The following is a 56,003-nucleotide window of genomic DNA, read 5'->3' on the forward strand; positions in this document are numbered from 1 at the left end:
CGTCCGGTACCAGCCCAAAGGCGTCGTCGGTGTCATCGCGCCGTGGAACTATCCGCTGCTGCTGTCGATCGGCGATTCCATCCCGGCGCTCATCGCGGGCAACGCCGTGGTGGTCAAGCCCGACAGCCAGACCCCGTTCTCCACGCTGGCCGGGGCCGAGTTGCTCTACCGGGCGGGTCTGCCGCGCGAGCTGCTCGCGGTCGTCCCCGGCCCGGGCAATGTGGTCGGCACCGCGATCGTCGAGGACTGCGACTATCTGATGTTCACCGGTTCCTCCGCGACCGGCCGCACCCTGGCCGAGCAGTGTGGCCGCAGGCTGATCGGCTTCTCCGCCGAACTCGGCGGGAAGAACCCGATGATCGTCACCGCGGGCGCCGACTTGGACAAAGCCGCCAAGGCGGCCGTGCGCGCCTGCTTCTCCAACGCCGGGCAGCTGTGTATCTCGATCGAGCGGCTGTATGTGGAGCGCGCGGTCGCCGCGGCGTTCACCGAGAAATTCGTGGCCGCGGTGAACGCGGCGAAACTCGGCGCCGCCTACGACTATTCGACCGACATCGGCAGCCTCATCTCCGAAGCCCAACTGGAGACGGTGTCCAAGCACGTCGCGGACGCCACCTCGAAGGGGGCGAAGGTGCTCACCGGCGGCACGGCCCGGCCGGATCTGGGTCCGCTGTTCTTCGAGCCGACCGTGCTCGCCGACGTGACCGATGAGATGGAATGCGGTCGCGACGAGACCTTCGGCCCGCTGGTGTCGATCTATCCGGTCGACAGCGTCGATGAGGCCGTGCGCCTGGCCAACGACACCGACTACGGCCTCAACGCCTCGGTGTGGGCGGCGAGCAAGTCCGAAGGCGAGCGGATCGCGGCGCGGCTGCACGCGGGCACGGTCTGCGTGGACGAAGGCTACGCGCCGGCGTGGGGCACCACCGGAGCCCCGATGGGCGGCATGGGCATCTCCGGTGTGGGGCGCAGGCACGGTCCGGACGGTCTGCTCAAGTTCACCGAACCGCAAACGGTCGTGGTCACGCGCTTCATGAATCTCGACGCGCCCAAGCTGTTCCCCAAAGACAGGTGGCAGCCGTTCCTGATGACCGTGGCCCGCAGTCTGCGGTTCCTGCCCGGACGCTGACGCACGACGTCCGCCCGGGTGGTCGTGCCCACCCGGGCGGACGATCCGCCGGTTCGTTCGCGCAGGGGTCACGCCAACCGGTCGGCTCCGGTGCGCGGCGGCCCTCCGGCCGCCAGCGCCGCTGCTTCCTCGTCGGTGAGCAGCCGTGATCTGAGGACGAATCGCAGGCCGTCGAGCGCGTCCGAAGCGCGGCCGCCGGGCGCATCGGTCACATCCACGGTCACATGGGTGTGCTTCCAATGCTCGTATTGCTCGCCGCTGATCCAGAATTCGGTGTGCCAGGGGAGGCTTCCGAGCAGGACGTCCGCGCCGTCGATCCGGGATTCCCGGATGGGCAGGCAGCGGGGCTCGACGCTGTCGCGGTGTCCGCCGGACTGATGCAGCAGCACAGCCCCGTGCTGGTGGATGACGCGGCGCAAGGCGGCTCTGGCGCGATCGGTGATGTCCACCCGGTGCGTTCCCGCGTCGGCGGACCGGCGTGGATGACGTGGCCGGCGTGTGTCGGGTAGTCGGCGATGCCGGAGTCCCGGCACCGATCTGGCAAAGCTCATGATTCCTCGCTGATGTATCTCGGACCGACTCACTATGGTCCGCGGAGGTTGGCGCGAGGTTGGTGTGAGAACGTCAGTCGCGCAACGCGGTATGCAGCCGAGCCGCGACCACCGCGCGCCGCACGTCGTCGGGCGGGAGCAACCGCAGCGCGTGCTCGTGGACCGCGATGTCGCGGGGTGCGCGTTCGCCGAACGCGACCGCGTGTTCTGCCCGGTCGCCGGTGAGCACGGCGGTCCGCACGCCCACGTCGAGATGGTCGCGCCACCGCAACACGGCGGGCGCCTCCGATCCGGGCAGCAGCGGCCCCCGGTACAGCCACACCGCCGAGGTGGTGTCGCCCGCGGTGACGGCGGCGAGCAGGTCGACGGCATCGCAGGAGACCGGACCGGTCAGCGCGTACCGGCGATTGCTGATGTCGCCTCCGATCGCCCGGCGCAGATGCGAGACATCGGCTTTGAGCGTGCTGATGGAAACCGACCGGTCGCCGTACAGGGCGGCGTGCAATTGCTCGGGGGTGAAGCCGTCCGGCTGGAGCGCCAGCAGCGCGAGAATTTCCAGTTGCCGAGGCGGCAGCGGCAGCGGCACCCCGTCGCGCACCAGGCGTGCGGCGCCGAGGCATTCCAGCCGGATCCCCGGCGTGGGTACGGGCGCGGCGGTGCGCAACATCGTCTCCACCGCCGTCACCAGCGCCCGCACCGAGGTGAGCACCGCGGGATGCGAGCGCTCCCAGGAACTGGACAGGTCCAACGCGCCGACCTGTCTGCCGTCCGGCCCGTGGATGGGCGCGGAATAGCAGACCCAGCCGTGCAGAGCGGCGATCAGGTGCTCGGCGGAGAACACCGTCGCAGGGCGATCGGTGTGCAGCGCCAGCGCCAAACCGTTGGTGCCCATATGGCTTTCGCCCCAGCACCCGCCCGGGGCGAGATTGACCTGTTCGGCCTGCCTGCGCAGCGTGCGCTCGCCGCAGGACCACAAGACGGTGCCCGCGCTGTCGGTGACCACGGCCAGGTAGCCGGAGTCCTCGGTGACGGCGCGCAGTTCACCCGCCAGCGCCGTCACCGGTTCCCGGAGTGGGGACGCCGCCCAGCGATCACCGATGTCGTCCACCGCGGGCGCGACCGTGGTGCCGGGATCGACGGTGTACATCGACCGCCGCCACGACTGCGCTACTTCGTTGCGGAGGACAGCGGCGCTGGGCCGGGACGTCACCTGTGGAGCCGTCGCCCAACGCTCCCATTCTTTTTCCAGTTCGACCCGCTGCTGTGTGAGGGTGCGGAACTGCGCCACGTGGAAGACCCATCGTCGTGTGAGCTCGTATTCGCACTCTCATTCTGGCGTACGCCGACCGGAGTGGCGAGCTGTTCGGGCCCCTACCGGCCGGTCGCGTCAGCTTCGAGCGAACGCGGCGACGAAGCCCTAGGCTGCTGGCATGGCGACCGGTTTACCGCGGGCACGCCTCGCCGACGTGCACGAAGTGGCTTCGGGCATGCCCTATGTGACCCGCGTCGACGGACCGCGCGGCAACCCGATCTACCAGGTCGGGGGCAAGTCGTTCGTGTTCTTCCGCACCCCTCGCCCGGACGCCGTGGATCCGGGCACCGGCGAGCGCTACGCCGATGTGATCGTGATCTGGGTGCCGTCGGAGTCGGACAAGCAGGCGCTGGTCCAGGATCCGGACTCGCCGTTCTTCACCACGCGGCATTTCGATGGGCATCCGTCGGTCCTGGTGCGCGCCGCTCACCTCGGCGAACTGAGTCGTCGAGAACTCACCGAGGTCATCCAGGACGCTTGGCTGTCGCGGGCCTCGCGCAAGCGCGCGGCGGACTGGCTGGCCGCCCATCCGCCGCGCTGAACGGTCACTTCCGGATGAAAATGCCTGCCACGTCCGCGTTCTTGATGGGGGTGTCGGCGTTGGCCTGGGCGCCGCACAGCAGGTCGACCGACACCATGGTCGCGTCCACGGCGGTCCCGGCCGGTTCGCGGTCGTCCTTGGTCTGCTGCTTGACGAACTTGGTGATCGTCGTGCGCTTGGTGTCCTGATCCTGCTTGACGTACTCGCTGCACGGCGTGTCGCCGCCGCGGTTGAGGGCGCGTTCGATGTCGGTGCAGCCCGCGAGCGCCATGGCGACCATCGCGATCCCGAGGCCGGTGCGGCCGGTTCGTGACAGCGTGGCGTGCATGGGCTCCTCCTGAAGGTTCGGCGGCGCTGCCCGCCGCGATCGGAGTTCAGCGTAGAGCGCTCACGCCGAGTGTCCCACCGACGGCGGGTGCTCAGGCGCGGAACACGCACAGCGGGACGTTCATCTCCGCCGGGGTGAGCGAACCGTGGTGACCGATCAGCCGCGACTGCAGCGGCTCGGCGCCGGTCCGGATGACGCCACGCCGACCCCGGGCCACTACGACCAGATCGCCGATGCGCCGGGCGATCGCCGGGGCGACAGTGGGGCCGAACCAGCCTCGGCCCACGGCTTCCGCCCGGTCGAGGACCTCGAAGTCCGCGCCGAGGGTCGCCCGCCAGGCCGCCGCGACATCGGATTCGGCGCCCGGCTCGGTGTAGACGTGGCGGGCGCGGGGTTCACCGCCGAGCGCCCGGACGCCGTGTTGCAAGGCCGGGGTGGTGTCGAAATCGAGGCGATCGTCCAGGTGCACCATGCCGTGGTCGGCGGTCACCAGCAGCGCCGCTCCCGCGGGGAGCTCGTCGGCGAGCGCGGCGGCGAGCCGGTCGGCGTGCGTGAGTTCCAGTTGCCAGGACCGTGCGGAGGGCCCGCGCACATGTCCGGTCAGGTCGAGATCGCCGTGGTAGGTGTAGACCAGGGAGCGCGGGCCCGCGCGTAACGCCTCGCTCACACCGGCGACGAGATCGCCGAACGACAGTTGCGGGCGGAACTCGCAACCGCGCAGCACCGCCTCGGTCAGCCCAGACCCCGCCTGATCGCGGGGTGATACCTGCGCGACGGCGATGCCGTCGGCGACGGCGCGCTGAAAAACCGTTGTGCGGGGCTGGAATTCCGACGGGACGAGTTCCCGCCGCAGATCGGACTTCGGCGCGCCGTGCAGCCGCCAGGACAGCGGAGTGAAGAGCCGGTCGTAACCGGGAACGTGGAACAGGTAGCCGACGATCCCGTGCTCACCGGGCGGAACGCCCACGCCGAGCGAGGCGAGGCTGGTGGCCGTCGTTGTCGGGAAACCGGCGGTGAGCCGGATCGGCGCGAGGCCGGACAGGAACGGCGCCGCAGCGGGATTCGCGACGAGATCCTCGTACCCGAGCCCGTCCACCAGCAGGACGCAGACCTGGTCGGCGTCGAGCCGCAGCCCTAGGCGGTCCTCCTCACCGGGTACACCGAGACCGGCGAGGACGGAGGGGAACAGGTCGGCCAGAGAACCCGAACCGTAGCGCGGCGCGACGAACACGAGGTCAGAATGTCAACGTCGGCGGCTGCCTGGCAAGGGCGTTCACGCCTGTCCGGTCTCGAAACGGCTCACCTTGCCGTCGCGCAGGACGAACCGCCAGGTGGTCCGCATCGAGCCCCATCGGGAATTGGTGTAGTCGGCGACCAGTTCGGTGCCGTCGTCACCGACGGACTCGACCCGCATGCGGCCGTTGCTGTCGAAGATCTCCGCTCCGGTCCACTGGTGGAGGTTGCGTTCCACACCGTCGTCGGACATGGTGGCGTCGTCGGTGAGCACCGCGTAGAACCGGTCCTGATCGTTGGCGTTGAGCGCGTCGACGAACTCCTGCACCGTCGGATCCAGCTGCGCGGTCATCCGGGTCGTCCTCTCGGATCGGTGTGGGAAGCATCGGACAGCAAATGTCTGGCGTCTACTCTAGGTCAGCGGCGGCGCGCTCGGCTCCAGGAAAGTCGCGAAGGTCCGCATGACATCGTCCACCAACGCCGGGGCGGTGGTGCCGAACTGTCCGGCGCGTTTCTCCAGCTGTCCGTCCAGCCACAGCGAGGCCAAGCCGTGGCCGAGACCCCAGAACATGACCGCCAGTGTGTCGGCTTTGTCGGCGGGCAGCGCTCCCGCGCGGACGCACTCCGTGATGGCGTCGGCCAGGACGCCGAAGGCCGCGTCGCCCGCGGCCATGGTGTCGGGATGTTTGTCGGGTTGGGAGAGTTCGGGCCGGAACATCAAACGGAAGTAGGCCGGCTGTTCGCGGGAGAACCGCACGTAGGCGTTCGCGAGGGCGGTGAGGGCGGCCATGGGCGTTTCCGCCTCGGCGCGGGCGGCGGCCAATCGCGCTCCCAGTAGCTGGAAGCCCTGCGTGGACAGGGTCGCGAGCAGGGCGGCCCGGTCGGGGAAATGGTGGTATGGCGCCGCGGTGCTCACGCCTGCCTCGCGCGCCACCCGGCGCAGGCTCACCGCCGCGAGCCCCTCCGTCTCGATCAAACGCAGGCAGGCGGCCAGCAGCGCGTCGCGCAGGGCGCCGTGGTGGTAACTGGTCCGCGTCACCGTCCGAGCGTATGCGACGTGTCCTGGACAACCTAACTATGCGGTGCTTAGATTATCTGAGCGCCGCTCAGATGGGCGGCGCGCGAGGCACCCACGAGACGGATGTAGACATGAGCACACGAGTAACAGTCACCGGCGCAACGGGTTTCGTGGCCGGCCACGTCATCGCCGAGCTGCTGGAACACGGCTACGCCGTGCGCGCGACGGTGCGCGACCTCGCCGACACGGGTAAGCGAGCACACCTGGTCGAGGCGGCCCGGCGCACCGGGGGCGAGCTCGAATTCGCCCGAGCCGACCTCAACGGCGACGACGGCTGGGCGGCCGCTGTCGCGGGCAGCGCGGCGGTCCTGCACGTAGCCTCTCCGTTCCCCAGCACGCCGCCCGACGACGAGCGCGACCTCATCGACACCGCAGTCGAAGGAACGCTGCGCGTGCTGCGCGCCTGCGCCGCCGCGGGCACGGTACGCCGGGTGGTGCTCACGTCCTCGATCGCCGCGATCGCGTACGGTCACGCCGAGGACGGCTTGCGCACGGAGGCCGACTGGACGGTGGTCGAGCGCAGTCCCGCCTATCAGCAGAGCAAGACGCTGGCCGAGCGGGCGGCCTGGGATTTCGTCGCGAAGCTCCCGGCGGGCGAGCGATTCGAATTGGTCGTCGTCAACCCGGGTATGGTGCTCGGACCGTTGCTCTCCGCCGCGACGAGCACGTCGCACGAGCCCGTACGCAGGTTGCTCGCCGGGGACGTCCCCGGTACACCCCGGGTCGGCTGGGCGCCGGTGGACGTGCGTGACCTCGCGGTAGCGCACCGGCTCGCGCTGGAGACGCCGGAGGCCGCGGGCAACCGCTACATCTGCGCGGGCGAGCATCTGTGGATGGAAGACATCGCGCGCATCCTCGCCGAGGAATACCGGCCGCGCGGGTTCCGGGTGCCGACCAGGCGGCTGCCGAACTGGCTCGTGCGCTGTGTCGCGCTCTTCGACAAGGGCGTCCGGTTGACCGTGCCCACTCTGGGGCGCACCGAGTCGCTCAGTGCGGGCAAAGCGCGACGCGAACTGGGCTGGACCATGCGGCCTGTCCGGGAAACCCTGCTGGACACCGCCGAAAGCCTGTTGCAGCACGGAATCGTCGCGCCGTCGCGGCGCAAGCCGGCCCCGGCGGCCTCCGCGCCGCGCGCCGTCCGGGCCTGAGGGGGTGCGAGCATGCTGATCGCGACATTGATCGTCACCACCGTCGCCATGGCACGGCGCCGGCTCGCCCGCCGATCCCCGGCTGGGAACTCCACCGGAGGCGGTGTTCCCGGCCCCGTCCGCCGGGCGTTGCGCCGTCCGGCGCCGATAGCGGCCGCCTGCGTCGCGCTACTCGGCATCGCGGTCGCCGCGGGCGCGCTCGCCCAGTGCTGAAACCGGCCCCGACGTGCGGCGCTCCGGCGCGGTTCGCTAGACAGGACACGTGACTGCGCAGCGCCCGTTCCGGTTCGGTGTCAACATGGTGGTCCCCGAGTGCCGGAAGAACTGGATCGAAAAATGCCGCCGGGCAGAGGAATTCGGTTTCGACGTGGTCGGCGTCGCCGACCATCTCGGCCTGCCTGCGCCGTTCCCCGCGATGATTCTGGCCGCCGAGGCGACCGAGCGGGTGCGGTTGAACACCTACGTGCTCAACACCGCGTTCTACAACCCGGTATTGCTGGCGCGCGACGTGGCCGGCGCCGATCAGTTCACCGACGGGCGCGTCGAACTCGGACTCGGCGCGGGCTACGTGCAGGCGGAGTTCGAGGCCGCGGGCATTCCGTTCGAAAGCGGCAGCAAGCGCGTCGAGCATCTGGAGCAGACGGTGATCACGCTGCGCGGCCTGTTCGCCGATCCGGAGTATCAGCCGCAACCCGCGCAGCCGACAGGTCCGCCCGTGCTGATCGGCGGGTGGGGCGACCGGTTGCTCGGCGTCGCCGCGCGGCACGCCGACATCATCGCCTTCACCGGCGCGGCGGCCGCGCGCAACGGCGGCCCGCTGCAGATGGCCGGGCTGGCCGAGATCGAGGAACGCGTCGCCTACGTGCGGGAGCTGCTCGGTCCCCGAGCGGACAAGGTCGAGTTCAACATCCTCGTGCAGCGGGTGGTTCCGCCGAACGAACGCGCGAGCGTCCTGGAGGTCTTCGGTCCGGCGCTGCCGCCGGACGTCGCCGACTCCCCGGAGGATCACCCGATCCTGCTCATGGGCACCCCCGAGGAGATGGCCGACCGCCTGCGCGAACGGCGCGACCGTTACGGCATCAGCTACGTCACCGTCCTCGAGGACAGCATGGAGAAGTTCGCGCCGGTCATCCAGTTGCTGCGCTGAACGGCGGGTTCGCGGCAGCGGGTGCTCACGCGGGCTTTCGCCACAGCAGGGTGTAGCGCCACATGAGCCGTCGCCGGATGCGCGCACCGGGTAGCAGATCGGCAACGGTCGAGCGAATCTCGGCGTACCCGTCGATCGGGTCACGCAACTGGACGCTGGGCTCGCCGGACCGGTGCAGGAGGTCCGTCATCCGGATGACGGGCACCAGGGGCAGATAGTGGTAGTCCCTGCGCAGGGTCATGTTCCAGAGCCCGACTACGGCGAGGACACCGCCGGGTGCGACCAGGCGGCGCAATGCGGTGATGCCCTCGCGCAACGGGACATGGTGCAGGGTCGCCACGATGGTGACTACGTCGAAAGAGCCCGTGTAGTCGAGGAAGTCGGCCTGGTCGAGGGACACCCCCGCCGTCACCGGGGCTTGCGCGAAGGGCTCCGCGTCGACGTCGATTCCGGTGACGGTCAACCCACGGCGAGCCAGTTTGCGCGCCAAAAGGCCGTCGCCGCAGCCGATGTCGAGCGCAGTGCGGGCCGACGGCGGCACCTGCTTCAGTAACCAGGGGTGGTAGTGGGTGTTGTGATTCCAATAGGGGTCGTCGCGCACTTCGACACTGTAGGGGCTATCTAAATGTGATTTACGTCACATTTACCGGAGCATTTCGGGGGTACGGGATGGCAAGGTGTGCGGTATGCCTTTCGCCGAATCCACCGCATCGCCCGACGCCATCCGAGTGCTCCGAGCCAGCGAGCACAACCTGCGGGACGTGTCGCTCGAGATCCCGAAGAACAAGATCACCGTCTTCACCGGCGTCTCCGGCTCGGGCAAATCATCGATCGTCTTCGACACCATCGCGGTCGAATCCCAGCGCCAGCTCTACGCCACCTTCCCCGCGTTCATCCTCAACTTCCTGCCGCGCTACGAACGCCCGCACGCGGAGGCCATCGAGAATCTCACCGCGCCGGTGATCATCGATCAGCAGCCGGTCGGCGGCGGGCCGCGCTCCACGGTCGGCACGATGACCGACATCTACTCCATGGTGCGGGCCATGTTCGCCCGATTCGGTTCGCCCTCGGCGGGCTTCGTCTACAACTATTCGTTCAACGTGCCGCAGGGCATGTGCCCGGATTGCGACGGACTCGGCGTCACCGTCCGCGCCGATCCCGACCGGCTGCTCGACCGCACCAAGTCGTTGAACGAAGGCGCGATCCTCCTGCCGGGATACGGCGTGGGCAGCGGGGATTGGCAACTGTACGGCAAGTCCGGCCGCTTCGATCCGGACAAGAAGCTCGCCGACTACACCGACGCGGAACTGCACGACCTGCTCTACGGCACCGGCGGCAAGGTCGAACTGACCTTCAGCAAGGGCACCTGGAAGGCGAACTACGAAGGCATCGCCACGAAATTCACGCGGACCCGGCTGCAGCGCGACACCTCGACGCTGAGCGAGAAGACCCGGGAGCAGATGCAGCAGTTCCTCACCGAAGGAGTCTGCGGGACCTGCGCGGGCGCGCGCCTGAACCAGGCAGCGCTGGCCACCCGGATCGGCGACCGCAACATCGCGGATTGGGCGCGCTTGCAGATCACCGATCTGATGGAGGTGCTCGACGAGATCACCGATCCGGCCGCCGCCGGTCTGGCCGGGGCCATCCGCACCGCCCTGCGGCGGGTGGCCGACATCGGACTGGGATATCTCAGCCTGGACCGGCCGACCTCGACCCTGTCCGGCGGCGAGGGACAGCGGCTGAAGATGATCAAGCATCTGTCCAGCACGCTGATCGGACTGACCTACATCTTCGACGAACCCAGCGTCGGGTTGCACCCGCGGGATGTGGGCCGGCTGAACGATCTGCTGAAGGCGTTGCGGGACAAGGGGAACACGGTGATCGTGGTGGAGCACGATCCGGACGTCATCCAGATCGCCGACCATGTCGTCGACGTCGGGCCGCGTGCGGGCGCGCACGGCGGTCAGGTGGTCTTCCAGGGAAGTTTCGCCGATCTCCGCAGTGCCGACACCCCGACCGGCGCCGGTCTGCGCAGGCCGTTCCGCGTGAAGGACTCCTTCCGGGCGGGCACGGGCGAGCTGCTCGTCGAGCGCGCGACGCTGCACAACCTGAAGAATGTGACCGTCGGGATCCCGACCGGCATCCTCACCTGTGTCACCGGGGTCGCGGGCTCGGGCAAGAGCAGTCTCATCCGGGACGTGTTCGTCCGCGAGCATCCCGAGGCGATCTTCGTGGACCAATCGCCCATCGCGGCGTCCTCCCGGTCCACGCCCGCGACCTACCTCGGATTGATGGACCCCATTCGGAAGTTGTTCGCCAAGGCGACGGGGGAGTCCGCGGGCCTGTTCAGTTTCAATTCGGCGGGTGCGTGCAAGCAGTGTGAGGGGCGTGGGGTGATCATCACCGAGATCGCCTACATGGATCCCGTGACCACCCACTGCGATGCCTGCGACGGACGACGCTTCTCCGATGACGTGCTCGCCCTGACGCTGCGCGGCAAGTCCATCGCCGACGTGCTGGAGATGCCGGCCGAGGAGGCGCTCGGATTCTTCCCGGAGAAGGCGCTGCACACCAAGCTGCGCACGATGAACGAGGTGGGTTTGGCCTACCTCAGCCTCGGCCAGGCGATGAGCACGCTGTCCGGGGGCGAACGGCAGCGGATCAAGCTGGCGACACAGTTGCAGAACACCGGCAGCGTCTACGTGCTCGACGAACCCACCACCGGACTGCACATGTCGGACGTGGACACGCTGCTGGCGCTGATGGACGGTCTGGTCGACCGGGGCAACACCGTCGTGGTGATCGAGCACAACCTCGATGTGGTCGCCCACGCGGACTGGGTGATCGATCTCGGGCCGGACGGCGGCAAGGACGGCGGCGAGATCGTCTTCACCGGCACACCCGCCGAACTGCTCACGCACCCGTCCTCGCTGACCGGCGAATACCTGCGCCGGTACAAGACGGGCAGCTAGCCGGCGGACTCCGTGAACTGCTCGGTCCCGGTCACCCGCAGCAATTCCAGCGCCGAGGCTTCCCGGCTGCCGGGCGTCGCCGAGTAGACCACGACGGCCTGGTCGGTGTCCGGGACCAGCAGGGTGTCGCAGTCCAGCCGCAGCGATCCGAGGTCCGGGTGATCGATCGTCTTGGTCGCGCTGCGCCACTGCCCGGAGCGCCGCGCGTTCCACAACTGCTCGAATCGGGGACTGCGGGAACGCAATTCGGAGACCAGGCGCAGGAGGCCGGGATCGTCGGGGTAGCGCGCGCGGGTGCCGCGCAGGGTGGCCACCGAGAACGCCGCGGCATTCTCGGCCTCGGCGGGTGTCATCCGGACCCGTCCGGGCTCGGTGCCGAGGAAACGCTGCCAGATGATGTTGCGCTGAGCGGGCGGCCAGGCGGAGAAGTCGCCCAGCAGCGCGGTCGCCATCGGATTCCACGCCAGCACATCGGCTTTCGCCGAGAGCACCAGCGCGGGCAGGTCCGCCATCCGATCCAGCAGACGCAAGACGCTCGGGCGCACCACCATGTCGATGCGGCCCGCCTGCGGCGGCGCCGCGCCCGCGAGCTGGAACAGCAGGGTGCGATCCTCGTCGTTGAGCCGCAGCGCGCGGGCGAACGCGGCCAGCACGGCGCTGGACGGACGGGGACCGCGACCCTGCTCCAGACGTACCACGTAGTCCACGCTGACACCGGCCAGCTGGGCGACCTCCTCGCGGCGCAGACCCGGCACCTGCCTGCGCGAGCCCGCGGGCAGCCCGACGTCGCCCGGACGCACTCGGTCGCGCGCCTGTCTCAGCAACGCGGCCAGCTCGGTTCGATCCACATCCCGATCATGCCGTGCCCGGTCGTCGCCGGGGTGGGATCGCTGCTCCCAGGAGTTGGCAGCCCTGGCGGACGGCTGCCGGGCACGTGACGCCCGGCCCCGTGAACGAAACGACGACGGTCCTGGTGCTTCCCGGCTTCCAGGTCAACGCGGCCGGAGCGCACACGCTACGGCTGTCTCTGCCGCGACAGGGAAGTGCAGATTCCTGCCCGGTCACCTGCCGTAGACGACGGTGAGGAGGCGCTCGCCGTCGGTCAGCGGGCGCCACCGTTGACGTACAGCGTCTGCCCGCTGACGTAACTCGCCTCGTCGCTGGCGAGGAAGGCGATCACCGCCGCGACCTCTTCGGGCTGACCCACGCGGCCCAGCGGCGTGCGTTGCGCGGCCGCTTTCTGGTGATCCTCGGCGCTCATTCCGACCCGGTCGGCGGTGGCGGCGGTCATAGAAGTGGCGATATAGCCGGGCGCCACCGCGTTCACGGTGACGTTGTACGGCCCGAGCTCCAGGGCGAGCGTCGCGGTGAGCCCTTGGATGCCGGCCTTGGCGGCCGCGTAGTTGGCCTGGCCGCGGTTGCCCAGCGCCGACCGGCTCGACAGTGAGACGATCCTGCCGTACCGCTGGGCCACCATGAACCTCTGCGCGACCTGCGCGCAGTGGTAGGCGCCGGTCAGATTGACCGCGAGCACCGCGTGCCAGTCCTCCTCGGACAAGCGGAAGAACAGGTCGTCGCGGGTGATGCCCGCGTTGTTGACCAAGATGTGCGGGCTGCCCAGATCGGTCGCGACCCGATCGAACACCGCCTCGACCGAGCCGCGCTCGGTGACGTCGCAGACGTAGCTGCGGGCCACTCCGCCGGCTTCGGTGATCCGCGCGGCGGTCTCGTCGGGCGCGTCGCGGTCGAGTACCGCCACGGCGGCGCCCTCGGCGGCGAGGCGCAGCGCGGTCGCCGCGCCGATGCCTCGGGCCGCGCCGGTGACGACGGCGATCCGGTCGGTGAAGCGGTGCATCGAATGTTCTCCTGTCAGAACGCGGCGACGCCGGTCAGTGCGCGGCCGATGAGCAATTTCTGGATCTGGCTCGTGCCCTCGTACAGGGTCATCACTTTGGCGTCGCGGAGGTATTTGCCGACCGGGAACTCATCGATGTAGCCGTATCCGCCGAACACCTGCACCGCTCGGTCGGCCGCACGGACCGCCGCCTCGGAAGCGAACAGCTTCGCCTTGGAGGACGCCACGGCGAATTCCTCGCCACGGTCGACGAGGTCGGCGACCCGCCACACCAGCAGCCGCGCCGCGTCCACGTCGAGGGCGATATCGGCGAGCAGCTCCTGGACGAGCTGGTGGGCCGCGATCGGCTTGCCGAACTGTTCTCGCTGGGTGGCATAGCCGACGGCGGCGTCCAAGCAGGCCTGCGCCAGCCCGACGCAGCCGGCCGCGACCGACATGCGGCCCTTGGCCAGCGCCGCCATCGCCACACCGAAGCCCTTCCCCTCGGCGTGCAGCCGGGCGCTGTCGGGAACACGCACACCGTCCAGCACGAGTTCGGCCGTGGCCTGTCCGCGCAGCCCGAGCTTTCCGTGGACTTCCCGCGCGGTGAATCCGGGCGAGTCGGTCGGTACCAGGAACGCGGTGATGCCCCGATGTCCTTCGCCGCCGCTACGCGCGAACACCAGCGCCACATCGGCCCAGGTGCCGTTGGTGATGAACATCTTCGTGCCCGACAGCACCCAGTCCGAGCCCTCGCGCACCGCACGGGTGCGCAGCTGAGCCGCGTCGGATCCGGTGCCCGGCTCGGTGAGCGCGAAACAGCCGAGCGCCTCGCCCGCCACCAGCCGCGTGAGCCAGGTCTGTTTCTGCTCCTCGGTGCCGAAGTGGTGGATCGACTTGGCCACCAAGCCGAGGGAGACGGAGACGATGCCGCGCACAGCCGAGTCGCCGCGCCCCAGTTCCTCGAGGACCAGGCAGTAGGTGAGATGGTCGCCCGCGCTGCCGCCGTACTGCTCGGGGATGGTGAGCCCGAGGAAGCCCAGTTCGCCCAGCCGGGCGACGATCGACCGGTCCACGCTTTCGTCGCGATCCCACCGCGCGGCGTGCGGCACGATCTCCCGGTCGACGAAATCGGCCGCGAGCTGCCGCGCCGCCGTCTGCTCGCCGGACAGTTCGAGGTTCATGGACGGTAGGCTAGCGAGGAATAAACTAGCGCCGCAAGTTTAGTGCAGGTACGCCGCGATACTTCGAGGTAGGAACGCGTAGTGGGCCGTGGCCGAAGTGGCGCGCGCACGGTCGGCGACGGACCGGCGCCCGAGCTGGATAGTCGAGTGGCGGGCGAATCGACCGCCGTGGGGCTCCGGAGTTCGCGTGGCGATCTGCCGTCCGCGCTCATGTCGAAGCAGGAACTGAAGCGCCTGGCTGAAAGGTTGCGGCAACCCGTCCCACACCAAGAGGACCGTGTCGGCAGCTCGCCGTTACCCGGCCGAGTCCGCCGATCGGCCCATCACCGACCAGGCTGACGAGGTTCTCGGACGCTCATCGAGCGGTGACCGCGCCGCATTCGGTCGCGAGCCAGGCGGGGAACTCGGTGAGGTCGGTCAGCACCACGTCCGCGCCCGCCGCGCGCAGTTCGTCGGCCGTGCACGGCCCCGTGCTGACCCCGACGGCGAAGACGTCCGCGGCGCGCGCGCCGTTCATGTCGCCGACGTGGTCGCCGACGAACAGACTCGCGCCCTGTTCGCGCAGCGTCGCCGCCTTTCCCGCCGACCAGAGGTCGCCCGCGAGATGGTCGACGCGCCAGCCCAGCTCGGCGATGTGCAATTGCGCGAGTGGCGCGTGCTTGCCGGTGACCACGAGCACTCGCCCGTTGCGGGCCTCGACAGCCGCCAGCGCGGCCTGCGCGCCGGGCATCGGGGGGATGGCCGAGACGATCGTCGGGTAGAGCGCTCGATAGCGGGTGACCAGGGCCGGAACCAGGTCTTCGGGCGCGCCGGCCTCCACGAGCAGGGTGGCCAGCGGGGGGCCGAGCCGATCGGCGAAGGTCGTCCCGCACAGTGGCAGGCCGAACTCGGCGCCGAGTCGGTCGATGGCGCTGGCGACGCCAGGTCGCGAGTCGATCAGCGTCATGTCGAGGTCGAAGCCCACGGTCCAGGTCACCTGACCGACCCTAATAGCCCGCGCCGCGGCGTGCCGGTCGGGCTGTTGTGATTCACAACTCCCTGGGGCGAAAGCCGTGCCGCCGCAACGAGAGCCGTGATCCACGTGGAACCCCGGATGCACTCGATGTCGGGTAAGCGACTGTGCCTCCGCCATTTTCGGCATCGAGCGCAAGTACGCGTCAGGTGAATCGGGGTGGCGCCGCGCGCTTGACGTAGCCGCTGACCGGGCTGATCTCCATCCGATCGATACCGCTCAGCGCCGCGATCCGCTCCGTGGTGTAGCGGAACAGGTCGTCCGCGTCTCGGCAGACGACGCACACCAGCAGATTGTGCGGTCCGGTGGTGGCGCCGACGAACGCCGCCTCCGGATCGGCGGCCACCGTGGTCGCGACGGCCACGAGATGGGCGGGGGCGACCGTGAGCCACAGCAGGCTCTGCACGGCGTAGCCGAACAGGGCGGGATCTACCTCGACGTCGAAGCCGAGCACCCGGGCGTAACGCAATTCCTCGAGCCGCCGCCGGACCGCGGATTCCGACCAGCCGACGGCTCGTGCCAGCCGTGGATACGCCGCTCGACCGTCGGCGGCGAGCGCGGGGAGCAGGCGCCGATCCAGCTCGCTCGGCGTCACGGTCGCCGCCGGATCCGTATCGGGCGCACGCAGTGCCGCGCTCTGCTCGGTGGACAGCGCCGACATCCGTCCCTGCCAGCGGCGTTGCATGACGTGCCGCAGCACGCGGTGGGCGTCCACCGAGTGGACGGCCGGATGGCGGGCCAGCTCGGGCAGGGGAGCATCGCCGGGAACGCGGAACAGACAGACCAGCTCGGCCCCACCGGCGACGACGGTCACCCAGGCGGTGTCGCCACGGCGCGCCAGCGCGTGGGCCAGCGCGGCGGTGGCATCGGGACGGACCCGCAGACGGACCAGCCACTCGGCGTGGCCCACCCGCCCGGTGTCGGCGACGCCGGTGACGCGCAGCCCGCCGGTGTCCAACAGCCGCCGGTAGCGGCGGGCCAGAGTACGTTCGGAGACCCCCAGCACCGGCGCGAGCCTGCTGAACGGCGCGCGGCCGTCCAGCTGCAGGGCGTGCAGCAAACTTCGGTCGACGTCGTCCAGGATGACCGAATCCACCATGTCAGCCTAGGGCAGTGCCGGAATACGGCGAATCGGCCGTGCCGGCGGGCGGTACGGCGGCGCCGGGACAAACATCGACAGCGTGCAGAAACCGATCGACGCCATTCACCACACCGGAATCCTGACCCGCGATCTGGACGGCCTGGAACGCCGCTATCTCGACCTCGGGTTCACGCTGAGTCCCCGCTCGCGGCACCTGCTCAGCGCGCACCCGGGTGAGCCGCCCACGCCCGGATGCACGGCCAACCGGTGCGTGTTGTTCGGCGGGTCCTATCTCGAATTGCTCGGCATCGTGGACGAGAACGCACCGGATCCCTGGCACACCAAAGCGATGGCCGACGAGTACGAAGGTTTCCGCCTGCTCAACCTGGAGACCGGCGACGCCGAGTCGGCGCGGCGGCAGCTGCTGGCGGCGGGACTGCGTGCCACCGGCGTGCTCGACCTCGAGCGCGACGTCGAGACCGAGGACGGCGTTCGCACGGTGCGCGCGCGGGCAGTGCACGTGGACCCGAGCTCGACGCCCGAGGCCCTGCTCGGCGTCGCCCAGCACCTGACCCGCGAATACGTGCACCAGCCGCGCTACCTCGCGCACCCGAACGGCGCGCGTGCCATCGCCGCCGTGCTGATCGCCGCGGCCGATGCGGAGTTCGACGGGATCGTCGAACGCTACGGGCGCATCCTGGAGGCGCCCGCCGTGGGCAAAGGGCCGCTGACCGTGCTGGAGATGGGTGCGGGGCGGTTGGAACTGGTGCGCGCGTCCCAGGCCGACGCCGTGTTGCCGGGTGAACCGGCACCCGCACCGTCGTATCTGGCCGCCATGACGATCGCCGTGCGCGAACTTCGCGTCGCACGCGATGTCATCGAGAACGCGGGTGTGCCGGTGCGCGAGACGGACGAGGGGTTCTTCGTCTCCGCGCGCGACGCCTACGGCGCCGGCCTGTTCTTCGTGGCGGGCTGAGTCAGGGGCGGGCGGGGCCCTCGCCGAGGCGCGGCTCGGCGAGGGTGGAGCGCTTGCGTCCGTATCCGAGATAGACCGCGATGCCGACCAGCACCCACACGCCGAAGCGCACCCAGGTCAGCGCCTCCAGAGTGGTCGCGAGCAGCACGCAGCCAATCAGCGCGAGCAGCGGAACCACGGGCACCAGCGGAGTGCGGAACGGGCGTTCACGTTCGGGCTCCACCCGACGCAGCACCAGCACGCCCACGCACACCACCGCGAACGCCGACAGCGCGCCGATGTTCACCAATTCGACCACGATGTCGATCGGCAGCAGTCCCGCGATGACCGCGCCGAGCGCGCCGAGCAGCACGGTCAGCCGGACCGGGGTCGACCGTTTCCCGGTCGCCGCGAGACCGAAGGGCAGCAGCCGGTCGCGGCACATGGCGAACATCAACCGCACCTGCGCGTAGACGATCAGCAGCAGGCCCTTCGTGAGCGCGATGATCGAGGCGATCACGATGACGTCGCCGATCCAGCCGATGCGCACCGCGCCGAACGCGGTCGCGATCGGCGCGCTGTTGTTCAGCGTGGCGAACGGCACCATGCCGGTGAGCACGGCGCTGACCAGTGCGTAGAGCACCGTGCCGATGATCGCGAACGGCACGTCGCGCCGTGGATCGCGGGCCTCCTCCGCCGACGCGGCGACCACGTCGAAACCGAGGAAGGCGAAGAACGCGATCGCGGCGCCGCCGATGATCCCACCGATGCCGAACGGCGCGAACGGGGTCCAATTGTCCACGCTCACGTGCGGGCCGCCGACGGCGATCACCAGCACGAGCACCCCGATGGTCACCGCGACCAGCGCCTTGGTGATGCGCGCGGTGAACGTCACCTCGCCGACGAGCACCGCGACGACGGCGGCGACGATCAGTACGGCGGGCAGGTTCACCACGCCGCCTTCGGCGGGCCCCGCGACGAGTGCGTGCGGGACGGTGATGCCGAACAGCGAATCCAGCGCGGACACCGTGGTCCCGGACCAGCCGATCGCCACCGCGGCTCCCGCGATGACGAACTCGAGCAGCAGGTTCCAGCCGACCAGGAACGCGGGTGCTTCGCCGAGGGTCGCGTAGGTGTAGGTGTAGGCGCTGCCGGAGACCGGAACCATCGCCGCGAGTTCGCTGTAGCACAGGGCCACCAGCACGCACACCGTTCCGGCCAAGGCGAACGACAGCACGATGGCGGGCCCGGCCTTCTCCGCGGCGGCCACACCGGTGATGACGAAGATTCCCGCGCCAACGATGGTGCCGACGCCCATGGCGGTGAGATCGAGCCGACCGAGCCTGCGCGCCAGCGTGGGCGCGCCCGCCTCGGTCGCGGTGTCGGGCAGGCGGCGGCGCCAGCGCCGGGCTGATTCGGTGGTCATGACTCCCTTAGGCGAACGGTCCGTCGGTCGCGGCCGGTGCCGGACCGATAGACCATTCTCGCTGCGCAGCAGCGCGTGGGAATAACTGGGGGGTTGCGCTCAGCTGCTCGATGACGCGGCGAACGGCGTGGCGGCGGCGACGCGGGCGGCGCGGTTGGGATGCCGCCACAAGCCCCTGCGTTCCAGGATCGGCAGCACGCCCTCCCCGAACCAGTACGCCTCTTCCAGATGGGGGTAGCCGGAGAGGATGAAGTGCTTGATGCCCAGACGCGCGTATTCGGCCAGCCGATCGGCGACTTCGGTGTGCGAGCCGACCAGCGCGGTGCCCGCGCCGCCGCGGACCAGGCCGACACCGGCCCAGAGATTCGGCGCGATCTCCAGCCGGTCGGTGCTGCCGCCGTGCAGTTCGCTCATCCGCCGCTGGCCTTCGGATTCGCTGCGGGCCAGATTGCTCTGCACCCGCTCGATGTCGGCGGGGTCGATGCCGGCCAGCAGGCGGTCGGCCTCGGCCCAGGCCTGCTCGGAGGTGTCGCGGCTGATCACGTGGACGCGCAGGCCGTAGTCGAGGACGCGGCCGTGGTCCACCGCCAGACGGCGGATCCATTCCAGCTTCCTGCTCACCGCGAGCAGCGGCTCGCCCCAGGTCAGGTAGGCGTCGCTGTAGCGGGCCGCGATCGGGCCCGCCGGTTCGGAGGAGCCGCCGAAGAACACCGGGGGCACCGGGTCCGGTCGGTTGGCCAGCAGTGCCTGGTGGACTCGGATGTGCTCGCCCTCGAAGGTCACCGGCTCGGTGGAGGTCCACAGCTCTCGCACGACGTGCAGGAACTCGCCGGTGCGGGCGTAGCGCTGGGTCTTGTCCAGGAAGTCGCCGTAGGCCTGCTGCTCGTGTGGCTCCCCGCCGGTCACCACGTTGAGCAGCAGCCTGCCCTTGGAGTGCCGCTGGAAGGTGGCCGCCATCTGTGCCGCGAGGGTCGGGCTGACCAGGCCGGGGCGGAAGGCGACCAGGAATTTCAGTGTCTCGGTGGTCTCGACCATCATCGCGGTGGTCAGCCAGGCGTCCTCGCACCATGCGCCGGTGGGCGTGAGCACGGCCTCGAAGCCGTTGTCCTCGGCGGCGGCGCCGATCTGGTTCAAGTACCGCAGGCTCGCCGGGCGGTCGCCGGACATGAAGGTGCCGTGCCCGCCCGCGATCAGGCCGCGGGAATCGCCGTAGGTGGGGAGGAACCAGTGGAACGACAGGCTCATGCTGAGCCAACTCCCTTCCGGAGAGCGCGGCCGCGCGGATAACGGACAGATCGAGGCGGTGCGCCCGGTGGGCTTGCCGCAGTGGTCCATGCTGGCCGCTCGGCCGGGCCGGGTCACGGTTTGCAACCAGCCCGGTTTTTATTCGGGTGTCCGGCCGTGTCACTATTCGTGACTAGACGTAACCACGAATCACACGTAATCTGGGCTCAGCACGCACCCTCAGGTGTGCGAGGCGGATCGGACGAAACGAGTACCTCAATGACGCGGCATGTCGACGTATTGATCATCGGCGCTGGGCTGTCCGGAATCGGCATGGCCTGCCATCTCACCAAGGAGCAGACCGGACGCAGCTACGCGATCCTGGAGCGCCGGACGGCCATCGGCGGCACCTGGGACCTGTTCCGCTATCCGGGCATCCGCTCCGATTCCGACATGTACACCTTCGGCTACGGCTTCCGCCCGTGGAACGGCACCAAAGTCCTCGCCGACGGGCCGCACATCCGCCGGTACATCGAGGAGACCGCCGCGGAGTACGGCGTCACCGAGCACATCCGGTTCGGCCGGAAGGTGACCACGGCGCGCTGGTCCAGTGCCACGGGAACCTGGACCGTCGAGGCGCTCGACGAGCAGACCGGCGAGTCCGAGGTCTACACCAGCGACTTCCTGGTCGGCTGCACCGGGTACTACGACTACGACAACGGCTACCGGCCGCGGTTCCCCGGCGAGGAGAACTTCGGCGGGCAGATCGTGCACCCGCAGCATTGGCCCGAAGACCTCGATTACACGGGCAAGCGGATCGTCGTGATCGGCTCCGGAGCCACCGCGATCACGCTGATCCCGGCGATGAGCGACGCGGCGGCGCACGTCACCATGCTGCAGCGCTCGCCGACGTACATCACCGCGCTGCCCGCCGACGACCCGGTCGCGGTGGGGATGAAAGCCGCCAAGGTGCCAGAGAAGCTGGCCTACCGGATCGGGCGCGCGCGCAACATCGCGTTGCAGCGCGCGAGTTTCCAACTCTCTCGTACCAATCCGGAAGCGGCCAAGAAGCTGCTGCTGGCGGCCGTGCGGATGCAGGTCGGCCCGGGGATCGACATGCGCCACTTCACCCCGAGCTACAACCCGTGGGACCAGCGGCTGTGCGTGGTGCCCAACGGTGACCTGTTCAAGGTGCTGCGCAGCGGCAAGGCGTCCATCGTCACCGACCGCATCGAGACCTTCACCGAGACGGGCATCCGCCTGGTCTCCGGCGAGGAACTGCCCGCCGACCTGGTCATCAGCGCCACCGGCCTGAATGTGCAGATGCTGGGCGGCCTGACACTCGAGATCGACGGCGAGCCGGTGGTCACCCGCGACCGGGTGGTCTACAAGGGGACCATGCTCGACGGCGTGCCGAACGCGGTGATGGTGCTCGGCTACACCAACGCCTCCTGGACGCTGAAGGCGGACTTGGCGGCCGAGTACTTCTGCCGTGTGCTCAACCATATGAAGAAGCACGGCTTCACCCGGGTGGAGGCCGTCGCCGCCGAGCGCGACCGAGGCGCCGATTCGGTGATGGGCGGGGCGCTGACCTCCGGCTACATCCAGCGCGGCGACGCGGTCATGCCCCGGCAAGGCACCAACGGTCCCTGGCAGGTGATCAACAACTACTTCCGCGACCGCAAACTGCTGCGTAAGGGCGCGCTCGAGGACGGGGTGCTGACCTTCAGCCGGTCCGAGAAGTCGCCGACCGCCGCACGACCGCTGGAAGGCATCCGCAGCGCCTGAGCGCCGCCGATCGCCTCATATGCGGCGGGCACGACGAGGTGTCCGCCACGAGCGCGGACCACGCGCGCAGGGCGGTTCGCGGGTAGTAGGCGCCCATGATGTCGGCGGCCGGTGCGGGAGACGTGCCATCGGGAGGGGATCCGGCCCACCGGGCCGGGCAGCGGCGACGGGTAGACGCACATAGAGGAGTAGCGCATTCCCGCCGCCGGACTCGGCCACGGCGCCGGGTGCTCGCCGCGCGCGGCCTCTTGCCCCGGAACGAGCACGCGATGGTAGCTCGGCGGTGTGTCCATTCGTCCGAGCCAGCCCGCAACTCTCCGACGGAATGCCCGTTCCGGCCCGGAGCCGGAAGCGTCTTGCGCGTTAGAGACCGAGCAGAGTCTCCGCGACCTTCCCTATGGCGTCGCGAAACTCGGCGCGAGCAGGTTCGTCGTCGGTGCGGCGCGCGAGCACACCCGCGGTCAAGGTGTAGCCGATGGTTTCCGCGATCACCCGCGGCGTCGTCACCGGGGTGACGCGGCCTGCGTCGAGTTGGCGCTGGAGATATCGGGTGAAGCGGCGGATCGGGCGTTCGGTGATCTCCTCGGCCAGCGTGGCGACCTTCGGGTCCACCGCCCCGCGCTCGTCGATCAGCCGCAGCAAGGGGCCTGCCGCCGCGACCGCCGTGGCGAAGGAATCGATGGTGGCGCGCAACATCCTTCGCGGATCGTCGTCCTCGATGCCCGGCTCCTGGGCGGCGAGGAAATCGTCGCGGACCCGCTCGGCCAGCGCGAGGAAGATCTCCTCTTTCGAGGCGAAGTAGACGTACATCGTCGCGCGGGAGACGCCCGCGGCCGCGGTGATCGCGGCGACGGTGGTGTTGTCGTAGCCGCGCTCGGCGAACACCCGGGCCGCGGCGTCGAGCAGGTCGCGGTGCCGGGAGGTGTGCGAGCGCTCCCGCGCGGCACGCACCGACCAGGTGGACTGGGTCACGCAGGACATCGTGACGCATATTGACGTTGACGTCAATGTCAACGAGACTGGGCGGCATGCAACTCGTCGTGGCGAACAGGGGAGAAATAGCGGTTCGCGTGGTGCGCACCGCCCGGGAACAGGGTTGGCGCACCCTGGCGATGCATACGGCCGAGGAACGAGACGCGTTGCACGTCCGCCTGGCCGACGACGCGGTGGCGTTGCCCGGCGTCGGCGCCGCCGCCTACCTCGACGTGTCGGCGGTCGTGGCAGCGGCACGGAAGGCGGGGCCGGGGGCCTTGGTGCATCCGGGCTACGGATTCCTCAGCGAGAGCGCGGAATTCGCGGCGGCATGCGCGGCGGCCGAGCTCGTGTTCGTCGGTCCTTCGGCGGAAGCGCTGGAAGTTTTCGGGGACAAGACCGCGGCGCGCGCGGCGGCCGAGCGCGCGGGCGTCCCGGTACTCCCGGCGACCCGCCGCGGCGCGGACATCGCCGCGGTCGAGGCCCTGCTCGCCGCGCACCCCGACGGGGTGATGGTGAAGGCTGCCGCGGGGGGTGGCGGACGCGGTATGCGAGCGGTGCGCGACGCCGCGCGCCTGCCGGAGGCTTTCGAACGTTGCCGCGCGGAGGCGCTGGCCGGATTCGGCGACGACGGGGTCTACGCGGAGGCGCTGGTCACCGGAGCGCGTCACATCGAGGTCCAGATCGTCGCGGACGGCGCGGCGGCGGCGGCCGTCGGCGATCGTGATTGCAGCGTGCAACGCAGGCAGCAGAAACTGCTCGAGGTGGCGCCCGCTCCCGAACTGTCCTCCGTGTCGCGGGAGCGGTTGCACCGCTGGGCCGTCCGGCTCGCCGAATCCGTCGGTTGCCGCGGCGTTCTCACCGTCGAGTTCCTCGTCCGCGGCGAGGAGGCCTGGTTTCTCGAGGTGAACCCGCGCTTGCAGGTCGAGCACACCGTCACCGAAGCGGTCACCGGGATCGATCTGGTCGCGGTGCAATGCGATCTCGCCCGCAGGGCCACGCTGGCCGAGCTCGCATTGCCCGATCCCGGTACCGCCCGCGGCTACGCGGTGCAGGCGCGCCTGAACGCCGAAACCGTCACCGCGGGCGGGGACGTGCTGCCCGGCACCGGCACGCTGACCCGATTCGCGCCCCCGACCGGCGCCGGGGTGCGGGTCGACACCGCCGCGTACGCCGGAATGCGGCAGGACGCGCGCTTCGACTCCCTGCTGGCGAAGATCGTCGCCGCCGGTCCCTCCTATCCCGCCGCGCTGCGCCGGTGCGCCGACGCGCTGGCTGAGACCGTCGTCACCGGCGTGGACACGAACGTCGCCGTGCTGCGCGCGGTCTTGGCGGACCTGGCGCAGGGCCGCGTGGTGCCCACCACGTGGTTCGAGCAGAATGTCGAGGAATTGGTCCGGCGCGCAAGCGATCTCGCCGATGCCCTGCCCCTCGCGCCGGTCGGGCACGAGGTCGCGGCGGCCGAGGTGACGCTGGCCGGCGACGAGGAGGCGGTGCGGTCGCCGATGGGCGGCACGGTGGTCGCTCTCGCCGACCCCGGCACCCTCGTCGCGGCGGGTGGCGAGGTGGCGGTGCTGGAAGCGATGAAGATGCAGCACGTGGTGCGCGCCGAGCAGGACCTGCGGGTGTGCCGCCATGTCGTGGCGGTCGGCGCGGTCGTCGATCCGCACGCGCCGCTGCTGACCTTCGTCGCCGCCGAGCACGACGGCGCGGTCGCGGAACACGCCGCGATCGACCTGGACGCGGTGCGCGCCGACCTCGCCGAAGTCCACGCCCGGCACCGCGTCGGCCTCGACGAAGCGCGGCCGGAGGCGGTCGCGAAACGTCATCGGCTCGGGCGGCGCACCGCCCGGGAGAACATCACCGACCTGGTCGACGCGGACAGCTTCGTAGAATACGGCGCGCTGGCCGTCGCCGCGCAGCGCCTGCGCCGCAGCCAGGAGGATCTGATCGCGAACACACCCGCCGACGGACTGATCGCGGGCGTCGCCACCATCGACGCCGAGCGATTCGGTCCTGATCGCTCGCGCGCGGTCGTGCTGTCCTACGACTACACGGTGCTGGCCGGCACCCAGGGAATGCGCAACCACGTCAAGACCGATCGCATGCTGGAACTCGCTCGTGAACAGGAGCTTCCGGTGGTGTTCTTCACCGAGGGCGGCGGCGGCAGACCGGGCGACACCGACTATCCCGGCATCTCCGGACTGGACGTCACCACCTTCCGCGCGATGGGTGCGCTCGCGGGCCGGGTTCCGCTGATCGGAATCGTGTCCGGCCGCTGCTTCGCGGGTAACGCGGCGCTGCTCGGCATGTGCGACGTCGTGATCGCCACGCCCGACGCGAACATCGGCATGGGCGGCCCCGCCATGATCGAGGGTGGCGGGCTCGGCGTGTACGCCCCGGAGGACATCGGTCCGGTCGAGGTTCAGCGCCGCAACGGTGTCGTGCACATCGTCGCCGCCGACGAGGCCGAGGCGGTCGCCACCGCCCGTCGCTATCTCGCCTACTTCCAAGGCGCCACCGAGGACTGGACCGCGCCCGACCCGCGCCTGGCGCGGCACGTCGTCCCCGAGAACCGGCTGCGCGCGTTCGACATCCGTGCCGCCATCGAAGCCGTCGCGGATGTCGGGTCGGTGCTGGAGCTGCGACGCGACTGGGCGGCCGGAATCGTCACCGCACTGATCCGGGTCGAGGGACGGCCGTTCGGGTTGATCGCCAACGACTGCCACCATCACGGCGGGGCGATCGACGCTCCCGGCGCGGACAAGCTGAGCATGTTCCTGCGCCTGTGCGACGCGCACGGCCTGCCGATCGTCTCCTTCTGTGACACACCGGGTTTCATGGTGGGCCCCGAGGCGGAGAAGGACGGAACGGTGACGAAGTTCAGTCGCCTGTTCATCGACTCCGCCGCACTGTCCGTGCCACTGGGCACCGTCATCGTGCGCAAGGGCTACGGTCTGGGCGCCCAAGCCATGGCGGCGGGCTCGTTCCGCGCGCCCCGGTTCGTCGTCGCCTGGCCGACCGGGGAAATCGGCGGCATGGGTCTGGAGGGCGCGGTCCGCCTCGGCTTCGCCAAAGAACTAGCCGCCATCGAGGATCCGGGTGAGCGGCAGCAAGCATTCGACAATCTGGTCCAGCTCGCCTACGCCAACGGCAAGGCGCTCACCGCCGCGACCGTCCTGGAAGTCGACGACGTCATCGATCCGGCCGACACCCGCCGCTGGATTCGCACGCTGCGCTGACCCACCGGCCCACGCGCCTGGGGAGGCAACGGCCCCCGCGCTCGGAGCCGGGCCTGTGAGTCCGGTTAAGATCATGATCCGCACGCGCGCCCCATCAGGCGCCGTGCCAGGCCGGTCCGTCCTCACCACGGGACCGCGGACCGCGAGCCGGGCGACGCCCGCGACACATCCACGGCAGAGAGACCTGCCGGAACCAGCCGGTGTGTCGTTCCGGGCACGGCTTTCTCCTCGATCATCGGCGTCAGCGTGCGCGAAAACCGCTTCGTCCCAGCGGCATTCACGCGTAGCGGCGCAGTAGAACGGAGTTTTCCCGTGAACTCATCCCTTGCGTGGCGTAGCGCGCCACGCACCCACCGTCCCGACCCCGGACCCGTGCCGAGCACGACCGAACGGATCACCGGCGCGCAGGCGGTGGTCCGCGCGCTGGAGGAACTCGGCGTCGAGGTCGTCTTCGGCATCCCGGGTGGGGCGATCCTGCCGGTCTACGACCCGCTACTGGATTCGCGGCGGATCCGGCACGTCCTGGTCCGGCACGAGCAAGGCGCTGGGCACGCGGCCACCGGCTACGCCCAGGCAACCGGCAAGGTCGGCGTGTGCCTGGCGACCTCGGGGCCGGGAGCGACCAACTTGGTCACCCCGCTCGCCGATGCCCAGGCCGATTCGGTGCCGGTGGTCGCGATCACCGGTCAGGTGGGCACACCGGTGATGGGCACCGACGCGTTCCAGGAAGCCGACATCACCGGCATCACGATGCCGATCACCAAGCACAACGTCCTCGTCATGCGCGGGGCCGACATCCCGAAGGTCTTGGCGGAGGCGTTTCACCTGGCCGCGACGGGACGGCCCGGTGCCGTGCTGGTCGACATCCCGAAGGACGTGCTCCGCGCGCAGACGATCTTCCACTGGCCGCCGCGCATCGACCTGCCCGGCTACCGCCCGGTGACGACGCCGAACCCGCGGCAGATCACCGCCGCGACGCACCTGATCGCCACGGCGCAAGCGCCGGTGCTCTACGTCGGCGGGGGAGTGATCAAATCCGAAGCGGCCGAGGCGCTGCGGACATTCGCCGAAGTGACCGGAATACCGGTGGTGACCACGCTGATGGCGCGTGGCGCGTTTCCCGACAGCCATCCGCAGCATTTGGGCATGCCCGGCATGCACGGCACCGTGACGGCGGTGGCGGCCTTGCAGAAAGCCGACCTGCTGATCGCGCTCGGCGCACGTTTCGATGATCGCGTCACCGGCGATCCGCGGACGTTCGCACCCGGCGCCGCGGTGATCCACGCCGATATCGACCCGGCCGAGATCGGCAAGAACCGCCGGGCCGACGTGCCCATCGTCGGCGACTGCCGCGCGGTGCTCGAACAACTTCACGCGGCCATCGGCGCGTATCCGCAACCACTGCCGGACCTCGCGCCGTGGTGGGCGCGATTGAACCGCCTGCGCGCGGACTATCCGCTCGGCTACCAGTGGCCCGCCGATGGTGCGCTGGCACCGCAGTTCGTGATCACCGAACTCGGCCGTGCGGCCGGCCCCGACGCGATCTTCTGCGCGGGCGTCGGCCAGCACCAGATGTGGGCGGCGCAGTTCATCGACCACGAGAAACCCCGCACCTGGCTGAACTCCGGCGGGCAGGGCACGATGGGATACGCCGTGCCCGCGGCCATCGGCGCGAAGCTGGGCGCTCCGGACGCGGAGGTGTGGGCGATCGATGGCGACGGTTGTTTCCAGATGACCAACCGGGAGCTGGCGACCGCCGCGGTGGAAGGCATCCCCATCAAGGTCGCGGTGATCGACAACGGCCACCTGGGGATGATCCGGCAATGGCAGCACCTGTTCTACGACGAGCGCTACTCGCAGAGCGATCTGGCCACCCACTCCCGGCGGATCCCGGATTTCGCGGCGCTCGCCGAGGCCCTGGGCTGTGTGGGCCTGCGATGCGAGCGCAGGCAGGACGTGGCCGGGGTGATCGCGGCCGCGCGAGCGGTGCGCGACCGCCCGGTGGTCGTGGACTTCGTCGTCGGCGCAGACGCGCAGGTGTGGCCGATGATCGCGGCCGGGGCGGGCAACGACCGCATCATGGCGGCCCGGGACCTGCGCCCGTTGTTCGACGACGCCGACGATCCGCCGCCATCGGACGTCGCCGACGCCGCCCCGGGGCAGGCCGCGCGATGAGCACGCGCGTTCTCGAGCTGCGCGTAGCGGACGCGTCCGGCACCTTGGTGCGGCTGGCGCTGGTGGCACGCCGTTTCGGCGGCAGCATCCGGGAGCTGACCGTCACCGCCGATCCGGCGACCGGCACGGCGCGGATGCGGATCGCGCTCGGCGGCGACGCCGCGACGACCGCGCGGATCGCCGACCGTCTCGCCGCATTCGCCGACGTGCACGCTGTCGTGCGCTGAACCGGACGATGTGTGTCCGGGGACAACCGGTCGGTGGTTCCGCCATGGCTGGTCGATATCGGCATTGCGCCCGGACGCGAAGTCTCTTACGGCACGCCGGCGATGCGGGCATCCGCGAACCCGCCTGCGTCTCCGACCGACAGGCCGGGTCGGCGAGCCCGCGCAATGCGCCGTCCGGTGGTGCACACCTGGCGCACCCCCGGCTCCGTGCGTGCCGCCTGCCCGGATCGGCCGCCGATTCCCCGGCGTGGCGCGGCGATCCGGCGCCGGGCGAGGGCACGACCGAGCCGCTTTCGCCTGGCTCGCGGACTGATTCGGGCCCGATCGGCCGCTCGCATCGGCGTGCCGAATTCCTCTCGCCTGTCAACGACGACCCCGGAAGGTGCGGCGTAGGTCGTCGGTCCATTGGCCGGGGATCTCCCACGGGATGAAGTGCCCGCCATGGTCGTGGACGGTGAGGTTGACATGGTTGTACCACTGGGCGCGGTCACCGGTGCGGAAGTGTTCGACGCGTTGGGCGGTGCTGATGCCGGGCGGGTTCTCGTAACCGACGAAGGTGATGCCGGTGGGGGCCTGCACCACCGGCAGACGGTCGTGCGAAGGCGTCCAGGGGTAGCGATTGTGGTTGGCATAGAGGCGGATCGAGGTGCCGATGGTGTTGGTGGCCCAGTAGATCGTGGCGTGCGTGAGGAGATCGTCTTTGCTGAACACGGTTTCGATGTCGCCGCCGTTGTCGCTCCATTTGATCCACCGTTCCAGGATCCATGCCAGCATGCCCGCCGGTGAATCGGACAGGGCGTGGGCGAGGGTGCTCGGGGCGAGCAGGTGTGCGGCCAGATGGACGGCGAAACGCTTGTCCAACTCCACGATCCGGGCGCGCACCTGGGTGGGCAGGCCGTCGGGAATCGGCATGCCGCCGCTGAAGTCCCAGGCGCGATCGCCGTTGAAGAAGTCGAGTTTCAGTCCGGATCCGATGTGGATGGCATACAACTCGTCGGCGTACTTGTGGCCGAGCTGCGCGGTGACCAGCGCTCCCACGTCGCAACCGGCGGCGCCGTACTTCTCGTAGCCCAGCACATCGGTCATGAGCGTGTGCCAGAGGTCGGCGACCTTCCAGAAGTTCAGATCGGGGCGGTTCAGTGGGCTGGAGAACCCGAAGCCGGGAAACGAGGGCACGATCACGTCGAACGCCTCGGCCGGATCACCGCCGTGTGCCCCTGGATCCGCCAGCAGGTCGGCGACCTTGGACCAGTGCCAGAATGTCCAGGGCCAGCCATGTGTCAGTATCAGCGGCGTCGGATCCGGCCCGACGCCGGGCCTACGCATGAAATGCACTGGAACGCCGTCGATTTCGATCTTGTAATGCTGGTAGGTGTTGATCTCGGCTTCGGCTGCGCGCCAGTCGTATCCACCGCGCCAGTAGTCGACGAGCTCCTGGAGATAGCCGCGAGGCACGCCGTAATACCAGTCCTCATTGCCGACATCGTCGGGCAGGCGGGTCAGATCCAGGCGCTGCCGCAGGTCGGTGAGCACACTGTCGGGGACGTGAATCCTCGTCGGCGTCAAAGGGAAGGGTCGCGCCTCACCGGTTCCGTCGCTCATCGGGCCTCCTGTGCCGTCCGGGCTCCACTTTACATAAGCATGTTATTTAAGCAACTTTTATAAGTGCCGGATATAGTTGGGCGTGTGGACGACATCGACGATTTCGACGTGGACGCCTTCGCCGCGGCGATCGAGGACTTCAACCGGGTCTACATCCGCATCCCGGTGCGGGAGAAGCTCCCGTTCACCACGCTGTCGGTGCTCGACACCCTGGCTCAGCGGGGCCCGGCGCGGCTGACGGATCTCACCGAGACCGAGCAGCTGACCCAGCCGGGCATCACGCAACTCATCGCGCGCTTGGAGCGCGACGGGCTGGTGCAGCGCCACCGTGACCCCGACGATGGACGGGCCGTCATCGTGCATCTCACCGAGTCGGGCCGACAGGTGCGGCAAACCCGCCACGACGACCGGGTCCGGCACCTGGCTCCGATGGTTCGTGAGCTCAGCCCCGCACACCGGCAGGCTCTCAGCGCCGCGCTACCCGCCCTTGCCCGGCTCGCCCAGTTGCAGCGAGAGCGCTGACGCGCACGGCATGCGCCACCGGGTACAGGTGTGAGGCAAGCGCTGGATCCGTACCCTGCTCGGAGTGACTCGAGACCAGACCACATCGCCGAGAGTCGTAGCGACAGATTCCTACCGAACGATCGAGAATCCTTCCGAGACGCAGCTGCACGACATCCTCGCGGACATGAACCTGAGTGTGCCGTTCGTCATCGTCGACCGGCTCGGCGGCCCCGAATCCGGCGACTATTACATCCAGGTCCACCTCGATGAACAAGTGGATCCACAACAGGGGCACGGCTATATCGTCGAATTTCGCGACGGAGGACCGGATGCGCATTTCCGTGCCACCGTACGCGACGACGTTCCGTGGAACAGCGTTCACTCTCCCGCGTTCGAGACCGTGGTGAGCGCTGTCCAGGACTGGGCATTCCAGCGCGGAGGCTGGCGAACGGCACTGGGCTGGGAACGGCTCGAGTTCGACCACTGACCAGCCGAGGCAAGAGGCGCTATCTGCTCTCCCACGCCGCCCGCCTGGACGTCGGCGGCGGGTGGTCACATGATCGGCGGCCGAACTTGTCGTGGCGCACCGGGATACTCGGCACCGGCCCATCTTCGTGACGAACTGGAGGAGTGCATGGCGCGCGATCTCGACGACCTGCCGTACGCGCGATACCTCACCGCGCCGGACGGCGACCTCGAGGCGGAAGGCGACTACGACTGCGTCCGGGTGGACGGCGGTGTGCTGGACGACCTCGATGTGCGGCACGCGCGGTTCAGCGAGTCCGTGTTCACCTCGACCACCTTCACCCGGGGGAGTCTGCGCTACAGCCGGTTCGCCGATGTGTGGCTGCGTCATGTCCGCTGGATCGGCACCGAGTTGGCCGACACGGCATGGATCGACGGCGAGGTGGTCTCCGGGGCGATGTCGGGCGTCGACTTCGCGGGCGCCAATCTGCGGCGGGTGCGGTTCGAAGGCTGCAAGTTCGACGCGGTGAACTTCCGCGGCGCCCACTTGCGCGAGGTGTCCTTCACCGATTGTGTGCTGCGCGATTGCGATTTCGCCGAAGCGGCCCTGACCGACATCGCGGTGCCCGGCTCGGAACTCGTCCGCCTCTCGCTGCGCAACGTTCGCTCGGCGAAGGTGGACCTGCGCGGCGCGACGGCGCTGGACATCACCGACGGGCTCGACAGCCTGCGCGGCGCGACGATCACCAGCCCGCAACTGATGGATCTCGCGCCCGCCTTCGCGCGTTCCATCGGTCTCACCGTGTCGGATTGACCGCGCGCGGTTCGCCGAGATGCCGCTGCGGGGTGAACACATCCGTCTGCCCGCGCCTGCCGCACCGGCATTTCGGCGAACCGCTGATGAGCCCGACACCCGATTGATACATTGCGCCGATACCGCGCAGTACCGCTTCATCGAGGACACGAGCCATGGTCGATCCGGATTCCCTCCGCAGTACCGAGGGCGTGCGCGCTCTGGTACGTATCGCCGGAGAGCGTGGCATGGCGCCCGCGGAGTGCCTGGCCGGAACGGCGCTCGCGCCGGCCGAACTGGACGATCCGTGCGCCGAGATCACCGCCCACGACGAGCTGCGGATAGTGCACACGGTCCTCGGCCGCTTCGGCGACGAGCCCGGACTCCATCTCGCGGCGGCGGTCCGTCATCACCTGCGGTCACGCGGGCCGTGGGGGCTCGCGCTGCTGGGCAGCCGGACGCCACGGGAGCTGATCGAGGTGGGGCTGCGCTGCGTCGGCCGCACGGTGCCGTTCGGGCGGGTGACTGTCGAGGAAGCCGACGGTGAAGCCCGGCTGGTGTTCGAGGACGCGAATCTTCCGCCGGGCATGCGGGCGTTCTTCGCCGAGGCGACGCTGGCCGGGTTGCCCGCCTTCGATCGTGAACTGTTCTCCGTCGGGGTCCCGGTGCGGCGGGTCAGTTTCCGGCACGCCTGCCCCCGCGACACCAAGCGCTATCGCGACATCTTCGGCGTGGTGCCGATCTTCGGTGCACCGCTGAGCGCGGTGGTCTTCGATCGGGGCGTGCTGGACCGGCCCCTGCCGCCGGCGAACGCCGCCGCCAGGGACAGCTGCGGGCTACTGTGCCGCGACCTGCTCGACCGGCGCCGGACGCGCACCGGTGTCGCCGCGTCGGTGCGCGATCGCCTGGTCCGCACTCCTGGTGAGATCCCCGATCAGGCGACGGTCGCGCTCGGGCTGTACATGAGTTCGCGCACCTTGTCGCGGCGGCTGCACGAGGAGGGGACCTCGTTTCGCGCCTTGCTGGACGAAGTGCGTCAGACGATGTCCGAGGTGTTGCTCGCGCACACCGATATGACGACGGAACAGGTCGCGGCGCGGCTCGGCTATGCGGAGGCGGCCTCCTTCATCCGAGCCTTCCGCCGCTGGCAGGGCTGCCCGCCGCAGACGTTCCGCTCGCGGGGACGGCGCTCGCATCGCGCCCCCGAACTGGTCTGAGCGCCCCGGCTCCGGCCGGCCGCGTCCGCGCCGACGGAGGATCGCACGTCATGCGGAAGCGGGCAGACGGTCGGCTATCGTGCTGCGGGCAGCGGACGGGTCGATCCAGCGCTGGGATCGTCCGCCGGAACGCTCCCGTACTATCGCGATCGGAGTCGGCCTGCCGGGGAGATGAAGGAGGAGGGTGTGGAAGTTCGCACCAGCAACGAGCCACTGTGGTTACGGTTGGGCCAACGACTTCCGGAGCATTCCGCGCCGGCGGGCGCCGCGGCGCCGTCGGCCGTGGGAGCCGTTCGATGAGCGACGAAGGCGCCGACCTACGCTGCGCCGGATGCTCGGCGGTCGGACTCGACGGCCCGCGGTGCGGGTCCTGCGGTCTGGAACTCGGTTATCGGTACGTCGCGCTGCCCGCTGACGATCCATCGCCGTGCGTCGACTGCGGGGGCGACCGATTCGACGCCGCGGGGCACTGCGCGCAGTGCGGCCGGTCCCGGACGATGCCGGATCGCTTCGACACCGATCTCGGCGCGGTCGCGGTGCTCACCGACCGCGGCATCGTCCACGCGCGCAACGAGGACGCCGTCGCGGCCGGGGTGCTCGACGGCGCGGCGACCGGGGTGGCCACGACCGTCGTGATCGCGGTCAGCGACGGAGTGTCGACCTCGTCGCGCCCGCAGGTGGCCTCCGGCGCGGCCGTCCGGGCGGGCGTCGGCGCCACCGCCGAGGCACTCGCCTCCGGCCTGCCCGCGACCGACGCCGTCATGGCCGGGCTGGCGGCCGCGGCGCAGGCGGTCCGCGACGTCGACGTTCCCGACGGCCCGGCGCCCTCGTGCACCTACGTGTCCGCCATCGTCTCCCACCACGGCGACCAGACCGAGGTCACCGTGGCCAATGTCGGTGACAGCCGGGCCTATTGGCTGCCCGCGACCGAGGGCGGACGACCGGGCGACGAGCCCGCCCAGCGGTTGACCGTCGACGACTCGTGGGCTCAGGCGCTCGTCGACGCGGGCGCGATGGACGAGCGCGCGGCGATGGCCGACCCTCGCGCGCACACGCTGATCCGCTGGCTCGGCGCGGACAGCCCGCCCAAGCCGTGGGCGGACAATTGCGTGCGGACCGTGCGCGTGTCGGGTCCGGGAATGCTGCTGCTGTGCTCGGACGGATTGTGGAACTACTCGCCTTCCCCGTCTGCGCTGGCCCAGCACGTGGCGGGGGCGTCGCCCGCGGCGGCGGCGCGCGCACTGGCGCAGTTCGCGTTGCGTTGCGGCGGCGGTGACAACATCACGGTCGCATTGGCGCCCGTGCCGTGGGAGAGCGCTTCGCCGGTTCCATAGACAGCGGTGTTCATGGTTGCGTATGGTCGTCGACTATGACGAAGTTCGCCGGCAAAACCTGTCTGATCACCGGCGCCGCCAGCGGTCTCGGTCGTAGCACGGCACTCGCGGCGGCGGAAAAGGGTGCCGCGCTCGTGCTGACCGACATCGCCGCCGAGGGACTGGCGCGCACGGCCGCCGACGCGGGCGCCGCGGGCGCCACCGTACACCTGGCCGAGGCGGCCGATGTCGGTGATTACGATCAGGTCGTCGCGCTGGCGGCTCAGGCGCACGACGCGGTCGGCAGCGTCGACATCGTCATGAACGTGGCCGGCATCGCCACCTGGGGCACCGTCGACCGGCTGACGCACGACCAATGGCGGCGCACCATCGACATCGACCTCATGGGTCCCATCCACGTGATCGAAGCGTTCGTTCCGCCGATGATCGCGGCCGGACGCGGCGGCCACTTGGTGAACGTGTCCTCGGCGGCGGGCCTGTTCGGCCTGCCGTGGCACGCGCCCTACAGCGCGAGCAAATTCGGTCTGCGCGGTGTGTCGGAGGTGCTGCGCTTCGACTTGGCGCGTCACCGCATCGGCGTGAGCCTGGTGTGCCCGGGCGCGATGGCCACGCCCATGGTCGACCGTGTGGACATCGCGGGCGTCGACCGCACGGCTGAAGCGGTGCAGCAAGGCGTCGCGCTGTTCATGCGGCACGCGGTCACGCCGGAGGCGGCGGCGCGCTCGATCGTGCGCGGTGTCGAGCGCAATCGCTATCTGGTGTTCACCTCGCCGGATATTCGCGTCGGTTTCTGGGCGCAGCGCTATTTCCCGCCCGCGTACAACGTCGCGATGCGTGGGTTGAACTGGGCGATGAATCGCTACGTCGAGCAGAAGGCAGGCGCCGCCGCGAGCTGAGACGCGGCAGGGCCGATGGCGGGGGCCGGGCCGCGACCGGCCATGATCGTGGTCATGGCATCGGCTGTCTACTTGATCACCGGCATCCAGGCCGCGGGCAAATCGACCGTCGCGCAGGCGCTGGCCGAACGGCTGCCGCGCTCGGTGCACGTGCGTGGAGACGTGTTCCGCCGTTTCGTCGTCAACGGGCGTGCGGAGATGAGCGCCGCTCCGTCGCCCGAGGCGCTGGCCCAGCTGCGGTTGCGGCACAGCCTGGCCGCCGCGACGGCCGACGCCTACGCCGACGCCGGGTTCACGGTCGTGCTGCAGGACGTCGTACTCGGCGAATTCCTGCCGTGGCTGGCCGATCTGATCGTCACCCGACCGCTGTACGTCGTCGTGCTGGCGCCGCGCCCGGAAGTGGTCCTCGCACGCGAGGCCGCGCGTGGCAAGGACGCCTACGACGAATTCACCGTCGCCGGGCTGGACGAGGTGCTGCGCGAGACCACGCCCCGCATCGGCCTCTGGGTCGACACCTCGGATCTGACGGTCGAGCAGACGGTCGATCGAATTCTCGCCGAGGCCGGGCCGCTGACGGAGTGACGCGCCCGCGGTCGGGCTCCGCTCAGCGGGTATCGCCCGGCACCTGCAGGGGAGTGAGCGAACTGGTGGCCGGGCCCTCGAGCAGCGTGCCGTCGGCGGCGAAGCGCGAGCCGTGCAGCGGGCAGTCCCAGGTGCGTTCGGCGTCGTTCCAGCTGACGATGCCGTACAGGTGCGGGCACACCGCGGAGACCCGGTTGGTGACGCCGTCCACCGTGCAGACGGCGGTGGGATGCAAGCCCTCGCGCAGCACCGTGCCGCAGTCCTCGGCCGGAGCGGCGCCGTCGTGCCGAATGGCGATCCGCAACCAGCCCGCGGAGAGTTTCTGCGCCACGGCGCCGTTGAGTTTCGTGGCCGTGGGGAGCGCTTTGAGCTCGTCCGGACGCCAGCTCGCCAGCGCGCCCGCCCAGCGGGGTGGCGCTCCGGTGAGTCGTCCGGCCAGCGCGATGGCGGCGGCCACACCGTTGGTGAGACCCCATTTGGCGTAGCCGGTGGCCAGCTGTATGTCGTTCTGACCCGGCAGCACCGGACCCACGTAGGGCAGTTCACCGACGGGGGAATAGTCCTGAGCCGACCAGCGGTGGGTCGGTTCGGCGCCGGGAAACCAGGTTCTCGTCCAGCTCACCAGCTCCTCGACCTTCTCGCGGGTCGATCCGCCGCGGCCGACGACGTGGCCGTTGCCGCCGACCAGCAGCAGCTCCCCGTCGGGTCCCTGCGCGCGACGCAGGGAACGGGTCGGGCTCCCCGCGCTGATGTACATATCGCGCGGAGCTGGGCGGTCCAGGCTGAACGCCGCCAGATAGGAGCGTTGCGGCGTGAGGCGGGCGAAGAACCCGCCGCGATCGAGGATCGGTGTCCCGGTGGCCAGCACCACCCGGCGCGCGCCGAGGTCGCCGTGCTCGGTGGAGACGACGAGCTCACCGCCGCCGTGGTGCACGCCGCGGACCAGGGTGGATTCGTAGATCGGGGCGCCGTGCGACTCCACGTCGGCCGCCAGTGCGGCCAGCACCGCCATCGGATCGAGTTGGGCCTGATCCGCCAGGCGCACCGCACCGCGTGCGGGGAAGGGGACGTCGAGGTCACGGAGCAGTTCGGTGGGCAGACCCGCTTTCTGCGTCGCGGCGTATTCCGCGCGCACCGCGGACATCTCCTCGTCGTTCTGCGCGTAGGTCAACGCCGCGGCTCGCTCCACGGCGACGCCGTGAGCGGCGCAGAAACCCAGCAGCCAATCCTGCCCTGCCTGATTCGCCGCCACGTAGTCGCGCAGTACATCGTCGGAGTGATGTTTGGCGATCTGCTGGGCCCGAGTCCCCTGCAGCAGGCTGACTTTCCCGGTCGTGGCGCCGGTCGTTCCCGCACCGACGCGCCTGCCTTCGACCACGGCCACTTCGACGCCGTTCTCGACCAGCAGCAGTGCGGTCACCAGTCCGGTGAGCCCGCCGCCGATCACCACCGTGTCGAAGCGCGATCCCGGCGTCAACCGCAACCGCGCGGGAACCTGCGCGCCGTGCAACCATAGGGACGTCATAAGCCCGAGATAGCCGGTCTCAACGGGGTGAAACGCCCGTCCGGCCCGCTGTTCATACGCGCACCTGGCTGGTGAGCTGCCGATCGGCGGCGGCGAGCACTTCGGCGGCGCTGATCATCGTCAAGCCGGGCGCGGGCGTATCGGAGCGTGGATCACCGGCGTGTCCGGCCCACAAGGCGACATGGGCGGCGCGCTCCGGTGGCGGTCCCCAGACCGCGGGCGCTTCGGGGCCGAAGATCAGCACCGACGGCGTGCCGAACGCCGTGGCCAGATGTCCCACACCGGTGTCGCCGCTGAGCACCAGGGCCGCGTCGGCCACCGTCACCGCGAGCTGTCGCAGCGTGAGTTCGCCTGCCAGCACACTGTTCTCGGGCAATCCGGCCTGTGCGGCGACGCTGCGTGTGAGTGGACGATCCGCGGCGCTGCCGACGATACGCACGGGGCATCCCCATTCGCGCAGGCCGGCCGCGACTGCCGCGAATCGCTCGGCGGGCCAGCGCCGAGCAGGCGTACCGCCCGGGTAGACGACGATGGATCGTCGCTCGCCGGTGCTCTCCGGCGGCGGTGTGATGTCCAGGCGGGCCGGGTCGGCCGGGATACCCGCCCATTCCACCAGTCGGCACCACCGCACGGTCTCGTGCAGTTCGGGCTCGAACAGCGGGCCCGGTACCCGCGGAAAATCCTTGTGCCGGTAGGTGATCGTTCGATCCGGATCGGTCGCCAGCAGCGCGCGGATACTGTCGGTTCCGGCGTCGTGCAGATTGATCGCGAAGGACGGCGGCGGCGCGTTCCAGCGCAGCCCGCCCGCGATCGGGGTGGCGTGAAGTTCATCGACGCAGTCGGCCAGTTCCACGACGGGACGCAGCCATCCCGGCGCCGCGAGGACGAGCCGGTGTGGGGGGCGGACGTCGTGCAGCGCGCGCAGGGCGGGAATCGCCGTCAACAGCTCCCGCAGCCCGTGTGCGCGCAAGGCGAGCAGGACAGTCACGAAAATGCCTCTCCATGTGGCGCGAACGGCACGGCCCCGCCGCCCGGGCCGACATCGTCGGCGGCCCGGGGCGGGTGTGCCACAAAGCTTCGAGTCGGTTCGCGGAATCCGCGCCGGACCCCGCAGACCTGTCTCGAAGCCCGCCGTCCGCTGCGGCCCTCGACGCCGTTGTCGAGGGGTGCGCACGGATAACGGCGGCACTCCCGCCGGGTTTCGGCGCCTGGACACCACGGCGGAAGCGGCATTCGCAAATCGAACGAGCGGTTCTTGCTACCTCCTGAAATGCCCGGCATGCCCGGTTCGAAACCGGGGAGCACCACATCGGCTTCCAGGAGCCCATCCGGCTACTTCGGCACGAAAATGCCGGTGAGGTCGGCCTTCCGGATCGGGGTATCCGGGTTGGCCTGCGCCGCGCACATCAGCTTGATCGCCGCGATCGCGGCGTCGACCGTCCTGGCGTCGGGCGTGCCGTCGCCCTCGCGTTCCTGTTCGAGGAACTTCTCGGTGGTGATGCGCTGTTTATCCGGATCCTGGGCGACGTATTCGTTGCACGGCGTGTCGCCGCCCTTGTTCACGATCTTCTCCGGCTCGTCGCCACACCCCGCCGCGCACACCGCCAGCGTGGCCAGCACGGCGAAGCCCATTCGGCCCGCGGCGCTCATCGCCCGAACCCCGCCAGCGCCGAGGCCAGATCCGGCACGTCGAGCGCCTGGACGGCCTGCTCACGGACATCCGGGCAGGTTTGCGTGGTGATGGCGTCGACCGTGTTCCGATCGGTGACGACCACGTCGTTCAGGCCACCGTTCCGGGCGGCCCAGTTGTGCACGGTGCCGTTGAACGTCACTTTGGCGAGGGTGGCGCCCTGTCCGCGCCATGTGTCGATATCGGCGCGCATCATGTCGCACAGCTGCTTTGCCGCCTCGGGGGTGATCTGGTCGGTGTTCGGGACCTGGGAACTGGAGGGGCCCGGCATGGTGATCGAAACGGTCGCGGGCTCGGGTGTGTCCGCCGCCGAACCGGCGTCGTCACCGGAACACGCCGCGATCACCGAACTCGCCGCCAACGTCCCGGCGAGCAGGGCGAAGCGGCCCAAGGGCCGGTTGGGCTGGTTTGTCATTCTTTCCTTCTCCTGGGAGTCGAAGCCGCGTTTCCTCGGCCGGCCGTACCGCGATCGGTTGGCGTCGATCAGTGACCGGCGGCGTCGCGCAGCCGCCTGCCTTCCCGCGCCTTGACCCTGCGGTGCTCGGCGATGATGACGAGGACGCCCGCGACGATGCACACGCCGCTGACGACCCCCGCGATCACCGCCCAGCCCGCGAATCCGTATCCGGCGGCGGTCAGCGTGAGCGCCATGGCCACGATGCCCACCGCGACCAGGATGATGCCGGGCCAGTTGCGGGCGTCCTCGATGGACTCTCCGGCGTGGCTGCGGTTGGTACGGGTGTCGTCCGGAAACGTGTGGGTCCGGGGTGCGTGCTGCTCTCCGGCGCCGGATCCCGCGGTCGGCTCGTTCGGTGCTGGCAGCATCGGATGTCCTTTCTGCTGAGCGGCAACGATTTCGGTGCGCGTGCCGCCCGGGGCCCGGAACGTTGCGGCCGGGCCATCCGGGGCGGCATACCGCTCGGATGCCCGCGTTAGCGGATCCGAAACGCGGGTACGACGTCAGCGAGCCGCCCGATCCGGGCCGCTCGAACCCGTAGAAGTCCCAGGAGGACCACGATGACAACAGCACGGGACATCATGACCCCGAACGTGGAATGCGTCCGCTCCAGCGACACGGTTGTCGCGGCCGCACAGCGGATGGCGGAATTGAATGTCGGCGCCCTGCCCATCTGCGGCGAGGACGACAAACTGAAGGGAATGCTCACCGATCGCGACATCGTCGTCAAGGTGATCGCCCAGCGCAAGGACCCGCTCGGCGTCGACGCGGGCGAGCTCGGGGGCACGGAATTGGTCACCGTCGAAGCCGACGACGACGTGCGCAAGGTGATGTCGGTGATGTCACAGCATCAGGTACGCCGCGTACCGGTGCTGGAGCAGGGCCGGCTGGTCGGCATCATCGCGCAGGCCGACGTCGCCACCGCCGTCGACAACACCCAGTCGGGAAGCACCGTGGAGGCTATCTCGACCGACTTCTGAGTCCGGCGCTCCTCAGACCGCGGCCGGGTGCATGTCGTAGACCGCGTAGGCCGCTCGGATCACCGGCTGGGCGACATTGCGCACCCGGATGCCGCCCGGAGTGGTGCCGCGTTCGGTTCCCGCGTGCGCGTGACCGTGCAGGGCCAGGTCGGCGCCGTGTTCGTCGATCGCCTCGCCGAGCAGGTAGGAGCCGAGGAACGGATAGATCTCCCTCGGCTCGCCGTGGAGCGTGTCGCTGATCGGGGAGTAGTGCGTGAGCGCGATGGTGATGTCGGTGTCCAACGCATCGAGCGCGGAGCCGAGCGCGGCGGCCACGTCTACGGTATGACCGGCGAATTCGCGCATCAGGGGTTCACCGAAGACGCTCGCGCACTTGCCCGCGAATCCACCGCCGAAGCCTTTCGTGCCGGCGACCCCGAGGGTGCTTCCGTCGACGTTCAAAGTCACCGAGGCCCCTTCCAGGACGGTGATGCCGTGGTCGGTCAGCGCGGCGGTGATCTCGTGTTCGGCGTCGCCGTGATAGTCGTGATTGCCCAGGACGGCGACGACCGGCACGCCCAGGTCGGCGAACTCCTCCGCGACCACCCTCCCTTCGTCGGCGCTGCCGTGGCGGGTCAGATCGCCCGCCAGCAGGAGCACGTCGGCCCGCTCGTCGAGGCCCGCCAGCGCCGGCCGCCACTGCCCGCGCGAATCCACGCCGAGATGTACATCACCGACCGCGGCTATCCGCATGCGGCTCAACTCCTTTCGGATCCGTCCGGCTCCAGCGTCTCGGTCTCGACGGGGGCCGTGGGACGGGTGACATGGACGTCGTTGTGGATCCGTGCGTGCGGAAGCTGCTCGTGCACTACGGTTTCCATCTGTTGCTTGCAGTTCTCGCTGCTCACCTCGCCGCAGAGCACCACGACGTCGCCGCGGATGGTCACCTGCACACCGAGTTCGGCGGTGCGGGGGTCCTCGGCCAGCGCCCGGCGCAACCGTGCGACCAGGTATTGCGGCTGCTCCATCTATTCCACCTTTCCGGTGCGGGTGATGCCGAGATCGTCCAGCAGGCCCATGAACGCCCGCGCGTAGGGCGACGCCTTGGTCTGTTCGCGCACCATTTCCCAGTCCACCTGTTCACGCAAGTCCCGTGCGATGTGCAGGATCGGGCTCAGATCCAGGCGGTGCGCGTCGAAGACGAGCATCTTGTCCACCATCAGGTCGGTGCCGCTGATCACGGGGGCCTTGGCCGGCCCGATCCGCATCTCGGTGGCCCGGTCGAGCAGGTCGTCGGTGACGTCGCGGTCGTTCGGACGGTGGATGACGTCGACGAGGATGTCGTCGGCGTAAACCTTGCGCAACCAGTTCTCCGGCGGGTCGCATACCCGCAGGCCCGCCCGGGCCAGTGTATGGATCGCCCGCCCGCTGTCCTCGGGTTTGACGAAGATGTCGACGTCGTGCTGGGAGGCAGGGCCGCCACGGGCGTAGACCGCGCAGCCGCCCGCCACCGCGAATCGGATATCTGTCGCCGCCAGCGCGTTCACCGTGCGGGTGAGCGCATGCAGCAGCTGATCGGTGGTAACGGCCATGCAGCGGTGGTACCCGGCGGACACCGGGTTAATCGACGTTTCACCGGGTATGCGTCCGGATATCCGGAGGGCCCGCATGCGCCGGCACCGGGCTTTCGGACCTCTTCGGACCGCGGGCCTCGGGACGCGAAAGGAGCGGCACATGCCCAAGACGACAGCACGCGGCGACGTGAAGAAATCCGAGTTGCCCAGCACGCTGGAGCGGTCGGACGAGAAGGCGCAGCGCACCTTCGCCGAGGCGCACGACGCCGCGCTCGAACAGTACGACGGCGACGAGCAGCGCGCCCATCGGGTGGCCTACGCCGCGCTGAAACACAGCTACGAGAAGGTCGGCGACCATTGGGAGCCGAAAGCCCGGCGCGGTCCCTCCGACGAGCGCGCCGCGCAGCGTGGCCCGAACGCGAAGGGCGAGACCGCCGAAGGCGTGGATGCGAACGCTTCGAAAGAGCATCTGCTCGGCATCGCCCGGCGGTTGGACATCTCCGGCCGCTCGCGGATGACCAAGGACGAACTCGTCGAGGCGATCAAGAAACGCAATCGCCGGGAGGCAGCGCGTGCCCGAAGCTGACGACGGCGCGTGGGCGCGCCGCGCGCGGGGCGAGACCGAACTCGAACGACTGGACCGCAACTGGAGCAGCCTGGTGCAGGAATTGCGTGTCGTGCAGACCGGCGTGCAGTTCCTGTTCGGGGCGCTGCTGGTGTTGCCGTTCCAGGCGTCGTTCGGCACGCTCTCACCCGGCATGCGAGCGCTCTACCTGGCCACGCTGGCCGCCGTGCTGGGGGCGACGGTGTTCCTGATCGCGCCGGTGTCCTGGCATCGGATCCTGTTCCGCAGGCACCGGCTGGGCAATGTCGTCTCCGCGGCACACCGCTGCGCGATGGCGGGCGTCGCACTGCTGGGGCTGGCGCTGATCGGCGCGGTGGTCCTCGTCGTCGACTACGTCACCGGGACGGCCGCGGCGGTGGCGTCCGGCGTCGCGAGTGTCGCGCTGTTCACGGCGACCTGGCTGGTCGCGCCGTGGCGCTGGCGCAGCGCCTCCGAGGACGTCCGCGCCGACCACTACTGACCTGACCCACCGCCGCCCCCGGGTCACCGGGCCCAGGAGACGACCTCGCCCGCGTGAGCGGGGGCGCCACGGTGGTAGGCGCTGAGTATCTCCGCCGCGACCCGGTCCCAGGAGTTCCGGCCCGCGGCACGCTGATAGCCTGCGGCGCCCCACGTGTCGCGCAGGGTCGCGTCGGCGAGCAATGGACGCACGGCCCGCGCGATAGCGTCGGCTTCGGGTGGGGCGACGAAGCGCCCGGTGACGCCGTCCACCACGGTATCCAGCAGACCGCCGACGGGCGTGGCGATCACCGGTTTCCCGCAGGCCATCGCCTCCAGCGCCACCCGCCCGAACGGTTCGTACCACGGCGTGCAGAGCACGACGTCCGCGGAGCGGTACAGCCGCGGCAGCGCCGGTCGCGTCACCGGTCCGGTCAGCCGGAGTCGTTCGCGCACACCGTGTTCCGAGGCGAGGCGGCGCAGTCTGCGGCCTTCGGTGTCGTCTTCGTCGTCGGCGGACGGGCCGCCCACGATCACCAGTTCCGTGTCCGGGAGGTCCGCCAGTGCCTTGATCACCGGGTCGAATCCGCTGCGCCGCACCAGCTCTCCGGCGGCGAGCAATCGGTGCGTGGCATGCCGGTCGGCCGCGGCGCCTTCCGGGGTGAACAGGGTGAGGTCGACCCCGTGCGGCACGATCGAGGTCCGGAAACGCGGCACGCCCATCCTGGTCAGGTCGGCGATCTCGTCGGAGCAGGTCGCCACCACGTGGGCCGCTCGCGTCGCGATGAGCCGCTCGAACCGGATGCGTGAGCGCGGGCTCGGGTCGGCCAGGCCTTCGCAGCGCCGCTGCACGGTGCCGAGGCCGTGGAAGGTCAGCACCACCGGGATGCCGTGCGCGCGGGCGGCCAGCTCGGCGGCGAGCCCGGACTTCCAGTAGTGCGCGTGCGTGATGTCCGGTCGTTCGGCGGCCCAGTGCCGCCGCAGGCCCGTGCCGAAGTCCCCGAGATAGGGCAGGGTCCGGTCGCTCGGTAGCGGAGCGGGCGGTCCGGCCGCGACGTGCACCACGCGGTAGCCGCCTTCGGCGAGCAGTTCGGCCGACGCGCGTGGACTGATGCGCCGGGTGTAGACGGTGACCTCGTGGCCGCGGCGCGCGTACGCCGCCGACAATTCGGCTACGTAGGTGCCGCGGCCGCCTCCGTCGGCGGGGCTCCCTTCGGCGAGGGGGCTGGCATCTTCGGAAACCATGGCAATCTTCACCGGGTGCTCCGTTCTCGTCGCGGGCACCCTCCGGCCGCGCGAATCCGCGCGGTTGCCCTACGACCGGCATCGCGTGACGTGTGGGATATGTCGGGGATATGCCCCGAGGCGGATCGATGAAACCCCACGTCAGCGGCAATATCCCCAGCCGAACGGTCGGTTTGTGCCGGTGACGGGCGCTCCGGCGGCGGGTCACGTTCTCCTACCGAACGCTGTCGGGAACGGGTGGACCGTGCCACACTGTAGGGAGGTTGAGATCACAGCCGACCCCGGTTCGACGCATTCGGCGCAGCCGGTCGATGGGACGGCACGGCAACCGATTCGCGCTCGCGCCGCCTTCGTCCCCGGCCCGCCACGGAGGACTGGATACCCCCTACACGGGAGGTTCGACTTGTCTGCCATTTCTCTGCTACGGGAGCACGCCGAGGGCGTGCATCTCAATGGTTCGGGACCGGGACGTCGTCGGGACAACCGGTTGTGGGCGCAGCGGGTGGATCGCCGCCGGGAATGCGTGGTGGTCCGTGTCGAAGGCGAGTTGGACGCCGCCGTGTCGGCCGAGTTCTTCGAGACGGTCGACCGTGCGTTGCAGTCACCGTGCGATGCCGTGGTGATCGATCTGCGGGCGGCGCGGTTCTTGAGTCTGCGCGCGGCCGTGCGGCTCGGTGGCCTGCGTAGGGACGGGGTCGGTCGTCCGGATCTGCGGATCGTGGCGGGCGGACCGGGAGTGGAGCGCGCACTAGAGGTGACCGGCGTGCGGTCGTTGTTCCCCAGCTACTCCTCCATGCGGGCAGCCCTGGACGCCTGAGCTGAAGGGCGCGGCGCCCCGAAGCCCCTGCTCGCGGTGTGACCGCTGCCGATCCGGTCACACCGGGTGCACCGGCATCGGATACTTCTGCGGTGAGTGATAGCAGGTCGGTCCAGCCCGAGGAAGCCCGGGCGCTGGACCGAGTGATCGGTTCGGGAACGCCGCAGAGTGTGGGCAGTTTCCGGTTCTGGTTCGCCGACCGGCGATGGGAATGGTCGGACGAGGTCGCGTCGATGCACGGCTACGCGCCGGGGGCGGTGACGCCGACGACGGAGCTATTGCTGACGCACAAGCACCCGGAAGATCGCGAAGCGGTGGCCAGCGCCCTGGCGCGGTCGATCGCCGACGCGGAACCGTTCTCCAGCCGGCATCGCATCATCGATACCGAAGGCGCCGTGCATCACGTGATCCTCGTCGCCGATCGCATGGTCGACGAGGAGGAGCGCGTCGTCGGCACCTCCGGCTACTACATCGATGTCACCGACACACTCGCCGAACACCGGCAGGAGACGCTGGACGGCGCCCTGCCCGAGCTGTACGCCGCCCGAGCCGTGATCGAGCAGGCGAAGGGCGCGCTCATGCTGATTTACGGCATCGGACCCGAGCAGGCGTTCCGGGTGCTGAGCTGGCGGTCGCAGGAAACCAACGTCAAGCTGCGCAGGCTGGCCGCCCGGCTGGTGGCCGATCTGCCCGGCCTGACGCGTGTCCCCGCCGCGCTGCGGACGGAGTTCGACCACCTGCTGCTCACCGCGCACGAGCGCATCGACGGCGACTGACCGGCGTTTCGATCCAGCCTCGGCGGGTACGTCCTCGGACGAGGAACGCGGCGTATATCTGCTCCACAGTCCGCGGTGCCCGCGGTGTTTCGGCCGCCAGGAGAACCCGCGGCGATGTGCAGGCCACAGTGGAGTGGCTGTGAGGACAAGGTGGTGATGGGCAAATGGGGGAGTGGACTTCCCGATCCTTTACCGACACGACGACCGTCGGTGTGCGAGTGCCCGCCCAGCTGGAGCAGCTGACCATGCTGCGCGCGCTCGCCGAGACCGTCGCCCTCATCGCCGACTTCGCCCTCGATGAGGTGACCGACATCCGGCTCGCGCTCGACGAGGTGGCGACCTCGCTCATTCTCGACGCCGCGCCCGGCTCGATGATCGACTGTGAGTTCACCTACGACACCGACAAGATGTTCGTGCACGTCTCGTCGGTCGCGGTCACCGAGTCGGTGGTCGGCCACGCCGGGCTCGGCTGGCACATCGTGCGCACGCTGACCGACTCGATCGCCGCCGCGCAAGGCTCCTACGACAGCGTGCTGGGCGGGTATCCGACAGTGATCGACTTCAGCTGGGTGCGGGGTGCCCCGAATGGCGAGTGAGCCGAGGGGGCGCGGGGACACCTACGACAACATCGAGCCGCTTTTCGAGAAGATCGCCGCGCTGGAACCCGGGGACGCGCGCCGCGACGCGATGCGTCAGGAGCTGATCGAGCGGTGCCTGCCCCTGGCCGAGCACATCGCCAGGAAGTTCTCCGGGCGCGGGGAGAACTTCGATGATCTGCTGCAAGTCGCGCGTCTCGGCTTGGTGCAGGCAGCCGACCGTTTCGACGTGACGCGCGGGTCGTCGTTCCTGTCTTTCGCCGTCCCCACCATCATGGGCGAGGTCCGGCGGCATTTCCGGGACAACACCTGGGCCGTGCGGGTGCCGCGCCGGACCAAGGAGATCCAGCTGAGCATCGGTCCGACCGTCGAGACGCTGTCGCAGCGGCTGGGCCGGATGCCCCGAGCCAGGGAGATCGCCGCGGAGCTGGGGGTCGACCTGGTCGAGGTGACCCAGGCGCTGATCGCGGGCAACGCCTACCAGTCCTCGTCCATCGACGCGGTCGCGGGCGAGGACGCCGAGAGTGCCGCGCAGCCGCTGCTGGACAGCCTCGGCGCCGAAGAGCCGTCCTACCACCTGGTCGAGGACGTGATGGCGGTCGAGCCGCTGCTCGGCGAGCTGCCGGAGCGCGAGCGTCAGGTGCTGGTCATGCGGTTCTTCGAGTCGTTGACGCAGAACCAGATCGCCGAGCGGCTCGGGGTCTCCCAGATGCACGTCTCCCGCATTCTTTCCCGGACGCTGAACTCGCTGCGCGAGCAGGCGCTGCGGGACTGAGCGCGGGTCGCCTACACCGGATTCGGCGGAGCGGGATCCGGCGACGGTCCCGGCAGGCCCGGGTCCGGTGTAGGGCGGCTGGGGTCCGGCACCGGAGGCACCGGGGCGGGGCCGGGTATCGGAGGGCGGGGCGCGGGGCCGGGAACCGGCGGCAACGGATGCGGATCAGGTTCCGGGGGAATGGGATTCGGGTCCGGAATGGGGTCCGGCTCGGGAATCGGCGGCACCGGATCCGGTTCTGGGATCGGCGGCACCGGGTCCGGCTCGGGTGTGGGCGGGACCGGCTGTGCCGCGCTGTCACTGGACATGCCAACTCCTTCTCGTTCGAGCGATCGGCCAGCGGGTGTTTTCGCTCGTCCGGTCCGATCATCGGCCGGTTACCCACCGATCGCGGCGCGAACCGGGTCCGCGCTCGCGCCGGGTGTGGTTCGGCCGACCAGTTTGCCGACGATGACCGGCGGGTAGTCAGACAAGAACCGGACAACAGATGCCGATGGCTCGAGGAGCTCGTCATGACCGACCAGCGCCGCCCAGGCTCCCGGATTCCGCGGTTCGGACCGGGTGGGTCAGGGGCGTCGCCCCAGTCTCGCGGGATTGCCGTCACCAGGAATCACGACGTCATCCGTCGCTGGGCCGCGCAGCGGGGCGCTCGGCCCGCGACCGTGCCGGGCAGCGAGCACGACGGACGGCTCGGAGTGCTGCGGTTCGACTTCCCCGGATACGGCGGGGCGGTACTGCGTCGGGTGGGCTGGGACGAGTGGTTCGCCACCTTCGACGCGAGAAATCTGCGCTTCTGGTATCAGGAGCCGAGCGCCGACCGTCCGCCGAGCAATTTCAACCGATTGGAACCGCCGCGGTAGCCGGCGGGCCGCTGGCGCCACCGTGAGGCCGGTCACCGTCGGATCCACGTAACCGGCGCATCCTGCTCATGTGACGCACGGCACGACGCAGCCGCGCGTTCCATCCGCGACCTCGCTGTCGCCGCTTGTCTCGTTCCGTTCGGTGATGGAAACGAAAAGAATTGCTGCTCAGCGTTTTTCGTAGGCGTTTCCGTTCCGGTACCCCGCCTGCGGCACGCGGAACTCGTACTGCGCCATCGCCCCCTTGCACCGCAGAATCGGCCGGGCGTATAGCGTCGATGGAACGACCAAGAGACCCCGGATCGGTCTGCCGGACGTTTACCGGCCGGGCACAGGGGTACTCGTAGCCGAGCAAAGGTTGCTCGAAAAGCGGAAGGTCGCGTCGGTATGGGGATGCGGTAGTCCGCATCGTGACGCGCTTTCGCATGTCTGCAAGGGATAAGGTCTTGAGCGCAAACCTGATGATCGTGGAAGACGACGACCGGGTCCGTGGTGCGTTACGGCTCGCTATGGAGGACGAGGGATACGACGTCGACGAGGCGGAGGAAGCCGAGGACGCGCTCACCCATCTGCCTAGCAATGGCGTTCCGGACGTGATGATCGTCGATTTGATGCTCGGCGGCATGGACGGATTCGAATGTATCCGGGAGATCCGCCGCGATCACGACGTCCCGATCATCGTGGTCAGCGCCCGCGACGACACCCACGACGTGGTGGCCGCGCTCGAGGCGGGGGCCGACGATTTCGTGACCAAGCCGTTCGAGATCAAGGAGATCACCGCCCGCATGCGCGCGGTGCGCCGCCGCTCCCGGCTGACCGCCGAGCGGGAGACGCCGCAGGAGATGGTACTCGAGGCCGACGACACGGCTCCGCTGGTGCTCGCTCAGGACAGTGGCGTGGTGCGCCGCGGCGACGAGGAGATCCGGCTCACGCTCACCGAGTTCCGTTTGCTCTGTGAGCTCGCCGAGTCACCGGGCCGTGTGCTCAGCCGTACGGTGCTGCTCGAGCGCGTTTGGGACCGCGGATTCTTCGGCGACGAACGCATCGTGGACGTGCACATGCGTCGTTTGCGCACGAAGATCGAACGGGATCCGTCCGATCCGCGCATCGTGGTGACGGTGCGCGGGCTCGGCTACCGACTCGATGTGCGCCGCTGAACGCTGCGCACACGCCGAACGCTGGAATCCGAACGCCTGGAGCCTCCGCGCCCGGGTGACCGCCGCTTTCGCGACCATCGCCGCGCTGATGTCGCTGGTACTGGTCGTTTCGGTGTTCCTGATCAGCCGCAGCTACTTGGAAGCACAGTCGCCGGGCGATCTCAACGCCGATCTGGACCTGCTGCGCAACGTGCTGATCGGATGCGCCGGCGTGGTCACCCTGATCGGGGCGGCGGTCGGCTGGTGGGCGAGCAGGCGGGTGCTGACCCCGCTGCACCAGCTCGCGGGCACGGCCGCGCGGATCGCTTCCGGTGATCTCGGCCAGCGGTTGCCCGCCACGGGTGACCAGGATCTCGCGATCACCGTCGGGTCGTTCAACACCATGGTGGACTCGCTGCAACGGCGTATCGAGCGGGAGCACCGGCTCTTCGGCGATGTCAGCCACGAGTTGCGTACCCCGTTGACCACCCTGATGGCGAGCGTCGACGTACTCAACCGGCACCGGGGCGATCTGCCGGAGCGTTCCCAGCGAGCACTCGGCTTGGTCACCGCCGAGGTCGACCACCTGCGCAAATTGCTGGACGACCTGCTCGCCCTGGCGCGAGTGGAAGCGGGGATGCACCACGGCGACGCCGAGCCGCTGTCGGTGCGCGACCTGCTGGTCCACACCCTGGCCGACCGCCACTACCCGGGCGAGCTGCTCACGGTGCGTCAGGACGTCACCGTGCGCGGCCGCAAGGTGGAACTCGAGCGCGCGGTGGCCAACGTGCTGCACAACGCCGACCGGCACGGCGGCGGCGTTGTCGCGGTCACCGTGGACCGCGACGGCACCGACGCGGTGCTCACCGTCGACGACGCCGGCCCCGGCGTACCGCCCGCGGACCGGGACCGGATCTTCGAACGCTTCGCGACCGCTCGCAGCGGCCGCCGCTCGACCGAGGGGACGGGCATCGGCCTTGCCCTGGTCGCCGAGACGGTCGCCACCCACGGCGGCCGGGTGCACTGCACCGAACGACCGGGCGGGGGCGCGCGATTCGTCGTGCGGCTGCCCCGGCTCGGCGACATCAATCCGTAATACGACCGTAAAGAAGTCGACTGGTTCACCTCAAAGTCGCTTCGTAAGCCTGGAAAAGTACTGCTGATCGACGAGGGAGTCGTATGTCACTGCCAACCCTGTCCCCAGCGGAGATCGAGCGATCCCGTGTCGGCAACGCCGCGGCCGCTCTCGGGGCCACCCCGTCTCGGAAGGAAACCGGACCGGCCGTGGTCCTGCGCACGCCTCGCTTGGGTGATGGTGCTCCGATGTGGCGTATCGCGAAGGATTCCGCAGTGCTCGATGTCAATTCGAGCTACGCGTACCTGTTGTGGTGCCGGGATTTCGCCGGGACATCGGTGGTCGCCGAACTGGACGGCCGCGTCGTGGGATACGTGATCGGATTCGTCCGCCCGCAGGCGCCCGACACCGTGTTCGTCTGGCAGATCGCGGTGGACCGCTCGCAGCGCGGCCGCGGCATCGGCGCCGAACTGCTGCACACGTTGCTCAACAGTGTTGCGGCTCAGGGCGTTTCGGTTCTCGAAACGACAATCTCGCCGGACAACGCCGGTTCCATCGCGCTGTTCACGTCGGTGGCGCAGGCGCGCGGCGCCGATCTGACCAAGCGCCCCTTGTTCGACGCCGGCGTCTTCCCCGACAGCCACGCACCCGAAGACCTGTATCGCATCGCCCCGACCGCCCGCACCACCGAGGAGGATCACCGATGATCAACGCCGACACCACTGTTTTCGAGAGCCTGGAGTCGAATGTGCGCGGTTATTGCCGTGCCTGGCCCACCGTGTTCACCACGGCGAAGGGCAGCTGGCTGCGCGACGAGGAAGGCAAGGACTACCTCGACTTCTTCGCCGGCGCCGGTGCGCTGAACTACGGCCACAACAACGACGTGCTCAAGCGCGCGCTGCTGGACTATATCGCGAGCGACGGCATCACCCACGGCCTGGACATGTCGACCGCTGCCAAGCGGGAATTGCTGGAGACGTTGCGCGACACCGTCTTCACTCCGCGCGGCCTCGACTACAAGGTCCAGTTCCCCGGCCCCACCGGCGCCAACGCGGTCGAGGCCGCGCTCAAGCTGGCGCGCAAGGTCACCGGTCGCGAGACCATCGTCAGCTTCACCAACGCTTTCCACGGCATGACTCTCGGCGCGCTGTCGGTCACCGGCAACGCCGCCAAGCGCGCCGGCGCCGGTGTGCCGTTGGTGCACGCCGCGCACATGCCCTACGACGGCTACTTCGACGGCACCACCGCCGACTTCCAGTGGATGTCGAAGGTGCTCGACGACACGTCGTCCGGTTTCGACCGCCCGGCCGCGGTGATCGTGGAGACGGTGCAGGGCGAAGGCGGCGTCAACGTCGCCCGCGCCGAGTGGCTGCGGCACCTCGCCGGTCTGTGCGCGGAGCGGGAAATCCTGTTGATCGTCGACGACGTCCAGATGGGCTGCGGCCGCACCGGGCCGTTCTTCTCCTTCGAGATCGCAGGCATCACCCCCGACATCGTGACGCTGTCGAAGTCGATCGGCGGCTACGGCCTGCCGATGGCGTTGGTGCTGTTCAAGCCGGAGCTGGACGAGTGGTCGCCGGGTGAGCACAACGGCACCTTCCGCGGCAACAATCCCGCGTTCGTCACCGCGACGACCGCGCTGCGCCACTACTGGTCCGACGACGCCCTGCAGACGGCGACGCAGGCCAAGGGCGAGAAGATCGCGCGGACTCTCGGGGAGCTGGCCGAATACTTCCCCGGTGTCTCGACGCGCGGACGCGGCCTCGTGCAAGGCGTGGTGTTCGACGATCCCTCGCAGGCGGGCAAGGTCTGCCAGATCGCCTTCGAGCGCGGACTGCTGGTGGAGACGTCCGGTTCCACCGACGAGGTGGTGAAGCTGCTGCCGCCGCTGACGGTCACCGACCAGGAGCTAGACCAGGGCTTGCAGATCCTCACCGGCGCCGTCGAGTCGGCGTGCGGCGGAATGGGGGCGATCGCATGATCGTGCGCACCACCGCGGAGATCACCGGCACCGAGCGCGACGTGGCGGGTGCGGGCTGGCGCAGCAAGCGCATCGTCCTCGGCGGCGACGGCGTCGGCTTCTCCTTCCACGAGACCACCATCGACGCCGGAACCGTGCACGAGTTCCACTATGTGCACCATGTGGAGGCCGTGTGGCTCGTCGAGGGCGAGGGCACGCTGACCGACCTGGACAACGGCGTCACCTACGAGCTGGCCCCCGGCTCGATGTACCTGCTCGACGGACACGAACGGCACCGCTTGGAGGTCCGCACCACGATGCGGATGATGTGCGTGTTCAATCCGCCGGTCACCGGGCAGGAGGTTCACGACAGCAACGGCGTCTACCCGCTGGTCGCCGCGACGATCGGAGGATGAGAGCTCCAATGGTTCTGCAGCACACCGAAACCCGGCCCGAGACGGCTCGCTACGATCGTTACCCGACCCGTCTCGGCGGGCCCGCTCCGCACTTGGAGCGCGCCGACCCCGCGGTGTGGGGGGAGATCGAGAGCCCGGAACTCGCCTCGTTCGACGCCGACGGGTTCGCCATCCTGGACCAGCTGCTCACGCCCGCCGAGGTGGCCGAGTACAGCGGCGAGATCACCAGGCTGGCGAACGATCCCGCGCTGCGAGACGACGACCGCGTCATCGTGGAGAAGTCGTCGAACCGGGTGCGTTCGGTCTTCGAAGTGCACAAGCTGAGCGAGGCGATCGCCGACCTGGTGCGTCAGCCACGGGTGCTCGGGCTCGCCGAGCAGGTACTGGGATCGAAGGTGTACGTGCACCAGAGCCGGGTGAACTACATGCCCGGTTTTCGCGGCACCGGTTTCTACTGGCACTCCGATTTCGAAACCTGGCACGCCGAAGACGGCATGCCCGCGCCGCGTGCGGTGAGCCTGTCGATCGCGCTCACCGACAACTACCCGATCAACGGCAGCCTCATGGTGATGCCGGGCTCGCACCACACCTTCGTGCCGTGCCTGGGCAGCACTCCGGCCGAGCACTATCGGGAGTCGTTGCAGGAGCAGGAGATCGGCGTGCCGACGACCGACGACATCACCGCGCTCGCGAACCGGTACGGAATCAGCCAGTTCACCGGCCGGGCGGGCTCGGCGCTGCTGTTCGACTCGAACCTGATGCACGGGTCGTCGAACAACATCACGCCGTTCCCGCGGTCGAACATCTTCGTGGTGTTCAACAGCGTGCACAACACGCTCCTCGAACCGTTCGCCGCGCCCGCGCCGCGACCGGAGTACATCGGCAGCCGCGATTTCACGCCGCTGCCGGACTGATCGAGCGCCGCCCCGCGCGTGCGGCTCGCCCACCTCTCGGGCGAGCCGCACGCGCGGGGCGTTTCGCATGGCCTCCCGGGCTCTGCGCGGAGGTCAGACCAGCCGCCGGATCGCCTCCGGCCCGAGGTCGGCGATCGACGGGTACCCGTCCACCGCCATCAGCAGATCCGCCTCGGCGAGCAGCGACCGCACCACGTGCACGAGGCCGTCGACGCCGCCCAGGGCGAGTCCGTAGGGATAGGGACGGCCGATCCCCACGGCCGTCGCGCCGAGCGCCAGCGCTTTGACGATGTCGGCGCCGGTGCGGATGCCGGAGTCGAACAGCACGGGCAGGCCGTCGGCGGCCGCCACCACCTCCGGCAGATGCTCGATCGCCGGGATGCCCCCATTGGCCTGCCTGCCGCCGTGATTTGAGCAGTAGATGCCGTCGACGCCCGCGTCCTTGGCGCGCCGCGCGTCGTCGGGATGACAAATGCCCTTCAGCACGAGCGGCAGGTCGGTCAGTGACCGGAGCCACGCCAGATCGTCCCAGGTCAACGCGTTACCGAACAGTGAGATCCAGGTCAGGATGGCGGTTTTCGGGTCCTGCTCGGGCGGACTGGCCAGCAGGCCGCGGAACACCGGATCGCTGAAGTAGTTGGCCAGGCAGTGCCCGCGCAGTTGGGGGAAATTGGAGACCGCCAGATCGCGCGGGCGCCAGCCGGGCACCCAGGTGTCCAAGGTGACCACGATGGCCTTGAAGCCCGCGGCCTCGGCCCGCCGGACCAGGCTTTGCGCGAGGTCTCGGTTGGTGGGGGTGTAGAGCTGGAACATGCCCGGGGTGTCGCCGAACTCCGCCGCCACCTCCTCCAGCGGATCCACCGTGAGGGTGGAGGCGATCATGGGGACGCCGGTGCGGGCTGCGGCCTTCGCCGTGGCGATGTCGCCGTGCCCGTCCTGGGCGCACAAGCCGATTACGCCGACCGGAGCCAGAAAGACCGGCGTCGGCAGCGTCATCCCGAACAGCTGGATGGACAGGTCGCGAGTCTTGCTCGTGCGCAGCATGCGGGGGACCAGGCCCAGTTTCTCGAAAGCCGTCACATTGGACCGCTGGGTGAGCTCGTCGCCGGCCCCGCCCGCCACATACGACCAGATGCTCGGTGGCAGGGCCGCTCGAGCCTTCGCTTCCAGCTCGGCGTACGTCATCGGGAAATCCGGCAGCACGCCGCCGAGCCCTTGGAAGTAGATCTCGTTCTGGTAGTCGCCGAAGTTGGTCACGCTGCTCCTGTCCTCGTCTCGATGCATGAATGTATCCGATACGTTCGTGTAGCAAGTACCGTTCCGATCAGGCGCGCAACGCGCGGTACAGCGTCAACCAGCGATCGGGGGAGACGAGTCCGACCGGCTGATCGAGCGGGATGCCTGCCGCGCCGCATGCGCGGTGGACGGCACGGGCGGGGAATTCCCGCCGCAACGACGCTGCCACGCTGCCCCCGGCACCGGAGAAACCGAGCTCGACCAGCCTGCGATAATCACCGATCCACTCGCGCGGCAGCAGCGGAGCGGGCCGGTTACGCAACCGCAGAATCGCGGCGTCGACTCGCGGCACCGGATGGAAGCTGTGCCTGCCGACGCGCGCGCCCGATTCGATCGCCGTCGTGGGCCAGTGGCCGACGGTGAGTTTGGTCCACCGGCCGTAGTCGCCGGAGTGCTTGCGCGCGAACTCGAGTTGGGTGAGCAGGGTGGCGGAGGTGAGCCAGCGCGCGGCCAGGCACCAGCGCACGATGTCGGTCGTGATGGCGAACGGCACGTTGGCCACGACCGCGAACGGCTCCCGTGGCGGGCGCACCGTGCGGAAATCGCGGTGCTGCACGGCTATTCGCGGGTCGTCCGCGTACCGGCGACCCAGCAGCGCCGCATAACGCGGGTCCTTCTCGTAGGCGTGAACGCGGCTGCCCGCGTCGAGCAATCGCCTGGTCAGCATGCCGTCACCGGGTCCGACTTCGAGGACGAGGTCGTCGGCGGTGACGCCCGAGGCGTGCACGATCAGCCGGGCGACGCCGGCATCGGAGAGGAAGTTCTGCGACAGCAGTTTCCGCGTGGTCGCGGGACGGCTCCCACGGCTGCGGGCGCGCGGCAGGGAACGATGGCGGGACATGGGTGTCCTCCGAACGGAGTGGTCGAATCGGGAAGGTCGATTCGCCTGGACCCATGCCGGGGCACGAAGAGTTCGG

General features: G+C 69.6%; 60 protein-coding genes (1 of these 60 cut by a window edge). 32 read left to right on the plus strand and 28 right to left on the minus strand.

The genetic code is table 11. From position 1 onward, the window contains the following. A protein-coding gene (locus QMG86_RS13395; RefSeq protein WP_281879838.1) for a succinic semialdehyde dehydrogenase crosses the window boundary here: on the plus strand, positions 1-1,129 show its 3' portion. 425 nt of this gene lie to the left of the window's left edge; only the last 1,129 of its 1,554 coding nucleotides appear in the window; its start codon lies off the left edge, out of view; it ends in the stop codon at positions 1,127-1,129. A gap of 68 nt (positions 1,130-1,197) precedes the next feature. Here QMG86_RS13395 and QMG86_RS13400 read toward each other — a convergent pair whose 3' ends face one another. Together QMG86_RS13400 and QMG86_RS13405 are read right to left on the minus strand one after the other, a co-directional pair. Then, on the minus strand, positions 1,198-1,578 hold the full coding sequence (locus QMG86_RS13400; RefSeq protein WP_281879840.1) for a DUF779 domain-containing protein: 381 nt from the start codon (positions 1,576-1,578) through the stop codon (positions 1,198-1,200). Between the two features lie 175 nt (positions 1,579-1,753). Further along, complete coding sequence (locus QMG86_RS13405) at positions 1,754-2,968, minus strand: AfsR/SARP family transcriptional regulator (protein WP_281879841.1); 1,215 nt, start codon at positions 2,966-2,968, stop codon at positions 1,754-1,756. A 142-nt stretch (positions 2,969-3,110) separates the two neighbouring features. On the opposite strand from QMG86_RS13405, the gene QMG86_RS13410 reads away from it, so the two are divergent. Next, complete coding sequence (locus QMG86_RS13410; protein ID WP_281879842.1) at positions 3,111-3,533, plus strand: MmcQ/YjbR family DNA-binding protein; 423 nt, start codon at positions 3,111-3,113, stop codon at positions 3,531-3,533. Positions 3,534-3,537: 4 nt separating this feature from the next. Here QMG86_RS13410 and QMG86_RS13415 read toward each other — a convergent pair whose 3' ends face one another. From QMG86_RS13415 to QMG86_RS13430, 4 genes are all read right to left on the minus strand, one after another. Next, positions 3,538-3,861, minus strand: coding sequence for a hypothetical protein (locus QMG86_RS13415; protein ID WP_281879843.1), 324 nt, complete (start codon positions 3,859-3,861; stop codon positions 3,538-3,540). 91 nt (positions 3,862-3,952) lie between these two features. Next, a complete protein-coding gene (locus QMG86_RS13420) occupies positions 3,953-5,092 on the minus strand; it encodes an alkaline phosphatase family protein (RefSeq protein ID WP_281879844.1) in 1,140 nt (379 codons plus the stop codon). A 42-nt stretch (positions 5,093-5,134) separates the two neighbouring features. Further along, entirely contained in the window at positions 5,135-5,446 is a 312-nt protein-coding gene (locus tag QMG86_RS13425) for a nuclear transport factor 2 family protein (RefSeq protein ID WP_159840640.1), read from the minus strand. A gap of 60 nt (positions 5,447-5,506) precedes the next feature. Beyond that, positions 5,507-6,133, minus strand: a complete 627-nt coding sequence (locus tag QMG86_RS13430) for a TetR/AcrR family transcriptional regulator (protein WP_281879845.1) — start codon at positions 6,131-6,133, stop codon at positions 5,507-5,509. A 110-nt stretch (positions 6,134-6,243) separates the two neighbouring features. Here QMG86_RS13430 and QMG86_RS13435 point away from each other — a divergent pair, with 110 nt between their 5' ends. Genes QMG86_RS13435 through QMG86_RS13445 form a run of 3 tightly spaced genes read left to right on the plus strand, consistent with a single transcriptional unit; the run spans position 6,244 to position 8,467 of the window. Next, positions 6,244-7,320, plus strand: a complete 1,077-nt coding sequence (locus QMG86_RS13435) for an SDR family oxidoreductase (RefSeq protein WP_281879846.1) — start codon at positions 6,244-6,246, stop codon at positions 7,318-7,320. 12 nt (positions 7,321-7,332) lie between these two features. Beyond that, positions 7,333-7,533 carry a hypothetical protein gene (locus tag QMG86_RS13440; protein ID WP_281879847.1) on the plus strand — a complete coding sequence of 67 codons (201 nt, stop codon included), beginning with the start codon at positions 7,333-7,335 and terminating at the stop codon, positions 7,531-7,533. Between the two features lie 49 nt (positions 7,534-7,582). After that, positions 7,583-8,467, plus strand: a complete 885-nt coding sequence (locus QMG86_RS13445; protein WP_281879848.1) for an LLM class F420-dependent oxidoreductase — start codon at positions 7,583-7,585, stop codon at positions 8,465-8,467. Positions 8,468-8,492: 25 nt separating this feature from the next. Here QMG86_RS13445 and QMG86_RS13450 read toward each other — a convergent pair whose 3' ends face one another. Continuing rightward, on the minus strand, positions 8,493-9,068 hold the full coding sequence (locus QMG86_RS13450; protein WP_281879849.1) for a class I SAM-dependent methyltransferase: 576 nt from the start codon (positions 9,066-9,068) through the stop codon (positions 8,493-8,495). A gap of 85 nt (positions 9,069-9,153) precedes the next feature. On the opposite strand from QMG86_RS13450, the gene QMG86_RS13455 reads away from it, so the two are divergent. After that, positions 9,154-11,439: an ATP-binding cassette domain-containing protein gene (locus QMG86_RS13455; RefSeq protein WP_281879850.1), complete on the plus strand. Its 2,286-nt coding sequence runs from the start codon at positions 9,154-9,156 to the stop codon at positions 11,437-11,439. Here the strand turns inward: QMG86_RS13455 and QMG86_RS13460 are convergent. From QMG86_RS13460 to QMG86_RS13480, 5 genes are all read right to left on the minus strand, one after another. After that, positions 11,436-12,287 carry a helix-turn-helix transcriptional regulator gene (locus QMG86_RS13460; protein WP_281879851.1) on the minus strand — a complete coding sequence of 284 codons (852 nt, stop codon included), beginning with the start codon at positions 12,285-12,287 and terminating at the stop codon, positions 11,436-11,438. The genes QMG86_RS13455 and QMG86_RS13460 overlap by 4 nt on opposite strands. Positions 12,288-12,541: 254 nt before the next feature. Beyond that, positions 12,542-13,294 carry a 3-oxoacyl-ACP reductase FabG gene (gene fabG / locus QMG86_RS13465; protein ID WP_281879852.1) on the minus strand — a complete coding sequence of 251 codons (753 nt, stop codon included), beginning with the start codon at positions 13,292-13,294 and terminating at the stop codon, positions 12,542-12,544. Positions 13,295-13,308: 14 nt separating this feature from the next. Then, the gene (locus QMG86_RS13470) at positions 13,309-14,457 is read right to left on the minus strand and encodes an acyl-CoA dehydrogenase family protein (protein ID WP_281879853.1); all 1,149 of its coding nucleotides are present in this window, start codon (positions 14,455-14,457) and stop codon (positions 13,309-13,311) included. Between the two features lie 355 nt (positions 14,458-14,812). Beyond that, complete coding sequence (locus tag QMG86_RS13475; protein ID WP_281879854.1) at positions 14,813-15,433, minus strand: HAD family hydrolase; 621 nt, start codon at positions 15,431-15,433, stop codon at positions 14,813-14,815. A 181-nt stretch (positions 15,434-15,614) separates the two neighbouring features. Beyond that, complete coding sequence (locus QMG86_RS13480) at positions 15,615-16,565, minus strand: Lrp/AsnC family transcriptional regulator (RefSeq protein WP_281879855.1); 951 nt, start codon at positions 16,563-16,565, stop codon at positions 15,615-15,617. Between the two features lie 85 nt (positions 16,566-16,650). On the opposite strand from QMG86_RS13480, the gene QMG86_RS13485 reads away from it, so the two are divergent. Next, positions 16,651-17,526, plus strand: coding sequence for a VOC family protein (locus tag QMG86_RS13485; RefSeq protein ID WP_281879857.1), 876 nt, complete (start codon positions 16,651-16,653; stop codon positions 17,524-17,526). Position 17,527: 1 nt separating this feature from the next. On the opposite strand, the gene QMG86_RS13490 is transcribed toward QMG86_RS13485, so the two are convergent. Continuing rightward, positions 17,528-18,931: an amino acid permease gene (locus QMG86_RS13490; protein ID WP_281879859.1), complete on the minus strand. Its 1,404-nt coding sequence runs from the start codon at positions 18,929-18,931 to the stop codon at positions 17,528-17,530. 99 nt (positions 18,932-19,030) lie between these two features. Then, the gene (locus tag QMG86_RS13495; RefSeq protein ID WP_281879861.1) at positions 19,031-20,176 is read right to left on the minus strand and encodes an LLM class flavin-dependent oxidoreductase; all 1,146 of its coding nucleotides are present in this window, start codon (positions 20,174-20,176) and stop codon (positions 19,031-19,033) included. 258 nt (positions 20,177-20,434) lie between these two features. On the opposite strand from QMG86_RS13495, the gene QMG86_RS13500 reads away from it, so the two are divergent. Then, the gene (locus tag QMG86_RS13500; protein ID WP_281879863.1) at positions 20,435-21,943 is read left to right on the plus strand and encodes a flavin-containing monooxygenase; all 1,509 of its coding nucleotides are present in this window, start codon (positions 20,435-20,437) and stop codon (positions 21,941-21,943) included. A gap of 363 nt (positions 21,944-22,306) precedes the next feature. On the opposite strand, the gene QMG86_RS13505 is transcribed toward QMG86_RS13500, so the two are convergent. Further along, positions 22,307-22,915 (minus strand): TetR/AcrR family transcriptional regulator, encoded by a 609-nt coding sequence (locus QMG86_RS13505; protein ID WP_281879864.1) that lies wholly within the window; start codon positions 22,913-22,915, stop codon positions 22,307-22,309. Positions 22,916-22,971: 56 nt separating this feature from the next. Here QMG86_RS13505 and QMG86_RS13510 point away from each other — a divergent pair, with 56 nt between their 5' ends. The 3 genes from QMG86_RS13510 to QMG86_RS13520 all read left to right on the plus strand — a co-directional run bounded on the left by QMG86_RS13510 (position 22,972) and on the right by QMG86_RS13520 (position 28,559). After that, a complete protein-coding gene (locus QMG86_RS13510; RefSeq protein ID WP_281880947.1) occupies positions 22,972-26,157 on the plus strand; it encodes an acetyl-CoA carboxylase family protein in 3,186 nt (1,061 codons plus the stop codon). 312 nt (positions 26,158-26,469) lie between these two features. Then, positions 26,470-28,332 carry an acetolactate synthase large subunit gene (locus QMG86_RS13515; RefSeq protein ID WP_434086177.1) on the plus strand — a complete coding sequence of 621 codons (1,863 nt, stop codon included), beginning with the start codon at positions 26,470-26,472 and terminating at the stop codon, positions 28,330-28,332. Then, positions 28,329-28,559, plus strand: a complete 231-nt coding sequence (locus tag QMG86_RS13520) for an ACT domain-containing protein (protein WP_281879866.1) — start codon at positions 28,329-28,331, stop codon at positions 28,557-28,559. The genes QMG86_RS13515 and QMG86_RS13520 overlap by 4 nt, the downstream gene beginning before the upstream one ends. 363 nt (positions 28,560-28,922) lie before the next feature. Here QMG86_RS13520 and QMG86_RS13525 read toward each other — a convergent pair whose 3' ends face one another. Then, positions 28,923-30,161 (minus strand): epoxide hydrolase family protein, encoded by a 1,239-nt coding sequence (locus QMG86_RS13525; RefSeq protein ID WP_281879867.1) that lies wholly within the window; start codon positions 30,159-30,161, stop codon positions 28,923-28,925. An 84-nt stretch (positions 30,162-30,245) separates the two neighbouring features. Here QMG86_RS13525 and QMG86_RS13530 point away from each other — a divergent pair, with 84 nt between their 5' ends. The 7 genes from QMG86_RS13530 to QMG86_RS13560 all read left to right on the plus strand — a co-directional run bounded on the left by QMG86_RS13530 (position 30,246) and on the right by QMG86_RS13560 (position 35,952). Next, complete coding sequence (locus QMG86_RS13530; RefSeq protein ID WP_281879868.1) at positions 30,246-30,683, plus strand: MarR family winged helix-turn-helix transcriptional regulator; 438 nt, start codon at positions 30,246-30,248, stop codon at positions 30,681-30,683. A 178-nt stretch (positions 30,684-30,861) separates the two neighbouring features. Further along, the gene (locus QMG86_RS13535) at positions 30,862-31,152 is read left to right on the plus strand and encodes a hypothetical protein (RefSeq protein WP_281879870.1); all 291 of its coding nucleotides are present in this window, start codon (positions 30,862-30,864) and stop codon (positions 31,150-31,152) included. Between the two features lie 147 nt (positions 31,153-31,299). Next, entirely contained in the window at positions 31,300-31,944 is a 645-nt protein-coding gene (locus QMG86_RS13540) for a pentapeptide repeat-containing protein (protein ID WP_281879872.1), read from the plus strand. A 155-nt stretch (positions 31,945-32,099) separates the two neighbouring features. Then, positions 32,100-33,140: an AraC family transcriptional regulator gene (locus QMG86_RS13545; RefSeq protein ID WP_281879874.1), complete on the plus strand. Its 1,041-nt coding sequence runs from the start codon at positions 32,100-32,102 to the stop codon at positions 33,138-33,140. Between the two features lie 296 nt (positions 33,141-33,436). Next, positions 33,437-34,474, plus strand: coding sequence for a PP2C family protein-serine/threonine phosphatase (locus QMG86_RS13550; RefSeq protein WP_281879875.1), 1,038 nt, complete (start codon positions 33,437-33,439; stop codon positions 34,472-34,474). Positions 34,475-34,509: 35 nt separating this feature from the next. After that, positions 34,510-35,370 (plus strand): SDR family oxidoreductase, encoded by an 861-nt coding sequence (locus tag QMG86_RS13555; RefSeq protein WP_281879877.1) that lies wholly within the window; start codon positions 34,510-34,512, stop codon positions 35,368-35,370. A 54-nt stretch (positions 35,371-35,424) separates the two neighbouring features. After that, positions 35,425-35,952: an AAA family ATPase gene (locus QMG86_RS13560; protein WP_281879879.1), complete on the plus strand. Its 528-nt coding sequence runs from the start codon at positions 35,425-35,427 to the stop codon at positions 35,950-35,952. Between the two features lie 22 nt (positions 35,953-35,974). Here QMG86_RS13560 and QMG86_RS13565 read toward each other — a convergent pair whose 3' ends face one another. From QMG86_RS13565 to QMG86_RS13585, 5 genes are all read right to left on the minus strand, one after another. Further along, positions 35,975-37,477, minus strand: a complete 1,503-nt coding sequence (locus QMG86_RS13565; RefSeq protein ID WP_281879881.1) for an FAD-dependent oxidoreductase — start codon at positions 37,475-37,477, stop codon at positions 35,975-35,977. Between the two features lie 52 nt (positions 37,478-37,529). After that, entirely contained in the window at positions 37,530-38,465 is a 936-nt protein-coding gene (locus QMG86_RS13570; RefSeq protein ID WP_281879883.1) for a glycosyltransferase family 9 protein, read from the minus strand. Positions 38,466-38,809: 344 nt separating this feature from the next. Further along, positions 38,810-39,127: a hypothetical protein gene (locus QMG86_RS13575; RefSeq protein ID WP_281879884.1), complete on the minus strand. Its 318-nt coding sequence runs from the start codon at positions 39,125-39,127 to the stop codon at positions 38,810-38,812. Further along, positions 39,124-39,582: a hypothetical protein gene (locus tag QMG86_RS13580; RefSeq protein ID WP_281879885.1), complete on the minus strand. Its 459-nt coding sequence runs from the start codon at positions 39,580-39,582 to the stop codon at positions 39,124-39,126. The genes QMG86_RS13575 and QMG86_RS13580 overlap by 4 nt, the downstream gene beginning before the upstream one ends. A gap of 68 nt (positions 39,583-39,650) precedes the next feature. Further along, positions 39,651-39,992 (minus strand): hypothetical protein, encoded by a 342-nt coding sequence (locus QMG86_RS13585; protein ID WP_281879886.1) that lies wholly within the window; start codon positions 39,990-39,992, stop codon positions 39,651-39,653. A gap of 192 nt (positions 39,993-40,184) precedes the next feature. On the opposite strand from QMG86_RS13585, the gene QMG86_RS13590 reads away from it, so the two are divergent. Beyond that, on the plus strand, positions 40,185-40,604 hold the full coding sequence (locus QMG86_RS13590) for a CBS domain-containing protein (RefSeq protein WP_159840585.1): 420 nt from the start codon (positions 40,185-40,187) through the stop codon (positions 40,602-40,604). A 12-nt stretch (positions 40,605-40,616) separates the two neighbouring features. Here the strand turns inward: QMG86_RS13590 and QMG86_RS13595 are convergent, their stop codons facing one another. Genes QMG86_RS13595 through QMG86_RS13605 form a run of 3 tightly spaced genes read right to left on the minus strand, consistent with a single transcriptional unit; the run spans position 40,617 to position 42,175 of the window. After that, a complete protein-coding gene (locus QMG86_RS13595; protein ID WP_281879888.1) occupies positions 40,617-41,336 on the minus strand; it encodes a metallophosphoesterase family protein in 720 nt (239 codons plus the stop codon). Between the two features lie 5 nt (positions 41,337-41,341). Further along, positions 41,342-41,611, minus strand: a complete 270-nt coding sequence (locus tag QMG86_RS13600; protein ID WP_201297986.1) for a BON domain-containing protein — start codon at positions 41,609-41,611, stop codon at positions 41,342-41,344. Beyond that, a complete protein-coding gene (locus QMG86_RS13605; RefSeq protein WP_281879890.1) occupies positions 41,612-42,175 on the minus strand; it encodes a nucleotidyltransferase family protein in 564 nt (187 codons plus the stop codon). Positions 42,176-42,317: 142 nt separating this feature from the next. Here QMG86_RS13605 and QMG86_RS13610 point away from each other — a divergent pair, with 142 nt between their 5' ends. Beyond that, positions 42,318-42,743, plus strand: coding sequence for a ChaB family protein (locus QMG86_RS13610; protein WP_281879891.1), 426 nt, complete (start codon positions 42,318-42,320; stop codon positions 42,741-42,743). Continuing rightward, on the plus strand, positions 42,730-43,242 hold the full coding sequence (locus tag QMG86_RS13615; RefSeq protein ID WP_281879892.1) for a DUF6328 family protein: 513 nt from the start codon (positions 42,730-42,732) through the stop codon (positions 43,240-43,242). The genes QMG86_RS13610 and QMG86_RS13615 overlap by 14 nt, the downstream gene beginning before the upstream one ends. A 23-nt stretch (positions 43,243-43,265) precedes the next feature. On the opposite strand, the gene QMG86_RS13620 is transcribed toward QMG86_RS13615, so the two are convergent. Then, positions 43,266-44,477, minus strand: coding sequence for a glycosyltransferase (locus tag QMG86_RS13620; protein WP_434086178.1), 1,212 nt, complete (start codon positions 44,475-44,477; stop codon positions 43,266-43,268). A 391-nt stretch (positions 44,478-44,868) separates the two neighbouring features. Here QMG86_RS13620 and QMG86_RS13625 point away from each other — a divergent pair, with 391 nt between their 5' ends. From QMG86_RS13625 to QMG86_RS13640, 4 genes are all read left to right on the plus strand, one after another. Then, positions 44,869-45,282 (plus strand): STAS domain-containing protein, encoded by a 414-nt coding sequence (locus tag QMG86_RS13625; RefSeq protein WP_281879896.1) that lies wholly within the window; start codon positions 44,869-44,871, stop codon positions 45,280-45,282. A gap of 92 nt (positions 45,283-45,374) precedes the next feature. Next, a complete protein-coding gene (locus tag QMG86_RS13630; protein ID WP_281879897.1) occupies positions 45,375-46,058 on the plus strand; it encodes a PAS and ANTAR domain-containing protein in 684 nt (227 codons plus the stop codon). Positions 46,059-46,276: 218 nt separating this feature from the next. Next, a complete protein-coding gene (locus QMG86_RS13635; RefSeq protein ID WP_350356386.1) occupies positions 46,277-46,654 on the plus strand; it encodes an ATP-binding protein in 378 nt (125 codons plus the stop codon). Then, a complete protein-coding gene (locus QMG86_RS13640; protein ID WP_281879899.1) occupies positions 46,644-47,429 on the plus strand; it encodes an RNA polymerase sigma factor SigF in 786 nt (261 codons plus the stop codon). The genes QMG86_RS13635 and QMG86_RS13640 overlap by 11 nt, the downstream gene beginning before the upstream one ends. 11 nt (positions 47,430-47,440) lie before the next feature. Here QMG86_RS13640 and QMG86_RS13645 read toward each other — a convergent pair whose 3' ends face one another. Next, positions 47,441-47,737 (minus strand): hypothetical protein, encoded by a 297-nt coding sequence (locus tag QMG86_RS13645; protein ID WP_281879900.1) that lies wholly within the window; start codon positions 47,735-47,737, stop codon positions 47,441-47,443. A gap of 204 nt (positions 47,738-47,941) precedes the next feature. Here QMG86_RS13645 and QMG86_RS13650 point away from each other — a divergent pair, with 204 nt between their 5' ends. From QMG86_RS13650 to thpD, 7 genes are all read left to right on the plus strand, one after another. Further along, positions 47,942-48,289, plus strand: a complete 348-nt coding sequence (locus QMG86_RS13650) for a hypothetical protein (RefSeq protein ID WP_281879901.1) — start codon at positions 47,942-47,944, stop codon at positions 48,287-48,289. Between the two features lie 446 nt (positions 48,290-48,735). Then, positions 48,736-49,446, plus strand: coding sequence for a response regulator transcription factor (locus QMG86_RS13655; RefSeq protein WP_281879903.1), 711 nt, complete (start codon positions 48,736-48,738; stop codon positions 49,444-49,446). A gap of 55 nt (positions 49,447-49,501) precedes the next feature. Further along, the gene (locus QMG86_RS13660; protein ID WP_281879904.1) at positions 49,502-50,521 is read left to right on the plus strand and encodes a sensor histidine kinase; all 1,020 of its coding nucleotides are present in this window, start codon (positions 49,502-49,504) and stop codon (positions 50,519-50,521) included. A 227-nt stretch (positions 50,522-50,748) separates the two neighbouring features. Further along, entirely contained in the window at positions 50,749-51,207 is a 459-nt protein-coding gene (gene ectA / locus QMG86_RS13665; protein WP_228829656.1) for a diaminobutyrate acetyltransferase, read from the plus strand. Next, the gene (gene ectB / locus QMG86_RS13670) at positions 51,204-52,481 is read left to right on the plus strand and encodes a diaminobutyrate--2-oxoglutarate transaminase (protein WP_281879905.1); all 1,278 of its coding nucleotides are present in this window, start codon (positions 51,204-51,206) and stop codon (positions 52,479-52,481) included. The genes ectA and ectB overlap by 4 nt, the downstream gene beginning before the upstream one ends. Then, on the plus strand, positions 52,478-52,876 hold the full coding sequence (locus QMG86_RS13675; protein ID WP_281879906.1) for an ectoine synthase: 399 nt from the start codon (positions 52,478-52,480) through the stop codon (positions 52,874-52,876). The genes ectB and QMG86_RS13675 overlap by 4 nt, the downstream gene beginning before the upstream one ends. Before the next feature lie 8 nt (positions 52,877-52,884). Further along, positions 52,885-53,790 carry an ectoine hydroxylase gene (gene thpD, locus QMG86_RS13680; protein WP_281879907.1) on the plus strand — a complete coding sequence of 302 codons (906 nt, stop codon included), beginning with the start codon at positions 52,885-52,887 and terminating at the stop codon, positions 53,788-53,790. A gap of 93 nt (positions 53,791-53,883) precedes the next feature. Here the strand turns inward: thpD and QMG86_RS13685 are convergent, their stop codons facing one another. Both QMG86_RS13685 and erm read right to left on the minus strand, forming a co-directional pair. After that, positions 53,884-55,047, minus strand: coding sequence for a lactate 2-monooxygenase (locus QMG86_RS13685; RefSeq protein ID WP_281879908.1), 1,164 nt, complete (start codon positions 55,045-55,047; stop codon positions 53,884-53,886). Positions 55,048-55,114: 67 nt separating this feature from the next. Further along, complete coding sequence (gene erm / locus QMG86_RS13690) at positions 55,115-55,927, minus strand: 23S ribosomal RNA methyltransferase Erm (protein ID WP_281879909.1); 813 nt, start codon at positions 55,925-55,927, stop codon at positions 55,115-55,117. Between the last annotated feature and the right edge of the window lie 76 nt (positions 55,928-56,003).

It is taken from the genome of Nocardia sputorum, assembly GCF_027924405.1.
GTDB lineage: Bacteria > Actinomycetota > Actinomycetes > Mycobacteriales > Mycobacteriaceae > Nocardia > Nocardia sputorum.

Coding starts and splice junctions, on each gene's coding strand:
- QMG86_RS13410 (WP_281879842.1), top strand. CDS start 3,111: ATGGCGACCGGTTTACCGCGGGCACGCCTCGCCGACGTGCACGAAGTG.
- QMG86_RS13415 (WP_281879843.1), bottom strand. CDS start 3,861: ATGCACGCCACGCTGTCACGAACCGGCCGCACCGGCCTCGGGATCGCG.
- QMG86_RS13425 (WP_159840640.1), bottom strand. CDS start 5,446: ATGACCGCGCAGCTGGATCCGACGGTGCAGGAGTTCGTCGACGCGCTC.
- QMG86_RS13435 (WP_281879846.1), top strand. CDS start 6,244: ATGAGCACACGAGTAACAGTCACCGGCGCAACGGGTTTCGTGGCCGGC.
- QMG86_RS13440 (WP_281879847.1), top strand. CDS start 7,333: ATGCTGATCGCGACATTGATCGTCACCACCGTCGCCATGGCACGGCGC.
- QMG86_RS13455 (WP_281879850.1), top strand. CDS start 9,154: ATGCCTTTCGCCGAATCCACCGCATCGCCCGACGCCATCCGAGTGCTC.
- fabG (WP_281879852.1), bottom strand. CDS start 13,294: ATGCACCGCTTCACCGACCGGATCGCCGTCGTCACCGGCGCGGCCCGA.
- QMG86_RS13470 (WP_281879853.1), bottom strand. CDS start 14,457: ATGAACCTCGAACTGTCCGGCGAGCAGACGGCGGCGCGGCAGCTCGCG.
- QMG86_RS13490 (WP_281879859.1), bottom strand. CDS start 18,931: ATGACCACCGAATCAGCCCGGCGCTGGCGCCGCCGCCTGCCCGACACC.
- QMG86_RS13495 (WP_281879861.1), bottom strand. CDS start 20,176: ATGAGCCTGTCGTTCCACTGGTTCCTCCCCACCTACGGCGATTCCCGC.
- QMG86_RS13500 (WP_281879863.1), top strand. CDS start 20,435: ATGACGCGGCATGTCGACGTATTGATCATCGGCGCTGGGCTGTCCGGA.
- QMG86_RS13510 (WP_281880947.1), top strand. CDS start 22,972: ATGCAACTCGTCGTGGCGAACAGGGGAGAAATAGCGGTTCGCGTGGTG.
- QMG86_RS13520 (WP_281879866.1), top strand. CDS start 28,329: ATGAGCACGCGCGTTCTCGAGCTGCGCGTAGCGGACGCGTCCGGCACC.
- QMG86_RS13525 (WP_281879867.1), bottom strand. CDS start 30,161: ATGAGCGACGGAACCGGTGAGGCGCGACCCTTCCCTTTGACGCCGACG.
- QMG86_RS13540 (WP_281879872.1), top strand. CDS start 31,300: ATGGCGCGCGATCTCGACGACCTGCCGTACGCGCGATACCTCACCGCG.
- QMG86_RS13545 (WP_281879874.1), top strand. CDS start 32,100: ATGGTCGATCCGGATTCCCTCCGCAGTACCGAGGGCGTGCGCGCTCTG.
- QMG86_RS13550 (WP_281879875.1), top strand. CDS start 33,437: ATGAGCGACGAAGGCGCCGACCTACGCTGCGCCGGATGCTCGGCGGTC.
- QMG86_RS13555 (WP_281879877.1), top strand. CDS start 34,510: ATGACGAAGTTCGCCGGCAAAACCTGTCTGATCACCGGCGCCGCCAGC.
- QMG86_RS13560 (WP_281879879.1), top strand. CDS start 35,425: ATGGCATCGGCTGTCTACTTGATCACCGGCATCCAGGCCGCGGGCAAA.
- QMG86_RS13565 (WP_281879881.1), bottom strand. CDS start 37,477: ATGACGTCCCTATGGTTGCACGGCGCGCAGGTTCCCGCGCGGTTGCGG.
- QMG86_RS13575 (WP_281879884.1), bottom strand. CDS start 39,127: ATGAGCGCCGCGGGCCGAATGGGCTTCGCCGTGCTGGCCACGCTGGCG.
- QMG86_RS13580 (WP_281879885.1), bottom strand. CDS start 39,582: ATGACAAACCAGCCCAACCGGCCCTTGGGCCGCTTCGCCCTGCTCGCC.
- QMG86_RS13585 (WP_281879886.1), bottom strand. CDS start 39,992: ATGCTGCCAGCACCGAACGAGCCGACCGCGGGATCCGGCGCCGGAGAG.
- QMG86_RS13590 (WP_159840585.1), top strand. CDS start 40,185: ATGACAACAGCACGGGACATCATGACCCCGAACGTGGAATGCGTCCGC.
- QMG86_RS13595 (WP_281879888.1), bottom strand. CDS start 41,336: ATGCGGATAGCCGCGGTCGGTGATGTACATCTCGGCGTGGATTCGCGC.
- QMG86_RS13600 (WP_201297986.1), bottom strand. CDS start 41,611: ATGGAGCAGCCGCAATACCTGGTCGCACGGTTGCGCCGGGCGCTGGCC.
- QMG86_RS13605 (WP_281879890.1), bottom strand. CDS start 42,175: ATGGCCGTTACCACCGATCAGCTGCTGCATGCGCTCACCCGCACGGTG.
- QMG86_RS13610 (WP_281879891.1), top strand. CDS start 42,318: ATGCCCAAGACGACAGCACGCGGCGACGTGAAGAAATCCGAGTTGCCC.
- QMG86_RS13640 (WP_281879899.1), top strand. CDS start 46,644: ATGGCGAGTGAGCCGAGGGGGCGCGGGGACACCTACGACAACATCGAG.
- QMG86_RS13645 (WP_281879900.1), bottom strand. CDS start 47,737: ATGTCCAGTGACAGCGCGGCACAGCCGGTCCCGCCCACACCCGAGCCG.
- QMG86_RS13650 (WP_281879901.1), top strand. CDS start 47,942: ATGACCGACCAGCGCCGCCCAGGCTCCCGGATTCCGCGGTTCGGACCG.
- ectA (WP_228829656.1), top strand. CDS start 50,749: ATGTGGCGTATCGCGAAGGATTCCGCAGTGCTCGATGTCAATTCGAGC.
- ectB (WP_281879905.1), top strand. CDS start 51,204: ATGATCAACGCCGACACCACTGTTTTCGAGAGCCTGGAGTCGAATGTG.
- QMG86_RS13675 (WP_281879906.1), top strand. CDS start 52,478: ATGATCGTGCGCACCACCGCGGAGATCACCGGCACCGAGCGCGACGTG.
- thpD (WP_281879907.1), top strand. CDS start 52,885: ATGGTTCTGCAGCACACCGAAACCCGGCCCGAGACGGCTCGCTACGAT.
- erm (WP_281879909.1), bottom strand. CDS start 55,927: ATGTCCCGCCATCGTTCCCTGCCGCGCGCCCGCAGCCGTGGGAGCCGT.